General features: G+C 71.3%; 51 protein-coding genes and 1 tRNA gene (1 of these 52 cut by a window edge). 32 read left to right on the top strand and 20 right to left on the bottom strand.

The genetic code is table 11. The annotated features are described in order from the left end of the window. Positions 1-528, bottom strand: partial view of an ATPase BagB gene (bagB, locus tag SSP08S_RS24615; protein WP_019070302.1) — the beginning only. Its footprint begins 840 nt before the window's first position; only the first 528 of its 1,368 coding nucleotides appear in the window; it begins with the start codon at positions 526-528; the stop codon falls past the left edge of the window. Then, entirely contained in the window at positions 525-1,502 is a 978-nt protein-coding gene (gene bagA, locus SSP08S_RS24610; protein ID WP_019070301.1) for an ATPase BagA, read from the bottom strand. Before bagA ends, bagB begins: the two co-directional genes overlap by 4 nt. Positions 1,503-1,597: 95 nt before the next feature. Here bagA and sp36 point away from each other — a divergent pair, with 95 nt between their 5' ends. The 4 genes from sp36 (at position 1,598) to SSP08S_RS24590 (ending at position 4,003) form a co-directional block, all read left to right on the top strand. Then, the gene (sp36, locus tag SSP08S_RS55755; protein ID WP_019063748.1) at positions 1,598-1,756 is read left to right on the top strand and encodes a Sp36 family protein; all 159 of its coding nucleotides are present in this window, start codon (positions 1,598-1,600) and stop codon (positions 1,754-1,756) included. Further along, on the top strand, positions 1,753-2,220 hold the full coding sequence (locus tag SSP08S_RS24600) for a RidA family protein (protein WP_019070299.1): 468 nt from the start codon (positions 1,753-1,755) through the stop codon (positions 2,218-2,220). The genes sp36 and SSP08S_RS24600 overlap by 4 nt, the downstream gene beginning before the upstream one ends. 74 nt (positions 2,221-2,294) lie before the next feature. Beyond that, entirely contained in the window at positions 2,295-3,176 is an 882-nt protein-coding gene (locus tag SSP08S_RS24595) for an NUDIX hydrolase (protein WP_019070298.1), read from the top strand. Then, entirely contained in the window at positions 3,173-4,003 is an 831-nt protein-coding gene (locus SSP08S_RS24590; RefSeq protein WP_019070297.1) for an MBL fold metallo-hydrolase, read from the top strand. The genes SSP08S_RS24595 and SSP08S_RS24590 overlap by 4 nt, the downstream gene beginning before the upstream one ends. Here the strand turns inward: SSP08S_RS24590 and SSP08S_RS24585 are convergent. The 3 genes from SSP08S_RS24585 to SSP08S_RS24575 form a co-directional block, all read right to left on the bottom strand. Further along, positions 4,000-4,818 (bottom strand): nucleotidyltransferase domain-containing protein, encoded by an 819-nt coding sequence (locus tag SSP08S_RS24585; protein ID WP_019070296.1) that lies wholly within the window; start codon positions 4,816-4,818, stop codon positions 4,000-4,002. The two genes, SSP08S_RS24590 and SSP08S_RS24585, sit on opposite strands and share 4 nt — an antisense overlap. A 36-nt stretch (positions 4,819-4,854) precedes the next feature. After that, positions 4,855-5,988 (bottom strand): outer membrane protein assembly factor BamB family protein, encoded by a 1,134-nt coding sequence (locus tag SSP08S_RS24580; RefSeq protein WP_019070295.1) that lies wholly within the window; start codon positions 5,986-5,988, stop codon positions 4,855-4,857. A gap of 93 nt (positions 5,989-6,081) precedes the next feature. After that, positions 6,082-6,756, bottom strand: a complete 675-nt coding sequence (locus SSP08S_RS24575; RefSeq protein ID WP_019063754.1) for a Crp/Fnr family transcriptional regulator — start codon at positions 6,754-6,756, stop codon at positions 6,082-6,084. 252 nt (positions 6,757-7,008) lie between these two features. On the opposite strand from SSP08S_RS24575, the gene nth reads away from it, so the two are divergent. The 3 genes from nth to SSP08S_RS24560 all read left to right on the top strand — a co-directional run bounded on the left by nth (position 7,009) and on the right by SSP08S_RS24560 (position 9,913). Beyond that, entirely contained in the window at positions 7,009-7,875 is an 867-nt protein-coding gene (nth, locus tag SSP08S_RS24570; RefSeq protein ID WP_439654579.1) for an endonuclease III, read from the top strand. A gap of 135 nt (positions 7,876-8,010) precedes the next feature. Then, the gene (locus SSP08S_RS24565) at positions 8,011-8,700 is read left to right on the top strand and encodes an NUDIX hydrolase (RefSeq protein ID WP_019070293.1); all 690 of its coding nucleotides are present in this window, start codon (positions 8,011-8,013) and stop codon (positions 8,698-8,700) included. Positions 8,701-8,713: 13 nt separating this feature from the next. After that, positions 8,714-9,913, top strand: a complete 1,200-nt coding sequence (locus SSP08S_RS24560) for a MarP family serine protease (protein WP_026178798.1) — start codon at positions 8,714-8,716, stop codon at positions 9,911-9,913. A 45-nt stretch (positions 9,914-9,958) separates the two neighbouring features. Here SSP08S_RS24560 and SSP08S_RS63535 read toward each other — a convergent pair whose 3' ends face one another. The 6 genes from SSP08S_RS63535 to SSP08S_RS24535 all read right to left on the bottom strand — a co-directional run bounded on the left by SSP08S_RS63535 (position 9,959) and on the right by SSP08S_RS24535 (position 17,789). Then, complete coding sequence (locus tag SSP08S_RS63535) at positions 9,959-10,138, bottom strand: hypothetical protein (protein WP_078532502.1); 180 nt, start codon at positions 10,136-10,138, stop codon at positions 9,959-9,961. A 127-nt stretch (positions 10,139-10,265) separates the two neighbouring features. Further along, positions 10,266-11,216: an alpha/beta fold hydrolase gene (locus tag SSP08S_RS24555; RefSeq protein ID WP_026178797.1), complete on the bottom strand. Its 951-nt coding sequence runs from the start codon at positions 11,214-11,216 to the stop codon at positions 10,266-10,268. Next, positions 11,213-11,698 (bottom strand): phage holin family protein, encoded by a 486-nt coding sequence (locus SSP08S_RS24550; RefSeq protein ID WP_019070290.1) that lies wholly within the window; start codon positions 11,696-11,698, stop codon positions 11,213-11,215. Before SSP08S_RS24550 ends, SSP08S_RS24555 begins: the two co-directional genes overlap by 4 nt. 59 nt (positions 11,699-11,757) lie before the next feature. After that, positions 11,758-13,197 (bottom strand): Na+/H+ antiporter NhaA, encoded by a 1,440-nt coding sequence (gene nhaA, locus SSP08S_RS24545; protein ID WP_019070289.1) that lies wholly within the window; start codon positions 13,195-13,197, stop codon positions 11,758-11,760. A gap of 150 nt (positions 13,198-13,347) precedes the next feature. Then, positions 13,348-15,306, bottom strand: a complete 1,959-nt coding sequence (gene acs / locus SSP08S_RS24540; protein WP_019070288.1) for an acetate--CoA ligase — start codon at positions 15,304-15,306, stop codon at positions 13,348-13,350. Positions 15,307-15,473: 167 nt separating this feature from the next. Next, positions 15,474-17,789, bottom strand: coding sequence for a bifunctional SulP family inorganic anion transporter/carbonic anhydrase (locus SSP08S_RS24535; RefSeq protein WP_019070287.1), 2,316 nt, complete (start codon positions 17,787-17,789; stop codon positions 15,474-15,476). A 335-nt stretch (positions 17,790-18,124) separates the two neighbouring features. Between SSP08S_RS24535 and SSP08S_RS24530 the strand changes: the two genes are divergently transcribed. Beyond that, a complete protein-coding gene (locus tag SSP08S_RS24530; RefSeq protein WP_019070286.1) occupies positions 18,125-19,405 on the top strand; it encodes a polysaccharide deacetylase family protein in 1,281 nt (426 codons plus the stop codon). 21 nt (positions 19,406-19,426) lie between these two features. Here SSP08S_RS24530 and SSP08S_RS24525 read toward each other — a convergent pair whose 3' ends face one another. Continuing rightward, positions 19,427-20,407, bottom strand: coding sequence for an ATP-binding protein (locus SSP08S_RS24525; RefSeq protein WP_043259663.1), 981 nt, complete (start codon positions 20,405-20,407; stop codon positions 19,427-19,429). Between the two features lie 101 nt (positions 20,408-20,508). On the opposite strand from SSP08S_RS24525, the gene SSP08S_RS24520 reads away from it, so the two are divergent. Next, on the top strand, positions 20,509-21,333 hold the full coding sequence (locus SSP08S_RS24520; protein ID WP_019070284.1) for a Fic family protein: 825 nt from the start codon (positions 20,509-20,511) through the stop codon (positions 21,331-21,333). A 340-nt stretch (positions 21,334-21,673) separates the two neighbouring features. On the opposite strand, the gene SSP08S_RS24515 is transcribed toward SSP08S_RS24520, so the two are convergent. After that, positions 21,674-22,516: an HAD family hydrolase gene (locus SSP08S_RS24515; RefSeq protein ID WP_019070283.1), complete on the bottom strand. Its 843-nt coding sequence runs from the start codon at positions 22,514-22,516 to the stop codon at positions 21,674-21,676. A gap of 584 nt (positions 22,517-23,100) precedes the next feature. Between SSP08S_RS24515 and ssd the strand changes: the two genes are divergently transcribed. The 7 genes from ssd to SSP08S_RS59490 all read left to right on the top strand — a co-directional run bounded on the left by ssd (position 23,101) and on the right by SSP08S_RS59490 (position 28,265). Next, positions 23,101-24,204, top strand: a complete 1,104-nt coding sequence (ssd, locus tag SSP08S_RS24510) for a septum site-determining protein Ssd (protein ID WP_019070282.1) — start codon at positions 23,101-23,103, stop codon at positions 24,202-24,204. After that, the gene (locus SSP08S_RS24505; RefSeq protein ID WP_019070281.1) at positions 24,201-25,421 is read left to right on the top strand and encodes a TadA family conjugal transfer-associated ATPase; all 1,221 of its coding nucleotides are present in this window, start codon (positions 24,201-24,203) and stop codon (positions 25,419-25,421) included. The genes ssd and SSP08S_RS24505 overlap by 4 nt, the downstream gene beginning before the upstream one ends. Then, complete coding sequence (locus SSP08S_RS24500) at positions 25,421-26,293, top strand: type II secretion system F family protein (RefSeq protein ID WP_019070280.1); 873 nt, start codon at positions 25,421-25,423, stop codon at positions 26,291-26,293. The genes SSP08S_RS24505 and SSP08S_RS24500 overlap by 1 nt, the downstream gene beginning before the upstream one ends. A 40-nt stretch (positions 26,294-26,333) precedes the next feature. Next, complete coding sequence (locus SSP08S_RS24495; RefSeq protein WP_026178795.1) at positions 26,334-27,137, top strand: type II secretion system F family protein; 804 nt, start codon at positions 26,334-26,336, stop codon at positions 27,135-27,137. Between the two features lie 63 nt (positions 27,138-27,200). Then, positions 27,201-27,440: a DUF4244 domain-containing protein gene (locus SSP08S_RS59495; RefSeq protein WP_078532501.1), complete on the top strand. Its 240-nt coding sequence runs from the start codon at positions 27,201-27,203 to the stop codon at positions 27,438-27,440. After that, entirely contained in the window at positions 27,427-27,804 is a 378-nt protein-coding gene (locus SSP08S_RS24485; RefSeq protein ID WP_019070277.1) for a TadE family type IV pilus minor pilin, read from the top strand. Before SSP08S_RS59495 ends, SSP08S_RS24485 begins: the two co-directional genes overlap by 14 nt. An 8-nt stretch (positions 27,805-27,812) precedes the next feature. Continuing rightward, on the top strand, positions 27,813-28,265 hold the full coding sequence (locus SSP08S_RS59490; protein WP_174479410.1) for an Rv3654c family TadE-like protein: 453 nt from the start codon (positions 27,813-27,815) through the stop codon (positions 28,263-28,265). On the opposite strand, the gene SSP08S_RS55750 is transcribed toward SSP08S_RS59490, so the two are convergent. After that, positions 28,153-30,684 (bottom strand): DEAD/DEAH box helicase, encoded by a 2,532-nt coding sequence (locus tag SSP08S_RS55750; protein ID WP_078532500.1) that lies wholly within the window; start codon positions 30,682-30,684, stop codon positions 28,153-28,155. The genes SSP08S_RS59490 and SSP08S_RS55750 overlap by 113 nt on opposite strands. Before the next feature lie 80 nt (positions 30,685-30,764). Here SSP08S_RS55750 and bldG point away from each other — a divergent pair, with 80 nt between their 5' ends. The 12 genes from bldG to SSP08S_RS24420 all read left to right on the top strand — a co-directional run bounded on the left by bldG (position 30,765) and on the right by SSP08S_RS24420 (position 49,500). Then, positions 30,765-31,106 carry an anti-sigma factor antagonist BldG gene (gene bldG / locus SSP08S_RS24475; RefSeq protein ID WP_003975386.1) on the top strand — a complete coding sequence of 114 codons (342 nt, stop codon included), beginning with the start codon at positions 30,765-30,767 and terminating at the stop codon, positions 31,104-31,106. Positions 31,107-31,224: 118 nt separating this feature from the next. Next, positions 31,225-31,662 carry an ATP-binding protein gene (locus SSP08S_RS24470; protein ID WP_019070275.1) on the top strand — a complete coding sequence of 146 codons (438 nt, stop codon included), beginning with the start codon at positions 31,225-31,227 and terminating at the stop codon, positions 31,660-31,662. 276 nt (positions 31,663-31,938) lie between these two features. After that, positions 31,939-34,344, top strand: a complete 2,406-nt coding sequence (locus tag SSP08S_RS24465; protein ID WP_019070274.1) for a sodium-translocating pyrophosphatase — start codon at positions 31,939-31,941, stop codon at positions 34,342-34,344. Positions 34,345-34,562: 218 nt separating this feature from the next. After that, positions 34,563-35,159, top strand: coding sequence for a small secreted protein (locus tag SSP08S_RS24460; RefSeq protein ID WP_078532499.1), 597 nt, complete (start codon positions 34,563-34,565; stop codon positions 35,157-35,159). 131 nt (positions 35,160-35,290) lie between these two features. Then, entirely contained in the window at positions 35,291-36,811 is a 1,521-nt protein-coding gene (locus SSP08S_RS24455; protein WP_019070272.1) for a N5-glutamine methyltransferase family protein, read from the top strand. Positions 36,812-37,071: 260 nt separating this feature from the next. Beyond that, a complete protein-coding gene (locus SSP08S_RS24450) occupies positions 37,072-39,450 on the top strand; it encodes a serine/threonine-protein kinase (RefSeq protein WP_019070271.1) in 2,379 nt (792 codons plus the stop codon). Positions 39,451-39,545: 95 nt separating this feature from the next. Beyond that, complete coding sequence (locus tag SSP08S_RS24445) at positions 39,546-39,743, top strand: hypothetical protein (RefSeq protein WP_019070270.1); 198 nt, start codon at positions 39,546-39,548, stop codon at positions 39,741-39,743. Positions 39,744-40,001: 258 nt separating this feature from the next. Next, positions 40,002-42,839, top strand: coding sequence for a type I DNA topoisomerase (gene topA, locus SSP08S_RS24440; RefSeq protein ID WP_019070269.1), 2,838 nt, complete (start codon positions 40,002-40,004; stop codon positions 42,837-42,839). A 146-nt stretch (positions 42,840-42,985) separates the two neighbouring features. Continuing rightward, positions 42,986-46,282, top strand: coding sequence for a dTMP kinase (gene tmk / locus SSP08S_RS24435; protein WP_019070268.1), 3,297 nt, complete (start codon positions 42,986-42,988; stop codon positions 46,280-46,282). Positions 46,283-46,405: 123 nt separating this feature from the next. Continuing rightward, a complete protein-coding gene (locus tag SSP08S_RS24430) occupies positions 46,406-47,611 on the top strand; it encodes a DNA polymerase III subunit delta' (protein WP_019070267.1) in 1,206 nt (401 codons plus the stop codon). A gap of 91 nt (positions 47,612-47,702) precedes the next feature. Continuing rightward, positions 47,703-49,319: an alpha/beta hydrolase gene (locus tag SSP08S_RS24425; protein WP_026178793.1), complete on the top strand. Its 1,617-nt coding sequence runs from the start codon at positions 47,703-47,705 to the stop codon at positions 49,317-49,319. Positions 49,320-49,426: 107 nt separating this feature from the next. Next, a tRNA-Thr gene (locus SSP08S_RS24420) sits at positions 49,427-49,500 on the top strand. Between the two features lie 294 nt (positions 49,501-49,794). Here SSP08S_RS24420 and SSP08S_RS24415 read toward each other — a convergent pair. Then, positions 49,795-51,456 carry a hypothetical protein gene (locus tag SSP08S_RS24415; protein WP_019070265.1) on the bottom strand — a complete coding sequence of 554 codons (1,662 nt, stop codon included), beginning with the start codon at positions 51,454-51,456 and terminating at the stop codon, positions 49,795-49,797. A 467-nt stretch (positions 51,457-51,923) separates the two neighbouring features. On the opposite strand from SSP08S_RS24415, the gene SSP08S_RS58245 reads away from it, so the two are divergent. The 3 genes from SSP08S_RS58245 to SSP08S_RS61795 all read left to right on the top strand — a co-directional run bounded on the left by SSP08S_RS58245 (position 51,924) and on the right by SSP08S_RS61795 (position 53,175). Then, positions 51,924-52,217 carry a hypothetical protein gene (locus tag SSP08S_RS58245; RefSeq protein ID WP_019070264.1) on the top strand — a complete coding sequence of 98 codons (294 nt, stop codon included), beginning with the start codon at positions 51,924-51,926 and terminating at the stop codon, positions 52,215-52,217. 110 nt (positions 52,218-52,327) lie between these two features. Next, positions 52,328-52,486, top strand: a complete 159-nt coding sequence (locus SSP08S_RS61800) for a hypothetical protein (RefSeq protein WP_019070263.1) — start codon at positions 52,328-52,330, stop codon at positions 52,484-52,486. Further along, positions 52,486-53,175 carry a S8 family serine peptidase gene (locus tag SSP08S_RS61795; RefSeq protein WP_158697192.1) on the top strand — a complete coding sequence of 230 codons (690 nt, stop codon included), beginning with the start codon at positions 52,486-52,488 and terminating at the stop codon, positions 53,173-53,175. The genes SSP08S_RS61800 and SSP08S_RS61795 overlap by 1 nt, the downstream gene beginning before the upstream one ends. Here SSP08S_RS61795 and SSP08S_RS24395 read toward each other — a convergent pair. Both SSP08S_RS24395 and SSP08S_RS24390 read right to left on the bottom strand, forming a co-directional pair. After that, positions 53,138-53,383, bottom strand: coding sequence for a hypothetical protein (locus tag SSP08S_RS24395; protein WP_019070261.1), 246 nt, complete (start codon positions 53,381-53,383; stop codon positions 53,138-53,140). The genes SSP08S_RS61795 and SSP08S_RS24395 overlap by 38 nt on opposite strands. A 7-nt stretch (positions 53,384-53,390) precedes the next feature. Then, the gene (locus SSP08S_RS24390) at positions 53,391-53,849 is read right to left on the bottom strand and encodes a hypothetical protein (protein WP_019070260.1); all 459 of its coding nucleotides are present in this window, start codon (positions 53,847-53,849) and stop codon (positions 53,391-53,393) included. A 226-nt stretch (positions 53,850-54,075) separates the two neighbouring features. On the opposite strand from SSP08S_RS24390, the gene SSP08S_RS24385 reads away from it, so the two are divergent. Continuing rightward, positions 54,076-54,465, top strand: coding sequence for a hypothetical protein (locus SSP08S_RS24385; protein WP_019070259.1), 390 nt, complete (start codon positions 54,076-54,078; stop codon positions 54,463-54,465). Positions 54,466-54,489: 24 nt separating this feature from the next. Here SSP08S_RS24385 and SSP08S_RS24380 read toward each other — a convergent pair whose 3' ends face one another. From SSP08S_RS24380 to SSP08S_RS55740, 3 genes are read right to left on the bottom strand one after another with little or no spacing between them, the layout of a single operon-like run. Beyond that, positions 54,490-54,822: an SCO4225 family membrane protein gene (locus SSP08S_RS24380; protein ID WP_019070258.1), complete on the bottom strand. Its 333-nt coding sequence runs from the start codon at positions 54,820-54,822 to the stop codon at positions 54,490-54,492. A 47-nt stretch (positions 54,823-54,869) separates the two neighbouring features. Continuing rightward, positions 54,870-55,577, bottom strand: a complete 708-nt coding sequence (locus SSP08S_RS24375; protein ID WP_019070257.1) for a response regulator — start codon at positions 55,575-55,577, stop codon at positions 54,870-54,872. Then, positions 55,574-56,332, bottom strand: a complete 759-nt coding sequence (locus SSP08S_RS55740; RefSeq protein ID WP_245607944.1) for a sensor histidine kinase — start codon at positions 56,330-56,332, stop codon at positions 55,574-55,576. The genes SSP08S_RS24375 and SSP08S_RS55740 overlap by 4 nt, the downstream gene beginning before the upstream one ends. Positions 56,333-56,416: the final 84 nt, after the last annotated feature.

Below are 56,416 nucleotides of genomic sequence, written 5' to 3'. Positions count from 1 at the left end.
GTCCAGGAAGTCCAGGGCCGAGCGGGACGGCGGGGTGTCCACCACGATCAGGTCCCAGTCGTGCTGGGCGCGCAACTGGCCCAGCTTCTCCATCGCCATGTACTCCTGCGTGCCCGCGAAGCCCGCCGAGAGCGACTGGTAGAAGGGGTTGTTCAGGATCGCGGCGGCCCGCTCGCGGTCCGCGTGCGCCTCGACGATCTCGTCGAAGGTGCGCTTCATGTCGAGCATCATGGCGTGCAGTTCGCCGTCCCCGTCGACGTCCTTCACCCGCCTCGGGGTGTTGTCCAGCGAGTCGATGCCCATGGACTGGGCGAGCCGGCGGGCCGGGTCGATGGTCAGGACGACAACTCGGCGGCCCCGCTCGGCGGCCCGCAGTCCGAGCGCCGCCGCGGTGGTCGTCTTGCCGACCCCGCCCGAGCCGCAGCAGACCACGATGCGGGTCTCCGGGTCGTCGAGCAGCGGGTCGACGTCGAGCACGCGCGCGGAGGACAGCCGACGGGCGCCGTCGCGCTCCTGGTCCTGGCTCATGACATCCCCTGCTTCCGCAGCTCGGTGGCGAGTTCGTACAGGCCCGCCAGGTCCATGCCCTCGGCGAGCAGCGGCAGTTCGTGCAGCGGCAGCTCCAGCGCGCCGAGCACGGCCCGCTGGTCGTGCTCCAGGGCGTACCGCGCGGCGTACTCCTCGGCCTGCGCGAGCAGCGGATCCACCAGCTTCTCGGCGTTGCCGCCGCGCCGCGCCCCGCCGAGGCCTGCGGCCGACAGCGACTGCGCGAGCGCGGTGCGCGGCACGGCCCGTACGAGATCCAGCTCGGCAGCGTCCAGCACCTCGGGCCGCACCATGTTCACGATGATCCGGCCCACCGGCAGCCGCGCCGCCCGCAGTTCGGCGATGCCGTCGGCGGTCTCCTGGACGGGCATCTCCTCCAGGAGCGTCACCAGGTGGACCTCCGTCTCGGGGGACTTCAGGACCCGCATCACGGCCTGTGCCTGATTGTGTATCGGGCCGATCTTGGCGAGCCCGGCGACCTCGTCGTTGACGTTCAGGAAGCGGGTGATGCGGCCGGTCGGCGGGGCGTCCATCACGACGTAGTCGTAGGCGAACCGCCCGCTCTTGTCCTTGCGCCGTACGGCCTCGCACGCCTTGCCGGTCAGGAGGACGTCCCGGAGGCCGGGCGCGACCGTGGTGGCGAAGTCGATCGCGCCGAGTTTCTTCAGGGCGCGGCCGGCGCCGCCGAGTTTGTAGAACATCTGGAGGTAGTCCAGAAGGGCCAGTTCGGGGTCGATGGCCAGCGCGTACACCTCCCCGCCCCCGGGAGCGACGGCGATCTTCCGCTCCTCATAGGGCAGCGTCTCCGTCTCGAAGAGCTGCGCGATGCCCTGGCGACCCTCGACCTCGACGAGAAGCGTCCGCTTCCCCTCGGTGGCCAGGGCCAGCGCGAGGGCCGCGGCCACCGTGGTCTTGCCGGTACCGCCCTTGCCACTGACGACCTGGAGCCTGCTCACGTCTTCGAGCCTAACCAGTCCGCGCCGAAACCAAGCGGGAGGCTGTGGACAACGCGACCACGGGCGACCGGTTCGCAGCCGCTAAAGTCGGCCGCATGACCAAGTGGGAATACTCGACTGTGCCGCTGCTCGTCCACGCCACGAAGCAGATTCTGGACACCTGGGGCGAGGACGGCTGGGAGCTCGTCCAGGTCGTGCCCGGGCCGAACAACCCCGAGCAGCTCGTGGCCTACCTCAAGCGGGAGAAGGCATGAGTGGCGTCGAGGCCCGGCTGGCCGAACTCGGCCTGACCCTGCCGGCGGTCGTCCCGCCGCTCGCCGCGTACCAGCCCGCCGTGCAGAGCGGCGTCTACGTGTACACCTCCGGCCAGCTGCCCATGGTGGACGGCAAGTTGCCCGTCACCGGCAAGGTGGGCGCCGAGGTCACCGCGGAGGAGGCCAAGGAACTGGCCCGCACCTGCGCGCTGAACGCCCTCGCCGCCGTCAAGTCCGTCACCGGTGACCTGGATCGCATCGCGCGCGTGGTGAAGGTCGTCGGCTTCGTCGCCTCGGCCCCCGACTTCACCGGCCAGCCCGGCGTGATCAACGGCGCCAGCGAACTCCTCGGCGAGGTCCTCGGCGACAAGGGCGTCCACGCGCGGAGCGCGGTCGGCGTGGCGGTGCTGCCGCTGGACTCACCGGTCGAGGTCGAGATCCAGGTGGAGCTCACGCAGGCGTAACCACGGTGTTCGTCGTCCTGGGGTGCGCGTTGTTGCCTCTCGAACATCCGCGCGCTACGGGATAGCCTCCGCCCATGGCGAACGGTCAGTGGTTCCCGGCGGAGTGGCCCGAGCGCATCCGCGCGCTCGCGGACGGTGCGCTCACGCCGGTCGTGCCCAGACGGGCGGCCACCGTGATGCTCCTGAAGGACACCGACACCGGCCCCGCCGTCCACATGCTGCGCAGACGCGCCTCCATGGCCTTCGCCGGGGGCGCGTACGCGTACCCGGGCGGCGGTGTCGACCCGCGCGACGACGACCGTCACGTCCGCTGGGCGGGCCCCACGCGCGCGTGGTGGGCGAACCGCCTGGGCGTCGACGAGACGACCGCCCAGGCGATCGTGTGCGCGGCCGTACGGGAGACCTACGAGGAGGCGAGCGTCCTGCTCGCCGGACCCACCCCGGACTCCGTGGTCGGCGACACCACCGGCGAGACCTGGGAGGCGGACCGCGCCGCCCTGGTCGCCCGGGACCTGTCCTTCGCGGAGTTCCTCGACCGCCGGGGCCTCGTCCTGCGCTCCGACCTGCTGGGCGCGTGGGCGCGCTGGATCACCCCCGAGTTCGAAACCCGCCGCTATGACACCTGGTTCTTCGTCGCCGTCCTCCCGGAGGGGCAGCGCACCCGGAACGCCTCCACAGAGGCCGACCACACGGTGTGGATCGCCCCCGGCGAGGCGGCCACCGGGTACGACAAGGGCGACCTCACGATGATGCCGCCGACCATCGCGACCCTGCGCGGGCTCATCCCGTACGGCAGCGCGGCCGAAGCCCTGTCGTCGGCCCCGGAGCGCGATCTGACGCCCGTCCTCGCACGGGCCCGCCTGGAGGACGGCGAGATCGTCCTCTCCTGGCCGGGCCACGAGGAGTTCACGAAGCACATCCCGACCGACCTCCCGACCGGTGGAGCCCCCGCATGACCGACGCAGCCGCGCTTCCCGGCCAGCCACGGGGCGGGGTCCTCACCGGCCCCGCCACCGCGCGGGCCGTGAACGTCCTCGCGCCCAACGCCTCCGCGATGACCCTGGACGGCACGAACACCTGGATCGTCTCGGAACCCGACTCCGAGCTGGCCGTGGTGATCGACCCGGGGCCCCTGGACGAGGGCCATCTGCGCAACGTCGTCGACACCGCCGAGAAGGCGGGCAAACGGATCGCCCTGACCCTGCTCACGCACGGACACCCCGACCACGCGGAAGGCGCCGTCCGCTTCGCCGAGCTGACGGACACGAAGGTCCGCGCGCTGGACCCGGCGCTGCGCCTCGGGGACGAGGGCCTCGCCGCCGGGAACGCCATCCGGGTCGGCGGCCTGGAACTGGTCGTCGTGTCGACGCCCGGGCACACCGGAGACTCCCTGTGCTTCCATCTCCCGGCCGATCAGGCCGTCCTGACGGGAGACACCGTCCTGGGGCGCGGCACGACCGTGGTGGCGCATCCTGACGGCCGCCTGGGCGACTATCTGGACTCGCTGCGGCGGCTGCGCTCGCTCACGGTCGACGACGGCGTCCACACGGTCCTCCCGGGCCACGGACCCGTCCTCGACGACGCCCAGGGCGCCGTCGAGTTCTATCTCGCCCACCGCGCCCACCGGCTCGCCCAGATCGAGACGGCCGTGGAGAACGGCCACCGGAGCCCGGCCGAGGTCGTCGCCCACGTGTACGCGGACGTCGACCGCTCACTGTGGCCGGCGGCGGAACTGTCGGTGCGCGCCCAACTGGACTACCTGAAGGAACACGGCCTGATCTAGGTCATGTCGTCCGGGCGGGGCGTCTTCACGCCGTGCACGCGCGCGTACTCGTCGGCCAGCCACGGGCCGAGATCGTCGACGTACGACCGCAGCACGCGCGCGTCGCCGGTCGGTTCGCAACCCAGCGCCGCCGCCCTGCCCAGTTCCTCCGCCCGCCCGGGGTAGTACGCGCCGAACGCTTCGGCCATCTCCCCGAGGTCGCTCGTCCAGCCGTTCCAGCGGGGCATGACCAGGGTGAAGCCGGTGCGGACCAGGCGCCGGGACATGAAGCGCACCAGGGGCCTACGGGCCTCGTCGCTGTCCTCGGAGGCGGCGATCCGCTCACGCCAGCGGGGGAGCAGCAGCGCCAGGTCGCCGTTGGTCTCCCGGGCGAGCCGCGAGTCGGGGCGGTAGCGGGGCAGGTACTCGGCGAGGTCCTCCCCGAGCAGCGGTGTGCACAGGCACGCGACGAACCACCCCAGGTCGTACGTCTCCGGCTCGCTCAGCAGCCGTGTGCGGCCGTACAGGAGGATGCCGGCCCCGTCGATCTCCGGGAACTCCTTGTCGAGCGCCTCGCCCAGGCTGCGGGCCGCGTCCCGGTCCTCCTCGGTCGGCTCCCGCCGGGTCGCCACGAACAGGTCCAGATCGCTGCGCCCCACGCGCGCGGTGCCGCGCGGGATCGACCCGTAGAGGTACGCGCTGTCGAGGCGTCCCCCGTAGACGTCGAGCAGCCGGTCCCGCGCGGCGGCCACGACCGGCCGGAAGACGTGCGGGACACGCCCCAAGGAGCCCTCGCGCTCGATGTATCCCTGGGCGTCCAGCCCCTTGTTCCGCATGGCACCACTGTGCAGCCGATCGAGGTCGGGGACACGTCATTTCCAGCGGAACACGCGTACCCGTGCGGTGGTGCGCGGCGCCGTGCAGACCACGGCGAGGCAGTCCCCGGAGGCGACGAGGCGCGCCTGGTAGCTGTAGCCGGGCAGGGAGCGCTCGGCCACGACCCGGCCGTCGGCGGGATCGAGCACGGTCGCCCGGTCGCCGTAGCCGTTCAGGACCAGCAGAGCGCCCCGGTGGGCCAGCGGGAAGATCGTGCGGCCGTAGGTGCTGGACCACGACCAGCGGAACTCGCCCGTGACGGCGGAGACCGCGCGCAGCGTGCTGCCCATGTGCTCCGTGTCGTAGGGCTGGGGCGGGACGAGTTCGACGGCGAGCGTGTCGCCGACGATCACCGGGTGGGCGCCGAACGCCTCGTACAGCTGCGGCAGGTCGATGGCTTGTTCGCTGTCCTCGCGCACCATGTGGAGCCGGAGCCGAGTGGGCGTGGAAACGGAATCCTCGGGTCCGGCGGTGGACACGACGACGGGCCCGGCCGTCAGGACGAAGGCGTCCCGTCGGCCCTCGGGGAGTGGTCGTTCCCAGTGGGGGGCGCCGGTCCGCGCGTCGAGCACACGGACCGTGGTCTCCGGGCCCTCGTCGCGGGCCCGGGCGGTCGCGACGGCGATACGGCCGCCGCCGAGCGCCACCTCGGGCGCCACCTCGGGAGGGTCCTCACCGATGGACCCCAGCTCGTCGGCGCGCTGCTCGCGCGTCCAGACCGCCGTGCCCGTGCGGAGGTCCAGCCCGGTGAGCCGGACGTGCCCCACGCGCGCGTGGCCGTCGTTTGTCCGCCCGTCGTCCGCGCGACCGTCGTCGTGGTGCAGTACGACGACGACTCCCTCCACCATGTCCCGCGAGACGTGGGCGATCACCTGGTCGCCGTCCCCGGGCGGCTGCCAGCTCCACAGGGGCTCACCGGTCGTCAGCCCGTACGCCCGCACCCCGTCGGGGCGGGCGAGGGCGAGCGTCCCGTCCACCGCCCAGGTGCCCAGCGGTGCCCCGGGGCTTCCGTTCTGCCGCCCGCTCCGCCACAGCAACCGGGCCGACACCGGTCTCCGCGGCCACCGGCGTCGCCCCGACCGCCCGACCCAGACCGAATCCGGCGCCTTGTCCTCGTAGTCCTCGTGCATGACCGCCCCCTGCTCCTAGGCCCCCACCTGGCGATGCGCTGAAGGGCCCCGCCGTGCGGCAGGGCCCTTCAGTAAGAAGACGTGCGATTCGAGTCAGCGCGAGCGCTTCGCCAGCCGCTCGACGTCCAGCAGGATCACCGCGCGGGCCTCGAGGCGGAGCCAGCCGCGGCCCGCGAAGTCGGCGAGGGCCTTGTTGACCGTCTCGCGGGACGCGCCGACCAGCTGGGCCAGCTCCTCCTGCGTGAGGTCGTGCACCACGTGGATGCCCTCCTCGGACTGCACGCCGAAGCGGCGGGAGAGGTCCAGCAGGGCGCGGGCCACGCGGCCGGGGACGTCCGAGAAGACCAGGTCGGACATCGCGTCGTTGGTCTTGCGCAGCCGGCGGGCGACCGCGCGCAGCAGCGCGGAGGCCACCTCGGGGCGGGCGCTCAGCCAGGGCTGGAGGTCGCCGTGGCCCAGGCCCAGCAGCTTGACCTCGGTCAGTGCGCTGGCGGTCGCCGTACGCGGGCCCGGGTCGAACAGCGACAGCTCGCCGATCAGCTCGCCGGGGCCGAGGACGGCCAGCATGTTCTCGCGGCCGTCGGGGGAGGTGCGGTGGAGCTTCACCTTGCCCTCGGTGACCACGTAGAGCCGGTCGCCCGGGTCGCCCTCGTGAAAGAGCGAGTCCCCGCGCGCGAGGGTCACCTCACTCATGGAGGCGCGCAGCTCCGCGGCCTGATCGTCATCGAGCGCCGCGAAGAGCGGGGCGCGCCGCAGAACGTCGTCCACGAGTTCTCTCCTTGTCGACCTGCTCAGGGGATGGTGCTCCCCCTTGGTACCAGGGGACCGTGCTCCCCATTTTGCCGGACCGTCCAAACAGTGTGATCTGTCACAAGGATGCCGTACAGGTGTCCCGAGGTAAGCGGCAGGGGTCCAATTGGGGGCTGATCTTCGGGGGCCGGGGCGGATGTCAGTGCCGGGCTCTAGGCTGGCCGGGTGTCCAAATCGCCGGTGAGAGCACAGGCCAAGGGGGCTGGGCGGATGGTTGTACCTCGTGATTCCGCCGTGGGCGAACAGAGCCCTGACGGCGGTAAGAAAGCGGCAAAGGGGGCAAAAGGCGTGGTTGCTGTGAAGGGTGAGTCGCACACCGCCCTCGTCCGCCGTGCCCGCCGGATCAACCGCGAGCTGGCCGAGATCTATCCGTACGCCCACCCGGAGCTCGACTTCGAGAACCCCTTCCAGCTCGTGGTCGCCACGGTCCTGTCCGCCCAGACCACCGACCTGAGGGTCAACCAGACGACACCGGCCCTGTTCGCCAAGTACCCGACCCCCGAGGACCTGGCCGGCGCCGACCCGGAGCAGGTCGAGGAGATCCTCCGGCCGACCGGGTTCTTCCGGGCCAAGACGAAGTCGGTGATAGGCCTCTCCAAGGCGCTCGTCGAGGAATTCGGCGGCGAGGTCCCGGGGCGGCTCGAAGACCTGGTCAAGCTGCCCGGTGTCGGCCGCAAGACCGCCTTCGTGGTGCTGGGCAACGCCTTCGGGCGCCCCGGCATCACCGTGGACACGCATTTCCAGCGGCTCGTACGGCGCTGGAAGTGGACCGAGGCGACCGAGCCGGACAAGATCGAGGCCGCCGTGGGAGCGCTCTTCCCGAAGAGCGACTGGACGATGCTCTCGCACCACGTGATCTTCCACGGCCGCCGTATCTGCCACGCCCGCAAGCCCGCCTGCGGCGCCTGCCCCATCGCCCCGCTCTGCCCGGCGTACGGCGAGGGCGAGACCGACCCGGAGAAGGCGAAGAAGCTGCTCAAGTACGAGAAGGGCGGCTATCCGGGCCAGCGCCTGAACCCGCCGCAGGCCTATCTGGACGCGGGCGGCAAACCGGCGCCGCCGCTGGGATCGGCATGACGACGGCGGTGGCGGTGGCCGTGACAGCGCCCGTGGCGGTGGCCGTGACAGCGGCCATGGCGCCGGTATCGGGGGCCGGATCGCGGAACGATCTCGGAGGTATCGGGCGTTGATCGGTGTGAACGGGGGTGGGGGATGACGCGCGCGAGCAATGCCCAGGGCGTGGGGCTCGGCAAGGAGGGCCTGCCGGGCTGGCTGGACCCGGTGGTGCACGCGGTGGAGACGGTCGAGCCGCTCCAGCTGAGCCGCTTCCTGCCGCCGGAGGACGGGGCGGGCCGGCAGTCCGCCGTGCTGATCCTCTTCGGGGAGGGCGATCGGGGCCCCGAGCTGCTGCTCATGGAGCGGTCGAGCTCGCTGCGCTCCCACGCGGGGCAGCCGTCCTTCCCGGGCGGTGCCCTCGACCCCGAGGACGGCGACCCGACGGGCGACGGCCCGCTGCGGGCCGCTCTCCGCGAGGCCGAGGAGGAGACCGGGCTCGACCCCGCCGGAGTGCAGCTCTTCGGGGTGCTGCCCAAGCTGTACATCCCGGTGAGCGGCTTCGTGGTGACGCCGGTGCTGGGCTGGTGGCGGGAGCCGACGCCGGTGGGCGTGGTCGATCCGAACGAGACGGCGCGCGTGTTCACGGTCCCCGTGGCGGATCTCACGGATCCGGCCAACAGAGTCACGGTCACGCACCCCAGCGGCTTCCTGGGTCCGGCATTTCTGGTCGAATCGGCCCTCGTGTGGGGCTTCACGGCCGGGGTGATCGACCGCCTGCTGTACTACTCGGGCTGGGAGCGTCCCTGGGACCGCGAGAAGCAGGTCCCCCTCGACTGGCGGTCATGACAGGGTGTCGCTCGTGAATGTGCTGGACATCCTGTTGCTGGTCGCCGCCGTGTGGTTCGCGATCGTGGGCTATCGCCAGGGGTTCGTCGTCGGCATCCTGTCGGTGATCGGCTTCCTGGGCGGCGGTCTCGTCGCCGTCTACACGCTGCCCGTCATCTGGGACGCGCTGACCGACAACGCGGAGGTGTCCACCACCGCGGCCGTCGTCGCGGTCGTCGTCGTCATCGTCTGCGCCTCCGTCGGCCAGGCCCTGACCACCCACCTCGGCAACAAGCTGCGCCGCTACATCACCTGGTCCCCGGCCCGCGCCCTGGACGCGACCGGCGGCGCCCTCGTCAACGTCCTCGCGATGCTCCTGGTGGCCTGGCTGATCGGCTCGGCTCTCGCGGGCACCACCCTGCCGACGCTCGGCAAGGAGGTCCGCAGCTCCAAGGTGCTGCTGGGGGTCTCCCGCGCGCTCCCCGCGCAGGCCGACACCTGGTTCGCGGACTTCTCCTCGGTCCTCGCGCAGAACGGCTTCCCGCAGGTCTTCAGCCCGTTCGCCAACGAGCCGATCAACGACGTCCAGCCGCCCGACCCGGCCCTCGCCTCCAGCCCGGTCGCCACCCGCGCCCAGCAGTCCATCGTCAAGGTCATGGGCACCGCCCAGAGCTGCGGCAAGGTCCTGGAGGGCAGCGGCTTCGTCTTCGGCGACCGCCGCGTCATGACCAACGCGCACGTCGTGGGCGGCGTCGACGAACCCACCGTCCAGATAGGCGGCGTGGGCCGGAAGTACGACGCCAAGGTCGTCCTCTACGACTGGCACCGCGACATCGCCGTACTCGACGTACCGGACCTGAAGGCGCGCTCCCTGCAGTTCGCCACCAAGGACGCGGACAGCGGCAACAGCGCGATCGTCGCCGGCTTCCCGGAGAACGGGTCGTACGACGTCCGGGCGGCACGCGTGCGTGGCCGCATCACGGCCAGCGGCCCGGACATCTACCACCGCGGCACGGTCCGCCGCGATGTGTACTCGCTCTACGCGACCGTCCGCCAGGGCAACTCCGGCGGCCCGCTGCTCACGCCCGAGGGCAAGGTGTACGGCGTGGTCTTCGCGAAGTCCCTCGACGACCCCGACACCGGGTACGCGCTCACCGCCGACGAGATCCAGCCGGACATCGTCAAGGGGCGCACTGCCAACGAGCAGGTGGACAGCGACAGTTGCGCGCTGTGAGCCCGGCTTGTGACGGCCGGTCGCTGCAAGGAGAGAGAGGGTGCGTCAGCCTCGGGGATGACGCAGCCGTACCGAGACCCAGCGGGCCCGGCGGCGCAGAATGCGCGGGATCCCCACCCTGAGGTCTGTGCCCTGGAGTTGCGGGGCGCCCCGTTGGTGGGAGCCCGGACCGTGGTCCGAGCGGCGATTGCGTGCTGCGTCACTGTAGTCGTGCGTCCAGCCCATACCCCGACGTCTGCCCCTGCCCCAAGGTCGATAACCACCCCTTGAGGCCCCAATTGGCGTATGCGCGGGGCAAGTGGCCGTTCGTAGTACAGGTGTTCAGGTCCGGATACCGGGCGCGACGGCTCGGTCACCGATCGGGTTCGGGATCCTTGAGCCAGTTGACCAGTTCGGTGGAGAAGACCGCCGGCTCCTCCTCGTGCGGGAAGTGCCCGAGTCCGTCGAACAGCCGCCAGCGGTACGGCGCTTCGACGTACTCCCCGGAGCCCGCCGCGCTGCGGGTGCGCAGCACCGGGTCGAGCGAGCCGTGCAGATGCAGCGTGGGCACCCGCACCGGCCGCTTCATGCGCCGGTTGAACTGGATGCCGTCCGGGCGCGCCATCGACCTCACCATCCAGCGGTACGGCTCGATCGAGCAGTGCGCGGTCGACGGGATCAGCATCGCCCGCCGGTACGCCTCGACCGCCTCGTCGTCCGGCGGCTGCGGGCCGGACCAGTCCCGGATCAGCTTGCCCACCAACTCGGCGTCCTCGGCGAGGAGCTGCCGCTCGGGCAGCCAGGGGCGCTGGAACCCCCAGATGTAGGAACTCGCCGCGGACTGTCTGACGTCGGACAGCATCGCGTTGCGCCAGCGCCGGGGGTGCGGCATCGAGGAGACGGCGAGCCGGCGCACCAGCTTGGGGCGCATCGCGGCGGCCGTCCACGCGAGATAGCCGCCGAGGTCGTGGCCGACCAGCGCGGCGTCCGGCTCGCCGAGGGAGCGGATCACGCCGGTGATGTCGAGGGCGAGGTTGGCGGGGTCGTAGCCGCGCGGGGTGCGGTCGCTGCCGCCGACGCCCCGCAGGTCCATGGCGACGGCCCGGAACCCGGCGTCGGCCAGCGCGCCGAGCTGGTGGCGCCAGGTCCACCAGAACTGCGGGAAGCCGTGCAGCAGCAGCACCAGCGGCCCGTCGCCCACCTCCGCGATGTGGAAGCGGGCGCCGTTGGCCGCGACATCCCGGTGCGTCACCTGGCGCCCGTCGGGAAGGGCGAGCCGTACGACCGAAGCGGGTTGTGCCCAAGGATGAGCGGGGTCCGTCATGAGGACGAGCGTGCCACAGCCTCGATGGCTTCGGGGACACGGTCCTCGATCGCCGCGCGCGGATGCGGCTTCGCGTTGCCCAGGACGCCGGCCGTCTCCTTGACCGAAGCGGCCACCTTCTGCGGGCCCTTGCTCTTCGCGGCCTTCTTGAAGAAGAGCACGCCGACCAGGCCGAGGACGATGGCGACGAGCACGTTCGCGGCGAAGGAGAGCAGGAAGCAGAGCGCCATGTTCCAGCCGCTCCACGTGCGGATGCCGTACGCCAGCGCGAAGTTGAGCATCGGCAGGGAGAACAGCAGGACCACCGCGGCGACCGTGAACGCGCCGCCGCCCACCGCCCCGCGCTTGACGTCCTGCTTGAGCTGCGCCTTGGCCAGCGCGATCTCGTCGTGCACCAGCGCGGACATCTCGGTCGTCGCCGAGGCGAACAACTGGCCGATGCTGCGTTCGGCGCCGACCGGGCTGCCGTCGGGTGCGCTCATCGCGTACTCCCTCTTCCCCATGTGTCTGTACCGGCATGTCTTTGTACCGTCTCGTCAGATCATGCCGGACCGTCGTTGTCCTCGCCTGCCCCGCCCGCCACTTCGACACGCCCGCGCCGCTGTTCGGCGGCCTTCTCCGCGGCGATCCTGCGGTGCTCGGCGGCCTTGCGGTCGTGGAGACGGGCCATGCGCAGGTGGTACGCCGGGTCGTCCTGCTCGTAGATGTCGGGGATGCCGTCGAGATCCTCGTCGCGCTCCTCGTCCTCGTACATCCTGCGGTACCGGGCGTTGCGCAGCTTGAGCAACACGGTCGCGCACAGGGCCGCGACGATCGAGCCCACGAGGACGGCGGCCTTGACCTCGTCGGTGAGCACCTGGTCGCCGTCGAACGCGAGTTCCCCGATGAGCAGCGACACGGTGAAGCCGATGCCGGCCAGCGAGGCGACGGCGAACACGTCCGCCCAGGCGAGGTCCTCGCTGAGCGAGGCCCGGGTGAAACGGGCCGTCAGCCAGGTCCCGCCGAAGATCCCGACCGCCTTGCCGACGACCAGCCCGAGGACCACGCCGAGGGTCTCGGGCTTCGTGAATACGTCACCCAGGGCGCCGCCGGAGATGGCGACCCCGGCGCTGAACAGCGCGAACAGCGGCACCGCGAGGCCCGCCGACAGGGGCCGTACGAGATGTTCGACGTGCTCGCCCGGGGAGTGCTTCTCGTCCTCGCGGGTGGTGCAGCGCAGCATCAGGCCCATCGCCACGCCGGCGATGGTGGCGTGGATGCCGCTGTTGTACATCAGCGCCCAGATGACGAGCGCGAGCGGGACGTACACGTACCACCCGCGCACGCCCCGGCGCAGCAGCAGCCAGAAGACCGCCAGGCCGATGGCCGCCCCGGCGAGCGCGGCGAAGTCGATGCGGGCGGTGAAGAAGATCGCGATGATCAGGATCGCGAACAGGTCGTCGACCACGGCGAGGGTGAGCAGAAAGGCGCGCAGGGCGCTCGGCAGGGAGGTGCCGATCACCGCGAGGACGGCGAGCGCGAAGGCGATGTCGGTGGCGGTGGGGACCGCCCAGCCGTCCAGGGAGCCGCCGCCGGTGAGGTTCGTCAGCGTGTACACGAGTGCCGGTACGGCCATCCCGCACAGGGCCGCCACGACGGGCAGCGCGGCGGCCTTCGGGTCGCGCAGGTCGCCGGCGACGAGTTCGCGCTTGAGTTCGATGCCGGCGACGAAGAAGAAGACGGCGAGGAGGCCGTCGGCGGCCCAGTGGGCGATCGAGAGGTGCAGGCCGAGGGCGGCGGGGCCGAGGTGGAAGTGGCTGACGCTCTCGTAGCTGTCGTGCAGGGCGGGGACGTTCGCCCAGATCAGGGCGGCGATCGCGGCGATCAGGAGGAGGACACCGCCGACGGTCTCGGTGCGCAGCGCCTCCGCGACGAAGTTCCGCTCGGGCAGGGACAGGCGTCCGAGCACCTTGCGGGCGGGGGTGGGGCGGGGCGCGGCCATCGGGGAACCTCCGGTCGGTGGGCAGGACGGAACTACTCGCCGACCAGACTTCCCGGCACACCATGAGGGTCACGTTTTGCTTAGTTTACCTAAAAGGGGTGCCCGGCGCGCGCTGCGCCGGACACCCCTCATTGCTGAACCGCGTACTGCTCAGTCCTCGCTGGGCGCCGCCGGGAGCTTCTCCTGAATAAGGGACATAACCGTCGAATCGGTCAGCGTTGTGACGTCTCCGAGCTCACGGTTCTCCGCCACGTCCCGCAGCAGTCGGCGCATGATCTTGCCGGAGCGCGTCTTCGGCAGCTCTGCCACCGGGAGGACCCGCTTGGGCTTGGCGATCGGGCCGAGGACGGCGCCGACGTGGTTGCGCAGGTCGTTGACCAGGTTCTCGTCCTCCGCGTTCGCCGTGCCGCGCAGGATGACGAAGGCGACGATCGCCTGACCGGTCGTCTCGTCGGCCGCGCCGACCACGGCCGCCTCGGCGACGGAGGGGTGGGAGACGAGCGCCGACTCGACCTCCGTGGTGGAGATGTTGTGCCCGGACACGAGCATGACGTCGTCCACCCGGCCGAGCAGCCAGATGTCGCCGTCGTCGTCCTTCTTCGCGCCGTCACCGGCGAAGTACTTGCCCTCGAAGCGCGACCAGTACGTGTCGAGGAACCGCTGGTCGTCGCCCCAGATGGTGCGCAGCATCGACGGCCACGGCTCGGTGAGGACCAGGTAACCGCCGCCGCCGTTCGGGACCTCGTTCGCCTCGTCGTCGACGACCGTCGCCGAGATGCCGGGCAGCGGGGTCTGCGCGGAACCGGGCTTGGTGTGCGTCACGCCCGGCAGCGGCGAGATCATCATCGCGCCGGTCTCGGTCTGCCACCAGGTGTCGACGATCGGCGTCCTGTCGGCGCCGATGTGCTTGCGGTACCAGATCCACGCCTCGGGGTTGATCGGCTCGCCCACCGAACCCAGCACCCGCAGGGAGCCGAGGTCGAACTTCGCGGGGATGTCGTCGCCCCACTTCATGAACGTACGGATCGCCGTCGGCGCCGTGTACAGGATCGTCACCCCGTACTTCTGGACGATCTCCCAGAAGCGGCCCTGGTGCGGGGTGTCCGGGGTGCCCTCGTACATGACCTGCGTCGCGCCGTTCGCGAGCGGGCCGTAGACGATGTACGAGTGGCCGGTGACCCAGCCGACGTCGGCCGTGCACCAGTAGACGTCGGTCTCCGGCTTGAGGTCGAAGACCGCGTGGTGGGTGTACGCGGCCTGGGTGAGATAGCCGCCGGAGGTGTGCAGGATGCCCTTGGGCTTACCCGTCGTACCGGACGTGTAGAGGATGAACAGCGGCTGCTCCGCCTCGAACGCCTCCGGTGTGTGCTCCGTCGACTGCCGGTCGACGATCTCGTGCCACCACACGTCGTGGCTGTCGTCCCAGGCGACCTCCTGCCCGGTACGCCGTACGACGAGCACGTGCTCGACGTTGTCCACCTTGGTCAGGGCCTCGTCCACGGCCGGCTTGAGCGCGGACGGCTTGCCGCGCCGCCAGCCGCCGTCCGAGGTGATGACGACTTTGGCGTCCGCGTCCTGGATCCGGGTCGCGAGCGCGTCCGCCGAGAAGCCGCCGAACACCACCGAGTGCGCGGCGCCGATGCGCGCGCAGGCCAGCATCGCGACCGCCGTCTCCGGGATCATCGGCATGTAGACGGCGACCCGGTCGCCCTTCTGAACTCCCAGCTCCAGCAGGGCGTTCGCGGCCTTGGAGACCTCGTCCTTCAGCTCGGCGTAGGTGATCGCGCGGCTGTCGCCGGGCTCGCCCTCGAAGTGGATGGCGACCCGGTCGCCGTTGCCCGCCTCGACGTGCCGGTCCACGCAGTTGTACGCGACGTTGAGCGAGCCGTCCTTGAACCACTTGGCGAACGGCGGATTCGACCAGTCCAGCGTCTCGCTCGGCTCCTTGGCCCAGCTCAGGCGGCGGGCCTGCGCGGCCCAGAAGCCGAGCCGGTCAGCCTTGGCCTGCTCATACGCCTCCGCGGTGACATTGGCGTGCGCCGCCAGGTCCGCGGGGGGTGCGAACCTGCGCTCTTCCTTGAGCAGGTTGGCCAGGCTTTCGTTGCTCACGGCATCTGCCTTTCCCAGGGTGTCCGTTGTGTCCCGGGCCAGCTCATCAGACCCGGGGGTCCGATGACAAGGGTCGTCGAAATATTGGTTTAGACCTGTCATCGGACCCATGCGCGGATCTGCGTGGCGGGGGTCTTTCGTACCCACGGACGCCGGGTGAACGAGGTTCAGGCCGACGCGTCCATCACCCCCACCCGATCGAACAACTCGTCCTCCTCCGTCAGCAGATACGCCTGCGCCTCACCCACATGGAAGTACATCCCGTTGAGCTCCAACTCCCCGTCCCGCAGGGCCCGCGCCACCGACCCGTGCCCCCGCAGATGCTCCAACTGCTGCACCACATTGGTCAGACACAGCTGTTCCACGGCGTCGGCGGGCGCCCTGGTGGCGAGCCGCGCCCAGGGCCGGTCGTCGTCGGCCATCCGCTCCAGGCTCGGCCGCCCGTGCCGCAGCCACCGCTGGAGCGGTGAACGGGCCTCTCCGGGCCGGGAGTTGAGCAGCGCCTGCATGGCCCCGCACCCCGAGTGCCCGCACACCGTGATCGATCTCACGCGGAGCACGTCGACCGCGTACTCGATCGCCGCCGCCACCGAGTCGTCGCCGCTCTCCTCGCCGGGCGGCGGCACGAGGTTGCCCACGTTCCGCACGACGAACAGGTCGCCGGGACCACTGGAGGTGATCATCGACGTGACCAGCCGCGAGTCGGCGCAGGTCAGGAAGAGCTGCGAGGGCTGCTGCCCCTCCCTGGCCAGCCGGGCCAGCTCGTCCCGCACCAGGGGCGCGGTGTTGCGCTGGAACGCGCTGATGCCACGGGCGAGTTGATGACCGGAGGCGGGCCCGCTGCTGCGGGGCGCCGACTTCGGGCGCTCGCACCGGTGCTCGCGCCAGGGCGTCCAGGGGTGGCAGCGGCAGGCTTCCGTGTCCGTCGCGCCGGCACTGACTCCCGTACGGCGGCCCGTCAGTTCGGCGGTGCCTCCCCGCGCGGTGTGCGCGTTCTGCCAGTCCTGCAGTGACTCGTACGCCGCGTGGTCCATGAACGAACCGTCCAACTCCACGACGGCGTGGGCGCCCTGGGGTACGAGATGCAGGGTGCGGCTGAGCCGCGGCACCGCGAGGAACGTCAACTGCCCTCGGACGTGTACGTGATGGACTCCTTCCTTCTCGTCGTGCGTGATGCGGGTGTGGGTGAGGCGGTGCAGGGCGACGGCCACCGCCACGGCGACCCCGAGGAGCACGCCCTCCAGGACGCCGAGGAGGACCACGCCGAGGGTGGTGACGGCGTAGACCAGCACTTCGCGGTGGCGGGTTACCGTGCGGATGTGGTGCAGGGACACCATCTGGATGCCGACGGCCATCACGAGTGCGGCGAGCGAAGCGAGGGGGATCAGCTCCAGCACGGGGACCATCAGCAGCGCGGCGATCACTACGAGAACGCCGTGCAGCATCGTGGAGTTCCGGCTCACGGCACCTGCTTGCACATTCGCCGAACTCCGTACGGCCACGCCCGCGACCGGGAGTCCGCCGAGCGCGCCGGAGACGATGTTGGCGGCGCCCTGGCCCAGTAGTTCGCGGTTGAGGTCGGCGCGGCCGACGCGGGCGGAGAGCCCGGGCCGCCCGGCGACCAGCTTGTCCACGGCGACCGCGCCGAGCAGCGACTGCACGCTGCACACCAGCGTGGTGGTGAGGACGGCGGCGGCGATGCCGAGCACCGGGCCCTCGGGCAGTCCGGCCAGGGCGTGGCTGCTCCAGGACGGCAGGTCGACCTTGGCGAGGGTCAGCCCGGAGAGGGAGGCGGTGAGCGTGGCTCCGGCGACGGCGATCAGCGCGGCCGGGATCTTGCGCATCAGGTGCCCGAGCCGGCCGGGGACGCGCGGCCACAGCAGCAGAAGGGCCAGTGTCAGCACGCTCATCGCCACGTCGGCGGGGTGCAGGTCCGCCAACTGGGCGGGCAGCGCGCGGAGGTTGGCGAGGACCGAGCTCTGCGGGGTGCCGCCGAGGACGATGTGCAGCTGGGCGACGGCGATGGTGACGCCGATGCCGGCCAGCATGCCGTGCACGATCGCGGGGCTGACGGCGAGCGCGGTGCGGGCCACGCGCACGCAGCCCAGGGCGAGTTGGGCCAGGCCCGCGAGGACGGTGACCGCGCAGGTCGTGCGCCAGCCGTAACGGTGGATCAGGTCGGCGGTGACCACGGTGAGTCCGGCGGCCGGGCCGCTGACCTGGAGGGGGCAGCCGCCGAGCAGTCCGGCGACGAGTCCGCCCGCGGCGGCGGCGACCAGGCCGGCCTGGAGGGGCGCGCCGGTGGCCAGCGCGATGCCGAGGGACAGGGGCAGGGCGATCAGGAAGACCGCGATGGACGCCGACACATCGGCGCCCGCGATCCGGAAGCGGCGGTGCGGGGGCGGCGGGCTGTGGGGCGGGTGGACGCGCTTCGTCCGATTCGCGTTCGAGTCGGTGGCGCGGGTGGGTACGCAGGCTGACATGTCTTCCCGTCTCCTCCGGGGCAGCGCGGTCGCGGAACTGGTGGTCCCCGTCGATGGCGGGGGTCGGTCGCGGCCGTGGGTCACGGCGTGCAGCGGCGGGATATCTCAACGCTCGGTAAATGGATAGTAATGCAGAGTAAAGGTCAAGCATAGACTTTGCGGGCAAATGGGTTAATAAGTCACCTCGGAGAGTGAAGTGAGAATTTCATCGGCTTGTCGTACTAATCCCACCTTCGGCCCCATGCGACCTTGGCGGCGCTGCCGGGAATCCCGGCACATCGCCAGAAAACGCCCTGATCGGCGTCGGTCCGAACGAAGGAAGAAGGTGGGCGGACATGGCCGCCACCCAGAGGATCACCGCGGGCGCCGTGATCGCCGCGGCCTGTGCCGCGTCGCTCGCCGGTTGCGCGATCGGTGACAACGGTTCCCCGCACGGAGCGAACGGTCCGCACAAGGCGGCGCCCGCCCCGGCACCCAAGAGCGGAGTCCGCCTGATCGGGGACGGCTCCACGTCGTACACCGGGGCGCAGCCGCATCTGCCCAGACCCGAGCGGCTCAAGCCCGGTCAGAAGCCCCCGCAGTTCGTGGTCTTCTCCTTCGACGGAGCCGGCGAGGACAGCCAGAAGCTGTTCTCCCACTTCCGCAAGGTCTCCAAGGCCAACCACGCGAACATGACGTACTTCCTCAGCGGCGTGTACATGCTCCCGGAGGACAAGCGCGACCTCTACAAGCCCCCGGAGCACTCGCCGGGCAGCTCGGACATCGGCTTCAACGACGAGCAGGGCATCGCCGACACCGTGAAGCAGCTGCGCCTGGCGTGGCTGGAGGGCAACGAGATCGGCACCCACTTCAACGGTCACTTCTGCGGCAAGAACGGCGGGGTCGGCGAGTGGTCGGTCGCCGAGTGGAAGAGCGAGATCGCCCAGGCGAAGCAGTTCGTGAAGACCTGGAAGACCAACTCCGGGATGACGAAGGCGTCTTCGCTGCCCTTCGACTACGACAAGGAACTCGTCGGCGCCCGCACCCCCTGCCTGGAGGGCCAGGCCAACTTCATGAAGGCGGCGAGCCAGTTGGGCTTCCGCTACGACACCAGCGGGGTCAACGACCAGATCTGGCCCAAGAAGAAGGAAGGGCTGTGGGACCTGTCCATGCAGCTCGTCCCCTTCCCGGGCCACTCCTACGAGCAGTTGACCATGGACTACAACTTCATGGTCAACCAGTCCGGCACGCAGACCCAGGGCGACCCCGACAAGTTCGACCAGTGGGGCGACGAGATGCGTGACGGCCTGCTCAAGGGCTTCTACCGCGCCTACGACGGCAACCGCGCGCCCCTGGTGATCGGCAACCACTTCGAGTCCTGGAACGGCGGCACCTACATGCGTGCCCTCGACGAGGTCATCGAGAAGGTCTGCAACAAGCCCGAGACGCGCTGTGTCTCCTTCCGGCAACTGGCCGACTGGCTGGACGCCCAGGACCCGGGCACCCTGGCGAAGCTGCGCACCCTGAACGTCGGCGAGGCACCGAAGCCGGGCTGGGCGTCCTTCCTGACCGGCCGCCCCGCGCCGGCCCCGAAGGGAGTGCCCGGGGCGCCGGCGGTCAAGGCGGTCAAGCAGTAGAGGGTCGGCAGGGGGCGCGCCTCACACCGGTGCGGTGACGCTCTCGTCGAGCACGAACCCGGGGTCGACCTGCGCCGCCAGGTCGGCCCCGGTGCGCTCGTTGCCCCAACTCCGGGCGTTCTTCAGGTGGAAGTGCACCATCTGCTGCGTGTAGCGCTCCCAGTCGCGCAGTTCGTACGTCGCGTCGGCGGCGATCTCCAGCATGCGCAGGGCGCGGCGGTTGACGTCCTCCAGGAGCTCGAACCGGGGCGGGCGGCCCTTCTCCATGGCACGCACCCAGTCCGAGTGCCCCACCGTCACCAGCAGGTCGTCCCCGACCTCGGCGCGGAGGAAGTCGAGGTCGTCCTGGCCCTGCACCTTGTTGCCGACGACCTTCAGGACGACTCCGAAGTCGCGGGCGTACTCCTTGTACTGGCGATAGACGGAGACCCCCTTCCGGGTCGGCTCGACCACCAGGAACGTGATGTCGAAGCGGGTGAACATGCCGGAGGCGAAGGAGTCCGAGCCCGCCGTCATGTCCACCACGACGAACTCGTCGCGCCCGTCCACCAGGTGGTTCAGGCACAGCTCCACCGCTCCCGTCTTGGAGTGGTAGCAGGAGACCCCCAGGTCGGCGTCCGTGAAGGGTCCCGTGACCATCAAACGGGCGGCGCCGCCGTCGAGTTCCACCGAGCGCGCGCAGGTGTCGTAGACCGGATTGTTCTCCCGTACCCGCAGCAGCCGGGAGCCCGCGCCGGGCGGGGTGGTCTTGATCATCGTGTCGGCGGAGGCGATGCGCGGGTTGCTGCCGCGCAGGTAGTCCTTGATCAGGGGGAGGTGCTCGCCCAGGGCGGGCAGTGCGGCGGCCTCCGCCTCGTCCAGGCCGAGCGCGGGGCCCAGGTGCTGGTTGATGTCCGCGTCGACGGCGACGACGGGTTGGGCGGTGGCCGCGAGGTGGCGGACGAACAGGGAGGACAGGGTGGTCTTTCCGCTGCCGCCCTTCCCGACGAAAGCAATTTTCATGTTCACGAAGAGTAGTCGTGCCATAGCTGTATGTGGCAGGTGTGCGTGAAGAAGACCACTCCATCGTGGGGTGCGCCGCCGGGATGGCTACTGTCGTACTCATGAGTACGACAGGTGCGACCGCCGATCCGCTCGCGGCCCTGGGCACGCTGCCCGGAGTGGCCGAGTCCGTCGAGTCCATGCGCAAGGCCGTGGACCGGGTCTACGGGCACCGGGTCATGCGGCGCCGCAGCAACGAGATCACCGCCGAGGCGGCACTGCGCGGGGCCCGTGGCTCCGCAGCGCTCTCCGGGGCCGACTGGGCACTCGAAGAGGTCCGCCGGCGCACCGACTTCAGCGGTGACGAGGAGGCCCGCACGATGGGCGCGGCCCTGCGGCTGTCCGCCGAGGCGGGCCAACTGCTGTCCATCTGGCGGCAGTCGCCCCTGAGGGTGCTCGCCCGGCTGCACCTGGTGGCCGCCGCGAGCAAGGAGGGCGAGGTCGGACGGCCGCGCCAGGAGGGCGAGCCGGTCGACGAGCCGCTCGTCGAACTGCCCCTCCCCGGTGCGGCCGAGGTCTCCGGGCGCCTGGACGGGCTCTCGGAGCTGATCATCGCGGGCGGTTCGGCGCCGGCGCTGGTGACGGCCGCCGTCGTGCACGGCGAGCTGCTCGCGCTGCGCCCCTTCACCTCCCGCAACGGGCTCGTCGCGCGCACGGCCGAGCGGATCGTCCTCATCGGCAGCGGTCTCGACCCGAAGTCCGTGTGCCCGGCGGAGGTCGGCCACGCCGAACTCGGGCGCGCGGCCTATCTGGCGGCGCTGGACGGCTATGTCTCCGGCACCCCGGAGGGCATGGCCGCGTGGATCACCCACTGCGGGCGCGCCGTCGAGCTGGGCGCGCGCGAGTCGACGGCGGTGTGCGAGGCGCTGCAGCGCGGAGCCGCCTGACACAGGAAAACGGCCCCCTACGGAGGGGGCCGTTACGGGTTGCGGCGGTACGAGGATTCGTACCGCCGCTGGCATGTTCCACCGGGTTACCAAGCGTCCTCGAAATATTGCCCATCAGGTCGGGAACATTGCCCGTCACCTGGTGCGGCTGGCCCGTAATCGACGGGTCGACGTCGCGTGGGTGCTCGGTGTTCATGCGCGGTCCGTGGGGCCAAATGCGTTATTAAGGTGATCCTTTCGGATGTCCTTGGTCTCGCGGGCCGTTGAATCCTTTGTACTCCCGCGCCGGGGGAAGCGGAACCCCTCGCCGCGCTTCTTTACTTTTGCGTTCAAAGGGTCACTAACCGGCGTAAACGGTCGCCGCCTTGCGCCGGCTCGCGTACCAGACGAGCCCCGCCGTGGCCGCCGCGGCGCCCACGGCCGCGGCCACGACCAGTGCCGGACGGGGCGGCACGGAGAGCGTGGGCAGCCGCTGCTTGAGGCGGACCGGGCGGTTGAAGTCCAGAATCGGCCACCCGCGCGCGACTGCCTCTTTGCGCAGCGCGCGGTCCGGGTTCACGGCGTAGGGGTGGCCCACGGACTGGAGCATCGGGACATCGGTCATGGAGTCGCTGTAGGCGTAGCAGCGGTCGAGGTCGTAGCCCTCGGACCGGGCCAGCTCCTTGACCGCCTCGGCCTTCGTCGGGCCGTACGCGTAGTACTCCACCTCGCCGGTGAAGCAGCCGTCGTCGCCCACCACCATGCGGGTCGCCACCACCCGGTCCGCGCCCAGGAGTTCACCGATCGGCTCGACGACCTCGGCGCCCGACGTGGACACGATCACCACGTCGCGGCCGGCCCGGTGGTGCTCCTCGATGAGGGAGGCCGCCTCGTCGTAGATGATCGGGTCGATCAGGTCGTGCAGGGTCTCGGCGACGATCTCCTTGACCTGCTGGACGTTCCAGCCGCGGCAGAGCGAGGACAGGTACTTGCGCATCCGCTCCATCTGGTCGTGGTCGGCGCCGCCGGCGAGGAAGACGAACTGCGCATAGGCGGTCCGCAGCGCGGCCCTGCGGTTGATCAGTCCGCCTTGGTAGAAGGACTTGCCGAAGGTGAGCGTGCTCGACTTCGCAATGACCGTCTTGTCCAGGTCAAAGAAGGCTGCTGTGCGGGGCAAGGAGTGGTTTTCCACAACCCAGAGCATAGGCGCAGCCCATTCGGCGTAAGGTGTGGCGCGTGGGTTTGCCTGAGAGGGCTCTCGGGTACACCATGGAAGTCACGGATCGTTCGCGACCGTGCTAACGCGGCCCGGCTCCTCCCCCCCCGAGTCGGCCGTGAAGGCGACCCCCACTCTCCCCCCCGGTGGGGGTCGTCGCATGTCCGGACCCGTTTTCCCTTCCTGCGCGTGGTCGTGAGGCCAACCCGAGGCGGCTGAGGCCGCCTTTTTTCATGCCCAGAGCTCGTCACTGTGCGTAGCTATGAGGCTGCGCTGCGGAACTCGCACAGAGGCCAGTACGGGGGTCACCGGTATGGGTGACGGCGATATTCACAGGCCCCTCGTTGTCCACAGTTTTCGACCAAGATCCACACGATTTCCGGGATGCCCGCACCGTGATTCCAACGCGTCCCCGCACGCGGCGAGTTCATGGCCGGTTCCGTTTGTCGGACGCGTTCGGGCCGGTTTCTGTCGGCCGTGCATATGGAGGCCGATCGCCGGTTCTTCACACGTTTGGGAATCGCGGGACCGCAGGGGTCAGGCGAGAGACACATCGATGAGGGATGGAAAGAATGGCCGGAACTGTCACACACGATCCGCCACCCGCCGCCGGCGGGCGACAGGGCGGACCGCTGATCGTCACCGAGGACGCCGAACTCCTCGACGACCTGCTGCGCCTGTGCGCGGCGGCCGGCGCGACACCCGAGGTCCATCCCGGGGTCCCGGAGCGCCGGGGCGGCTGGGAGACGGCGCCGCTCGTCCTGGTCGGCGACGACGCGGTACGACGGGTGCGCGGGGCCGCCCGCCGCAACGGGGTGGTGCTGGTCGGCCGCGACCAGGACGACTCCGGGGTCTGGCGACGGGCCGTCGAGATCGGCGCCGACCACGTCCTGATGCTGCCCGACGGCGAGCAGTGGCTCGTCGACCGCATCGCCGACGTGGCCGAGGGCGTCGGCCGCCCCGCGCTCACCGTCGGAGTCATCGGGGGCCGCGGCGGGGCCGGAGCGTCTACGCTCGCGTGCGCCCTCGCCGTCACCTCCGCGCGGGAGGGACTGCGCACCCTCCTGGTGGACGCGGATCCACTCGGCGGCGGACTCGACGTACTCCTCGGCGGAGAGAGCGCGGAAGGCCTGCGCTGGCCCGCGTTCGCCGCCTCGCGCGGCCGGGTCGGCGGCGGGGCCCTGGAGGAGTCCCTGCCCGAACTCCACTCGCTCCGGGTGCTCAGCTGGGACCGCGGCGACTGCGTAGCCATCCCGCCGCAGGCCGTCCGCGCGGTGCTCGCCGCGGCCAGAAGGCGCGGCGGCACGGTCGTCGTCGACCTGCCGCGCCGCATCGACGACGGCGTCGCCGAGACCCTCGCCCAACTCGACCTGGGGCTCCTGGTGGTCCCCGCCGAGCTGCGCGCCGTCGCGGCGGCCGGCCGCGTGGCGTCCGCCGTCGGCATGGTCCTGCGCGATCTGCGCGTGGCCGTCCGTGGGCCCTACGCCCCCGGCCTCGACGACCGGGAGGTGGCCCGCCTGCTCGGACTGCCGCTGGCGGGCGAAGTGCCGCTCGAATCGGGCCTGTCGCGGCCTCACGAGGGCAAGGCGCCGCCGGGGGCGGCCGGGAAGGGGCCACTGGCGCGGTTCTGCCGGGAGTTCTGGGAGCGGGCGCTGGTCGAGGCGGGTGGCGTATGAGCGGGCTGGTGGAGAGCGGCTTCGGTCCGGCCCCGGGGATGCCCGCCGGGATGCTCGACGGTGTGCGGCGCTGGCTGGCAGAGAGCGGGGGTGAGCCGACGCCCGCGCGGGTGGCACAGGCCCTGCGGGAACAGGGGCGGGTGCTGGGGGACGCCGAAGTCCTCGGCGCGGCCGAGCAGTTGCGGTCCGAGCTGGTGGGCAGCGGGCCGCTGGAGTCCCTGCTCGCCGACCCCTCGGTGACCGACGTGCTCGTGTCGGCCCCGGACCGGGTGTGGGTCGACCGGGGCGGTGGCCTGGAACTGACCGCCGTCACCTTCCCGGACGCGGCGGCCGTACGACGCCTCGCGCAGCGCCTGGCCGCGGTGGCCGGACGCCGGCTGGACGACGCACGGCCCTGGGCCGACGCCCGGCTGCCCGACGGGACCCGCCTGCACGCCGTACTGCCCCCGGTCGCCGTCGGCTGCACCTGCCTCGCGCTCCGTGTCGTACGACCGCGCGCGTTCACGCTCGGCGAGCTGGTCGCGGCGGGCACGGTCCCGCCGGGCGGCGACCGGATCCTGCGGGCCGTGATCGAGGCCAGGCTGTCCTTCCTCATCAGCGGCGGTACGGGCAGCGGCAAGACGACACTCCTGAGCGCGCTGCTCGGGCTGGTCGGACCGGGCGAGCGGATCGTCCTCGCCGAGGACTCGGCGGAGCTGAAGCCGGACCATCCGCACGTCGTACGGCTGGAGAGCAGACCCGCCAACCAGGAGGGCGCCGGCCTCGTCACCCTCCAGGACCTGGTCCGCCAGGCACTCCGGATGCGGCCGGACCGGCTGGTCGTCGGCGAGGTCCGCGGCCCCGAGGTGGTCCATTTGCTCGCCGCGCTCAACACGGGCCACGAGGGCGGTTGCGGAACCGTCCACGCGAACGCGGCGGCCGATGTCCCCGCCCGCCTGGAGGCCCTGGGGACGGCCGCGGGCCTCGACCGTGCCGCGCTGCACAGCCAGTTGGCGGCGGCGCTGTCGGTGGTCCTGCACCTCGTACGGGACCGGGCCGGGCGCCGCCGGATCGCCGAGGTCCATGTCCTGGAGCGGGACCCGTCGGGGCTGGTGCGGACTGTACCGGCGCTGCGATGGGGCGCGGAGGCGTTCGCGTACGAGCGGGGGTGGGAGCGGTTGCGGGAGTTGATCCGGGGTGGGGGCAAAGGGACGGGCGATTGCGAACGGGAGTGGTGATGGACGTGGGAACAGGTGAGATGTCGGTCGGGGTGGCCGCGGTGTGTGTCGGGGCCCTGGTCTGGCAGATGGGCGGGCGGCGGTCCGGGGCGCGGCGGGCGCAGTTGCTGTTCGCGGACGGCGGGACGGTGGGCGTGGGACCGCCCTCGTGGGAGCGGGCCGCCGACGAACTGCGGCGGATCCGGGGCCGGTTGCGGGCCGAGTGGTGGTCGCTGGGCGTCGGACTGGTGGTGGCGGTACTGGGAGCTTCGGTGGTTCCGGTCGTCGCGGGGGCGATCGGAGTGCCGTTGCTACGTCGGGTGCGGCTGGCCGGGGAGGCCCGGCGGGCGCGGGAGTCGCGCGGGGACGCGGTGATCGCGCTGTGCTCGACGCTCGCCGGGGAGGTGCGCGCGGGACGGCAGCCGGGCGAGGCGCTGCTGCGGGCCGCGCTCGACTCCGGCGGGCTCGGGGAGGCACAGGCCGCGGTGCTGGCGGCGGCGCGGTTCGGCGGGGACGTACCGGGTGCGCTCACTTCGGCGGCCCGACAGCCAGGTGCGGACGGCATGTTGGGGCTGGCGGCGTGCTGGCGGGTCGCCGTGGACCAGGGCGCCGGGCTCGCCGCGGGACTCGACCGGCTCGAAGGGGCGTTGCGCGCGGACCGGGACCAACGGGCCGACCTGCGCGCCCAGTTGGCCGGCGCCCGGGCCACCGCCGGAATGCTCGCCGGACTGCCGGTGCTCGGGCTGCTGCTCGGCGCGGCGATGGGCGCCGATCCGCTGCGGGTGCTGCTGCACAGCGGGGCGGGGCTGGGGTGCCTGGTGGTCGGGGGGTTGCTGGAGGGCCTGGGGATGTGGTGGGCGCTGCGGATCGTGGGCGGGGTGGAGGCGGCGTGAGCGGGGTCGCCGGGTGTCGGTGTCGGAGAAGGGAGACCGCGTGAGTGCGGAAGTTGTCCACAGGCTGGGGGTGGGTCTGGGGGCGGTGCTGGTCGTGGGGTGGTTGGCGCGGTGGCTGGACGCGCTGCGGCGGGAGCGCCGGGCTCGGCGACGGCTGGCCGGGCTGCTGACTCGGGAAGCGCGGGAGGTGCCGGAAGTGCCTTCTGCCGGTCGGCGGTTCGAGGCTCGGGATACGGCCCGGCGGTGGTTGCCCGTGGTGGGCGTCGTGGGCGCCGGGTGGGTGTTGGTCGGCGGGGTCGCCGGAGTCGTCGTGGGCGGGGCTGTCGCACTCGGGCTGTGGTGGTGGCGCCGTAGGCAGATGGCCGACGACATCGGCGCCGAGCGCGACGCGGCCGCCGCCGCACGCCAACTCCCGCTCGCCGCCGATCTGCTGGCCGCCTGCATCGCCGCCGGGGCCTCGCCGGTGATCGCGGCCCAGGCCGTGGGCGAGGCGCTGGCGGGACCCGTGGGAGAACGGCTGGCGCGGGCGGCGGCGGAGGTACGGCTCGGCGGCGAACCGGCCGACGCCTGGCGGAGGTTGGCCGCGCTCCCGGGCGCCGGTCCGCTGGCCAGGCTGCTCGAACGGGCCGACGAGTCGGGGCTCCCCGCTGCCGGACCCGTCGCACGGCTCGCGGCGGAGGCCCGCGCCGACTGGACCCGCACCGCGACGGCACGGGCCCGGCGGGCGGCCGTCCTGATCACCGCACCGGTGGGGCTGTGCTTCCTGCCCGCGTTCATCGCGGTCGGCGTACTGCCCGTGGTGATCGGGCTCGCGGGCGGGGCTACGGGAGGGGGCGGCGGCTGATCCAAGAACCGAGCAGTCAAGCAATCGAGTAAGCGAACCAACAGAAACCTCACGGGGGTTGAGATGTACAAGGCAGTGCAGGGAGTGCGGGCGGCGGCGGTACGGGTTGTCCGGGCGGTGCGAGTACGGGCGCGACTCGGGGCCGCAGCGCGCCGGGACGCCGGTATGGCAACGGCTGAATACGCGATGGGCCTGGTCGCAGCGGTGGCGTTCGCCGTGGTGCTCTACAAGGTGGTGACCAGCGGAGCGGTCAGCACGGAGCTCCAGAACATCGTGAAGCGGGCCCTCGATGCGAAGGTCTGAACGCCGGGGCGGCGACGGGGGGTTCGTGACGGCCGAGGCGGCCGTGGTCCTGCCCGTGCTGGTGATGTTCGCCATGGCGCTGGTCTGGGGGCTGATGGTGGTGGCCGCGCAGATCCAGTGCGTGGACGCGGCGCGGTCGGGCGCCCGTGCGGCGGCCCGGCAGGATCCCGCCGACGCGGTCGTCCAGGTCACCCGGGACACGGCACCGCGCGACGCGCGGATCACGGTCTCCCGGGAGGGCGACCAGGTCCATGTGGTCGTGGTCGCGAAGTCACCGATGCTCGGCGGGCTGCCCTTCGAAGTGCGGGAGGAGGCCGTCGCGGTGGCGGAGGAGACGGTGGGAGAGGGGAGGGCGGGGCCATGAGGTGCCGTATGCCCGAGCTGAGGCGCCTGAGACTCCGTCACCCGGGTCGGGACTCGGACCGTGGGTCCGCCACCGTCTGGAGCCTGGGTGCGATGGCCGTGATGTGTGTCGTGTTCGGGATCGTGCTCGCCCTGGGGCAGGCCGTCGTGGCCCGGCATCGCGCGGCCGGCGGTGCGGACCTCGCGGCCCTCGCGGCGGCCGACCACTGGGCGGAGGGCGGTGCGGGGGCCTGCGTCCGGGCGGAGCGGGTGGCGCGGGCCCAGGGGACGCGGCTGGTGCGGTGCGCGGTCGTGGGGGAGACGTCGGACGTGACGGCGACGGCCGGCCTGGGACCGTTCGCGGCGGAGGTCAGGGCACGGGCGGGACCTGCGGGGCCGGCTCTGCCTCCGGTACCCGCACCGTCTCCTCCGGTACGCGTACCTCTGCCTCCGGCACCGGCGCCTCCCGCAACAGCTCCGTGAGCAGCCGCACCGCTCCCCGTTTGTGCAACGGCTCGTTGCCGTTGCCGCACTTGGGGGACTGGATGCAGGACGGGCAGCCGGCCTCGCACTCGCAGGAGGCGATGGCCTGGCGGGTGGCGGTGAGCCAGGCGCGGGCGGTGTGGAAGGCGCGCTCGGCGAAGCCCGCGCCGCCGGGATGGCCGTCGTAGACGAAGACCGTGGGGAGCAGGGTGTCCGGGTGCAGGGGCACCGAGACTCCGCCGATGTCCCAGCGATCGCAGGTGGCGAACAGGGGGAGCATGCCGATCGAGGCGTGTTCGGCGGCGTGCAGGGCGCCGCCGAGGATCTCGGGGTTGATGCGGGCGGCGTCGAGCTGGTCCTCGGTGACCGTCCACCACACGGCGCGGGTGCGGAGCGTACGAGGAGGGAGGTCGAGTTTCGACTCGCCGAGGACCTCGCCGGTGATGACACGTCTGCGGAGGAAGGAGACGACCTGGTTGGTGACTTCGACCGAGCCGTAGCACAACCGGCCCTGGCCCCAGGGGAGTTCGATGTCCGTCTCCAGGACGGAGATGGCTGTCGTGTCGCGGGCGACCGTCGAGTACGGGGGGTTGGCCTCCTCGACCAGGGCCACCGAGTCCTCCAGGTCCAGGGAGCGCACCAGGTAGGTGCGGCCCTGGTGGAGGTGGACCGCGCCCTCGTGGACGGTCGTGTGGGCGGCGGCCTCGTCGACCGTGCCCAGGAGGCGGCCCGTGCCGTTCTCGACGACCTGGACCGGGCTGCCGCCCCCGCCGCGGATGTCGGTGAGGTCGGCGGCCCGTTCCCGGCGCGTCCAGTGCCAGGCCTTCGCCCGGCGGCGGAGCAGTTTCGCGGCCTCCAGCTGCGGCAGCAGGTCCGCCGTGGCCGGGCCGAACAGGTCCAAGTCCTCGTCGGTCAGTGGTAGTTCTGCCGCCGCCGCGCACAGGTGCGGGGCCAGGACGTACGGGTTGTCCGGGTCCAGGACCGTGGATTCGACTGGCTGGTCGAAGAGGGCCTCCGGGTGGTGGACGAGGAAGGTGTCCAGGGGGTCGTCGCGGGCCACCAGGACGGCCAGGGCGCCCTGGCCGGAGCGTCCGGCGCGCCCGGCCTGCTGCCACAGGGAGGCGCGGGTGCCGGGGTAGCCGGCGATCAGGACGGCGTCCAGGCCGGAGACGTCGATGCCGAGTTCGAGGGCGGTGGTGGCGGCGAGACCGAGCAACTCGCCGGAGTGGAGGGCGCGTTCGAGGGCGCGCCGCTCCTCGGGGAGGTAGCCGCCGCGATAGGCGGCGACCCGGCGGGCCAGTGAGCGGTCGACCTCGGCGAGCCGTTCCTGGGCGATCAGCGCGATCAGCTCGGCGCCGCGCCGGGACCGTACGAAGGCCACCGAGCGCACGCCCTGGACGGTGAGGTCGGTCAGCAGGTCGGCGGTCTCGGCGGTGGCCGTGCGGCGGACCGGGGCGCCCTTCTCGCCGTGCAGTTCGGTGAGCGGGGGCTCCCAGAGGGCGAAGACCAGTTCACCGCGCGGTGAGGCGTCGTCGGCGACCTCGACCACGGGGAGGCCGGTGAGGCGGCCGGCGGCGACCGAGGGCTCGGCGGCGGTCGCGGAGGCGAGCAGGAAGACGGGGGAGGAGCCGTAGCGGGCGCAGAGGCGGCGCAGTCGGCGCAGTACCTGGGCGACGTGGGAGCCGAAGACGCCCCGGTAGGTGTGGCACTCGTCGATGACGACGTACTTCAGGGACTTGAGGAAGGAGGACCAGCGCGGGTGCGAGGGCAATATGCCGCGGTGGAGCATGTCGGGGTTGGTCAGGACGTAGTTGGCGTACTGGCGTACCCACTCGCGCTCTTCGAACGGAGTGTCGCCGTCGTACACGGCCGGGCGAACGGCATTGCCCAGAGGTTGTGAAAGTTCCTTCACGGAACGGAGCTGATCGGCCGCCAGGGCTTTGGTGGGGGCCAGGTACAGGGCGGTGGTGCCGCGGCCGTTCGGCGCCTCGGAGCCGTCGAGGAGGGCCGAGAGGACCGGTACCAGATAAGCCAGCGACTTGCCCGAGGCGGTGCCTGTGGCAACGATCACTGACTCGCCGTCGAGGGCGTGCTCGGCGGCCTGTGCCTGGTGGGCCCAGGGGTGTTCGATACCGGCTTCCTGGACGGTGGCGATCACCTCCGCGCGAATCCGGTCAGGCCAGACGGCATGGCGGCCCTCACGTGGGGGCAAGTGCTCCGTATGAGTGATGCGCGAAGCCCGGCTCGGTCCGGACGCGAGCCGGTCCAGAACCGTGCCCGGCGAGAGCCCGGACACGGGGTTCGCCGAGGGTCGATCGGATCGCTGATTCTTGGCCATCGGCACCGAGTGTGTCACTGGCGTGACGGACAATGGAGCCAAGGCGTCGTGCACGCCCTGCGGTAAGTGATTGAATGCCATCGCGGCTGGCGAACCGTCCTGGGGGCTCTGCCGAGGTGTCCCATGGGATGACCGCTCGATAGCAAGGTGCTGGAGGATCCGTGGACCTGTCCCTGTCGACCCGTACCGTCGGCGATCGTACGGTCGTCGAGGTCGGTGGAGAAATCGACGTATATACCGCGCCCAAGTTGCGCGAACAGCTGGTCGAGCTGGTGAACGACGGGAGTTTCCACCTCGTCGTCGACATGGAGGGCGTCGACTTTCTCGACTCCACCGGGCTCGGTGTGCTGGTCGGCGGCCTGAAGCGGGTGCGTGCCCACGAGGGCTCGCTGCGCCTGGTCTGCAACCAGGAGCGCATTCTGAAGATCTTCCGTATCACCGGCCTCACCAAGGTGTTCCCGATTCACACCTCGGTCGAGGAAGCGGTGGCGGCCACCGACTGACCGACCGTTCAGGGAGCGGTGAACGACCGCTCCCCGATCGGCCGTATAGACGACCGGTGGACCGGGCTTTCGGCAGCCCGGCCCTCCGACAGCACGCCCGTAGTCCCGAGGGGGATGCATGGCCACCGTTGAACTCCGCTTCAGCGCGCTGCCCGAGCACGTCAGGACCGCCCGACTGGTGGCGGCAGCGGTGGCGCGCAGGGCCGGAGTGGACGAGGCCGTACTCGACGAGGTGAGACTCGCCGTCGGCGAGGCCTGCACCCGTGCCGTCGGGCTGCACCAGAGCGGTGGGATCACCGCCCCGGTGAAGGTGCTGCTGATCGAGGAGGAGAAGCAGTTCTCCATCGAGGTCGGCGACGAGGCACCACGCTCGGCTCCCGGCGACAAGGCGCCCGGGGCGCTGGGCGAGGATCCGGACGCGGAGACCGAGGAGGACGAGATGGGTCTCGCTGTCATCAGCGGGCTCGTCGACGACGTCGAGGTCACCGCGGGGGAGCACGGCGGATCGATCCGTATGACCTGGCCGACGACACCGCCGGCCGCGACGCTTTCCTGAAAACCGCCGCACACCACAGCCGAAGGGCCCTGCTGAGCAGGGCCCTTCGGCATTTCCGGGAGAGTACCGCGAGTGCCCGTTCTCCGCGCGCCGGAATTCGTGAATCAATTCACGATCAATGCCCGCCGGGTGCCCCGATAATTTGATCAAGCGCCAATGCTTTTAAGGCATTACTATGCGAAGGCCAATTCCGTTTGCCGCGCACTGTTTTGATCAGGTTCCGGTACCTACAATCCGTCCACATCTTGAGCTCAGCACAGGCGTCAAGGAGGACGAATGGCGGGGCTTTCTACCCCTCAGCAGTTTGACCACCCCACAACCTTCGCAGCCGCAGTCCTGACCCACGACAACCGCATCCTCGTGATGGTGATCGGCCTCGTGGCGCTGGCAGCGCTCGTGGTCGCGGGCATCCTGGTCCGCCAGGTGCTCGCGGCCGGCGAGGGCACGGACAGCATGAAGAAGATCGCGGCAGCGGTCCAGGAAGGCGCGAACGCCTATCTGGGACGGCAGTTGCGCACGGTCGGCGTATTCGCCGTGATCGTTTTCTTCCTGCTTCTGCTGCTGCCCGCGGACGACTGGAATCAGCGCGCCGGACGATCGATCTTCTTCCTGATCGGCGCGGTGTTCTCGGCGACCACCGGCTATATCGGCATGTGGCTCGCCGTACGCAGTAATGTCCGTGTCGCCGCGGCGGCCCGGGAAGCGACCCCGGCGGAGGGTGAGCCCGAAAAGGATCTCACCGCCGTCTCGCACAAAGCCATGAAGATCGCTTTCCGCACGGGCGGCGTCGTCGGCATGTTCACGGTGGGGCTCGGTCTGCTCGGCGCCTCCTGCGTGGTGCTGGTGTACGCGGCCGACGCGCCGAAGGTGCTGGAGGGATTCGGCCTCGGCGCCGCCCTCATCGCCATGTTCATGCGTGTCGGCGGTGGCATCTTCACCAAGGCCGCCGACGTCGGCGCCGACCTGGTCGGCAAGGTCGAGCAGGGCATCCCGGAGGACGACCCGCGCAACGCCGCGACCATCGCCGACAACGTGGGCGACAACGTCGGCGACTGCGCGGGCATGGCGGCCGACCTCTTCGAGTCGTACGCCGTGACGCTGGTCGCCGCGCTGATCCTCGGCAAGGCGGCCTTCGGCGACTCCGGACTGGCCTTCCCGCTGCTCGTGCCGGCGATCGGTGTGATCACCGCCATGATCGGTATCTTCGCGGTGGCGCCCCGCCGGTCCGACCGCAGCGGCATGTCCGCGATCAACCGGGGTTTCTTCATCTCCGCGGTGATCTCGCTCGTGCTGGTGGCGGTCGCGGTCTTCGTCTATCTGCCGTCGAAGTACGCCGACCTCAACGGCGTCACCGACGCGGCGATCAAGGTCAAGGACGGCGATCCGCGGATCCTCGCGCTCGTCGCCGTGGCCATCGGCATCGTGCTCGCCGCGCTGATCCAGCAGCTGACCGGCTACTTCACGGAGACGAACCGCCGTCCCGTGATGGACATCGGCAAGACCTCGCTCACCGGTCCGGCCACCGTCATCCTCGCGGGCATCTCGCTGGGCCTCGAATCGGCCGTCTACACCGCCCTGTTGATCGGTCTCGCCGTCTACGGGGCGTTCCTGCTGGGCGGTGCCTCGATCATGCTGGCGCTGTTCGCGGTGGCGCTGGCCGGCACCGGGCTGCTCACCACGGTCGGTGTGATCGTCGCCATGGACACCTTCGGGCCGGTCTCCGACAACGCGCAGGGCATCGCGGAGATGTCCGGCGACGTCGAGGGCGCGGGCGCGCAGGTGCTCACCAACCTGGACGCGGTGGGCAACACCACCAAGGCCATCACGAAGGGCATCGCCATCGCCACCGCCGTCCTGGCGGCGTCGGCGCTCTTCGGGTCGTACCGGGACGCGATCCTCACCGCCGCCAACGACGTCGGCGAGAAGATCTCGGGACCGGGCGCGCCACTCAACCTCATGATGGACATCTCCCAGCCCAACAACCTGGTGGGGCTCATCGTGGGCGCCGCGGTCGTCTTCCTCTTCTCGGGGCTGGCGATCAACGCGGTCTCGCGGTCCGCCGGGGCCGTGGTCTACGAGGTGCGGCGGCAGTTCCGCGAGCACCCCGGGATCATGGACTACACCGAGACGCCCGAGTACGGGCGCGTCGTCGACATCTGCACCAAGGACGCGCTGCGCGAACTGGCCACACCGGGGCTGCTCGCCGTGCTCACCCCGATCGCGGTCGGGTTCACGCTCGGGGTCGGCGCGCTCGGCTCGTTCCTCGCGGGCGCCATCGGCACCGGCACGCTGATGGCGGTCTTCCTCGCGAACTCGGGCGGCGCCTGGGACAACGCGAAGAAACTCGTCGAGGACGGCAACCACGGCGGCAAGGGCAGCGAGGCCCACGCCGCCACGGTGATCGGCGACACGGTCGGCGACCCGTTCAAGGACACCGCGGGACCGGCCATCAACCCGCTGCTGAAGGTGATGAACCTCGTCGCGCTGCTCATCGCGCCCGCGGTCATCAAGTTCAGCTACGGCGACGACAAGAACATCGGGGTGCGCATCACGATCGCGGTGCTCGCGTTCCTGGTGATCGCCGCCTCGGTGTACATCTCCAAACGGCGCGGGATCGCCGTGGGGGACGAGGACGACGCCGGGCGGGTGGCGAAGAAGGCGGACCCCGCGGTGGTTTCGTAGGCGGTCCTACGGGCCCGGTTCGGGGGGTCTTACGAGGTCCCGGTCAACAGGCGGGCGGGCGGCGCGAGTTGTGGGCGCCGCCCGCCCGTTCTGTGTGTGTTCAGTCCCTCGCCGTGAGCCTTCTCTCGCTTGGTGCAAATGGTCCCAAAAGGTTTTCTATCGGTCCTTCGGCCCCGGGGTGCGGCCTGTGCGCCGTGTATGTTCCGGGGCCGAGAGCCATGGAAGGGACCAATCCGGTGAACAAGAAGCTCGCGGCCGCACTGTCCGGCGGTGCGGTACTGGTACTGGCGCTGTCGGGATGCGGCGGCAGCGGCGACGACACGGACGCCAAGCTGGGCTCCTGGGCCAAGCAGGTCTGCCTCGCCGTGCAGCCGCAGGCGAAGAAGATCGAGGCCGCCAACACGGCGATCCAGAAGGAGACCTCGGACAACAGCACCCCGGAGCAGGTCCGGCAGACCGACTCACAGGCCTTCCAGGACATGTCCGACGCCTACAAGGCGATCGGGGCCGCCGTGAACAGCGCCGGGGCGCCGGACGTCGACAACGGCGCGACGAAGCAGCAGAACGCCGTCAAGGAGCTCAACGACATCTCCGCGTCGTACGCCGCCCTGAAGAAGCAGGTCGACGGGCTCGACGTCAAGGACCAGGCGAAGTTCGCGGACGGCCTCAAGGGCATCGCGACCTCGCTGGACAAGCTCAGCACCAGCGGGAACGACGCCCTGAAGACCCTCGAAGAGGGCGATGTCGGCAAGGCGATGACCAAGCAGGAGGCCTGCAAGTCGGCGTCCGCGTCGGCCTCGTCCGGGACCGCCTGACCTCGCCCCGGTGAAAGGCGCCTCCCGTAGGCGGCGATCTTTCAGTCACTGAAAGATGCCCCGGCACGCGTGCGTGCCGGGGCCTTCGCACGCGCGGGCACGTTGTCGGCCGGAGCGGCCACAATGGGGGCGTGAGTAACTCCACCCTGCCCACGCTGCCCGCAACCGACCGCCCGGAGGTCGCCGCCCTGCTCCGGGACGCCCTGCTCGGCGCCTCCTTCACCGCCGACGGACTGCTCGACCTGCTCGGCGCCCCCGCGTACGCGGCGCTGGCCCGCAGCGAGACCGTGCCTGCCCTCCGCGCGACCCGCGGCGACACCCCACTGGAGACCCTGGTCCGCCTGTTCCTGCTCCAGCAGCCCGTCCCGCACGCACGCGTGGCGGACGTCCTTCCCGTCGCCGCGTGCGTGGAGAGCGGCTGGCTGGCGTCCGTGGGCGGCGACGAGGTCGCCGCGACCGTGGACGTACGGCCCTACGGCGGGCCCGGCGGCGAGGACTGGTTCATCGTGTCCGACCTGGGATGCGCGGTCGGCGGGGCCGGCGGCATCGGCAGCCGGGAGGAAGGCGTCGTCCTCGGGGTGGGCGGCGCGTCCACGACCCTCGCGGGCATCACCGTACGGACGCCGGTGGCCGCCGCGCTCGACCTCGGCACCGGGTCCGGCATCCAGGCGCTGCACGCGGCACAGCACGCCACGCGCGTGACGGCCACCGACGTCAACCCGCGCGCCCTGCACATCACCGCGCTCACCCTGGCGCTCTCGGGGGCGCCGGCGGCCGATCTGCGCGAGGGCTCGCTCTTCGACCCGGTCCGCGACGACGAGACGTACGACCTGATCGTGTCGAACCCGCCCTTCGTGATCTCGCCCGGCGCCCGGCTCACCTACCGCGACGGCGGGATGGGCGGGGACGATCTGTGCCGGTCGCTCGTTCAGCAGGCGGGGGATCGGCTGCGCGAGGGCGGATTCGCGCAGTTCCTCGCCAACTGGCAGCACGTGGAGGGGGAGGACTGGCAGGACCGGCTCAGGTCGTGGGTGCCGCGCGGCTGTGACGCGTGGATCGTGCAGCGCGAGGTCCAGGACGTCACGCAGTACGCCGAGTTGTGGCTCAGGGACGCCGGCGACCACCGGGGCGACCCGGCCGCGTACGAGGCGCTCTACGACGCGTGGCTCGACGAGTTCGAGGCGCGCAAGGTGAAAGCCGTGGGCTTCGGCTGGATCACGCTGCGCAGGTCGGATTCCGACGCGCCCTCGATCACCGTCGAGGAGTGGCCGCACTCGATCGAGCAGCCGCTCGGCGACACCGTGCGCGCGCACTTCGAGCGCGTCGACCGGCTGCGCGCCCTCGACGACGCGGCCCTGCTCGCCGCCCACTTCAGGCTCGCCGACGAGGTCATCCAGGAACAGGTCGGGCTGCCCGGCGCCGAGGACCCCGAGCACGTCGTGCTGCGCCAGCACCGCGGTATGCGCCGGGCGACCAAGGTGGACACGGTCGGCGCGGGCTTCGCCGGCGTCTGCGACGGCAGCCTGAGCGCGGGCCGCATCCTGGACGCGATCGCCCAACTCGTGGGCGAGGACCCGGTCCTGCTCCGCGACCGGACGCCCGCGCAGATCCGGCTGCTGGTGGAACAGGGGTTCCTGGAGCCCGTCGACTGACCGACCGCGACTGACCGCCCGCGGCGGCCCGTTCGCCGATCGGCCCGCTTCGCGTTCCGCCGATCGCTCCCGCCTCGCGCCGCGCCCGCGCCCGTCACGCCTGAGGCCTGCCCGCACCACTGAGCCGCCTGTGTTCCCGCCCGGCGGGATCGGTGGGATTGGTACGGAAAAGCCCTCTTGTCAGTGGCGGGTGCGAGGCTACCTTCGGAGACAGGTTCCACGCGTCCTCGGGGGAGGCGCGCCGTCTCGGGGGAGGCGTGATGGCCGGGGATACGCCGGAGCAGGGTGAGGGCAGGATCGTCAACGGGCGCTACCGGCTGCTGCGCACGCTCGGCGCGGGCGGCATGGGGCGCGTATGGCTCGCGTACGACGAGGAGTTGGCCTGCGAGGTCGCCATCAAGGAGATCTCGCTGCCGGACGTCCCGAGGGACGCGAGCGAGCCCGCGCACCGCATCGCGCGGGCCCGCAGCGAGGCCCGGCACGCCGCCCGGCTGCGCGGCCACCCGCATGTGGCGACGGTGCACGACGTGGTGATCCACGAGGGCCTGCCGTGGATCGTCATGGAGTACGTCCCCGACGGCGTCGACCTCCAGGCGGTCGTCCGGCGCTCCGGTCCGCTGCCGCCCGCACAGGTCGCCCGCATCGGCCTCGCCGTCCTCGACGCGCTCACCGCCGGGCACCGCATCGGCATCCTGCACCGGGATGTGAAACCGGCCAACATCCTTCTGGCGCCGAACGCTTCGGGCGATCCCTACGCGCGCGTGCTGCTCACCGACTACGGCATCGCCCTTCAGCCCGAGTCCCGCGAACCCCGCCTCACCGCCACCGCCGGCATCCTCGGCACACCCGGCTACCTCGCCCCCGAGCGGGCCCGCGGCGAGCCGCCCACCCCGGCCGCCGACCTGTTCTCCCTGGGCGCCACGCTGTACGCCGCCGTCGAGGGCCGCGGCCCCTTCGACCGCCACGGCGACTACGCGACCCTCACGGCCCTGCTCGGCGAGGAGCCCACGCCCGCCGTCCGCGCGGGCGAACTGGCGCCCGTGCTCCAGGGGTTGCTGGTCAAGGACCCGGTGCTGAGGTCGACACCGGAGGCGGCGGCACACGGTCTGGAGCGGGTCGCGCTGTCGGCGGGTCCGGTACCGGGGCACACACCGGTGCCGGAGGGCTTCGGCCCGGCACCGGTCGGCTGGTCCACCCCCGAACGACCGCCGGGCAACGCCGACTTCGGGCCCCCGGGTCAGGTCCCTGGAGGGCCTGCGGGTCAGGTCCCCGCCGGGCCGCCGGGCCAAGTCCAGGGCGGGCCGCCCGGATACGTCGTGGGCGGCGGTCCCTACGGCCCCGGAACGCCGGGTGGCCCGGGAGCCACCCACCAGAGCCCCGCGCCGTACGGCGACCGGCCCGCGGCCGCGCTCGGGGGCTACACGCCCGCGGGCCGGCCCACTCCGGGCACCCCGAACACCCCGGGCGCCCCGCAGACACCCGGCGCACCGCCCACCCCCAACACACCGAACACCCCGGGCGGCGCAGCATCGCCGTACGCCCCGCAGGGGCAGGCCGGTTCGGGCGGGGCGTACGGCCAGTGGAATCCGTATGCGAACAGCCCCACGATGTCCTACCAGGGGGCCTATCCCGGTGCCCGGCAGGAGCCCTACCAGGGCGGCGCGGTCCCGCCGCCGTACGCGGGCGGGCAGGGGCCGACGTACCCCGGCGGCCCGGGAGTCGGCGGCGGCGGACCACCCGGTGGGGGCCGGCGTCGGAAGCCGGTCGCCGCGATCGTCGCCCTCGTGGTGGCCGTCGCGCTGGTGGTCGCGGGCGGGGTGTGGGCGGTGACGACGCTGACCGGCGGCAAGGACACGGCGGCCACGAAGAAGGCGTCCCCGTCCCCGTCCGTGTCGGCGTCGCCGACGGGCTCCGAGTATCCGTACGGCCAGGACGTCGGGCTCAAGAAGGCGCTGCAGACCGGCGATTGCGTGCACGCGGTGTGGACCGGGACGGCGTTCCGGTCGCGGCCCAACCTCGGGGTCGTGAGCTGCGCGCACGACGTGCCGGACGGTCAGGTGATGGCGGTCGACACGGCGAGCGACTTCGCCGACGCCCGCGACCACGGGGCCGAGCGGTGCGCCGGCAAGGCGAAGGCGGCGGCCGACTCCCTGGCCGACGCGGACGTCTACGCCCTGACGCCGACACAGGCGGGCTTCGGGGCGGCCGGGGGCGGTACGGCGTGTCTCGTACTCGGCCGGCATGTGCCGATCGGCGGCGAGATAGGACGCTTCCGGGACACCGGGTCGAACGTGTGGACCACCGAGATGAGCGTCGGCGACTGCTGGCTGTACGTCGACCACAAGACGTATTTCACCGCGACCCTGGCCGACTGCGCCGATGAGCACACCGATCAGGTGATCGGTTTCGTGGCGGCTCCGAGGACGATGGCGTTCGAGGAGGCGCTGCAACAGGGGAACAAGCTGTGCGGCAACAAGTTCGAGTCGACTTGGGCGCCCGGAAGCGACCGATCCGTCTACGGGTATCTGTCCGACGAGAACAACTGGAAGGCCGGATTCAACTCGGTCGTGTGCACGGTGGGCCAGGCGGACCACTCCCGGACGACCGGGGCGATATCGTCCTCGGGCACGGCCGCCTGAGGGTCGTGCGCCGCGAATTCACCGGGGGTTGGCCCGCCCGTCGCCCACGGCTGCCAGCCTCCCGGACCGGGGTACCGGGTCGGGAGGGGACACATATGGAGAGCGGGCCGGCGATCTTCGCGGGGTTGGTGTTCGCCCTGTTCGGAGGCGCGCTGCTGCTGTGGACCGCGGTCAGGGTGCGCCACCGCGAACCCGTCGCCGAGGGTGTGAACCAGGTCGCATCGGCGACCCTCGCGGGCGTCGTCGCGATCGCCGCGCTCCTCCTCGGAACCTGGTGCTTCCTGCACGTCTGAGCACCGCGACCGTGCCGGGGCGCGGGCAACCGGGGGATCACCCTCCGGATCGCCCCGAAAAGGCCGGTGGGGACTCCGGGCGGCAGGAATGGCGGTAGTCGGGTTACCGTTCGAGTGGCCGTTGCGGGCTTTTCCCGTTTGACACGGGGGCGGGATGTACCGTCACACTCCGCAGCGTCACCATGACCCGACCCCGGGACCAAGCGGCCCCGCTTGCCCCAGGGGAGGCCCCAGCGTCGACCGGAGAGAAGAGCGAAGTTGTCCCCGACCAGCGAGACCGCACACGGCGGCCGCCGACTCGTCATTGTCGAGTCCCCTGCCAAGGCGAAGACGATCAAGGGCTACCTCGGCCCCGGATATGTCGTCGAGGCGAGCGTCGGGCACATCCGTGACCTCCCCAACGGCGCCGCCGAGGTGCCCGAGAAGTACACCGGTGAGGTGCGCCGCCTCGGTGTGGACGTCGAACACGACTTCCAGCCCATCTATGTGGTCAACGCCGACAAGCGGGCCCAGGTCAAGAAGCTCAAGGACCTCCTCAAGGACTCCGACGAACTCTTCCTCGCCACCGATGAGGACCGCGAGGGCGAGGCCATCGCGTGGCACCTCCTCGAGGTCCTGAAGCCCAAGGTCCCGGTCAAGCGCATGGTGTTCCACGAGATCACCAAGGACGCGATCCGCGCCGCCGTGGCCAACCCGCGCGACCTCAACCAGACCCTGGTCGACGCCCAGGAGACCCGCCGTATCCTCGACCGCCTCTACGGCTACGAGGTCTCGCCGGTCCTGTGGAAGAAGGTCATGCCGCGCCTGTCGGCCGGCCGTGTCCAGTCGGTCGCGACCCGGCTCGTGGTCGAGCGGGAACGCGAGCGCATCGCGTTCCGTTCCGCCGAGTACTGGGACCTGACGGGCACCTTCGCGACCGGCCGCGCCGGAGACGCGTCGGACCCGTCGTCGCTCGTCGCCCGCCTGCAGGCCGTCGACGGCAAGCGGGTCGCGCAGGGCCGCGACTTCGACTCCCTGGGACAGCTCAAGGGCGAGAACACCCTTCACCTCGACGAGGAGAACGCCCGCGCCCTCGCCGCCGCCCTGGAGAACACCGACTTCGCCGTCCGCTCCGTCGAGTCGAAGCCGTACCGACGTTCGCCGTACGCCCCGTTCCGTACGACGACGCTCCAGCAGGAGGCCAGCCGCAAGCTCGGCTTCGGCGCCAAGGCCACCATGCAGGTCGCGCAGAAGCTGTACGAGAACGGCTACATCACCTACATGCGTACGGACTCCACGACCCTGAGCGAGACGGCGATCACCGCCGCCCGCGCCCAGGTGACGCAGCTGTACGGCGCCGACTACCTGCCGGCCCAGCCGCGCGTCTACGCCGGGAAGGTCAAGAACGCCCAGGAGGCGCACGAGGCGATCCGCCCCTCGGGTGATCGTTTCCGCACCCCGGCCGAGACCGGTCTGACCGGCGACCAGTTCAAGCTCTACGAGCTGATCTGGAAGCGGACCGTCGCCTCCCAGATGAAGGACGCGGTCGGCAACTCGGTGACCGTGAAGATCGCGGGCACCTCCTCCGACGGCCGGGACGCCGAGTTCAGCGCCTCCGGCAAGACGATCACCTTCCACGGCTTCCTGAAGGCCTACGTGGAGGGCGCCGACGACCCGAACGCCGAGCTGGACGACCGCGAGCGCCGGCTGCCCCAGGTCGCCGAGGGCGACGCGCTGTCCGCCGAGGAGATCACGGTCGACGGGCACGCCACCAAGCCCCCGGCCCGCTACACCGAGGCCAGCCTCGTCAAGGAGCTCGAAGAACGCGAGATCGGCCGCCCGTCGACGTACGCGTCGATCATCGGCACCATCCTCGACCGCGGCTACGTCTTCAAGAAGGGCACGGCCCTGGTGCCGTCCTTCCTGTCCTTCGCCGTGGTCAACCTCCTGGAGAAGCACTTCGGGCGGCTCGTCGACTACAGCTTCACCGCCAAGATGGAGGACGACCTCGACCGCATCGCCAGCGGCGAGGCCCAGGCCGTGCCGTGGCTGCGCCGCTTCTACTTCGGCGAGGGCGAGGCGCGCGGCGCCGCCGAGGCGGGCAACGGCGACGGAGACCACCTGGGCGGCCTCAAGGAGCTCGTCACCGACCTGGGCGCGATCGACGCCCGCGAGGTGTCGTCCTTCCCTGTCGGCAACGACATCATGCTGCGGGTGGGCCGCTACGGCCCCTACGTGGAGCGCGGCGAGAAGGACTCCGAGAACCACCAGCGCGCCGACGTCCCCGAGGACCTGGCCCCGGACGAGCTGAGCGTCGAGCACGCCGAGGAACTGCTCGCCAAGCCGAGCGGCGACTTCGAGCTGGGCGCCGACCCCGAGTCGGGCCACCAGATCATCGCCCGTGACGGCCGCTACGGCCCGTACGTCACGGAGGTGCTCCCCGAGGGCACCCCGAAGACCGGCAAGAACGCCGTCAAGCCGCGTACGGCCTCGCTGTTCAAGTCGATGTCCCTGGACACCGTGACGCTCGCCGACGCCCTCAAGCTGATGTCGCTGCCCCGGGTCGTCGGCAAGGACGCCGAGGGCGTGGAGATCACCGCGCAGAACGGGCGCTACGGGCCGTACCTGAAGAAGGGCACGGACTCCCGCTCGCTGCAGACCGAGGACCAGCTCTTCACGATCACCCTCGAAGAGGCGTTGGAGATCTACTCCCAGCCCAAGCAGCGCGGCCGGGCCGCCGCCAAGCCGCCGCTGAAGGAACTGGGCACCGACCCGGTCAGCGAGAAGCCCGTCGTCGTCAAGGACGGCCGCTTCGGGCCGTACGTCACCGACGGCGAGACCAACGCGACCCTCCGGTCCGGCGACAGCGTCGAGGAGATCAGCCCGGAGCGCGGCTACGAGCTGCTCGCCGAGAAGCGGGCCAAGTCGCCCGCCAAGAAGACGGCGAAGAAGGCCCCGGCGAAGAAGACGGCGGCCAAGAAGGCGCCCGCGAAGAAGACGACGACCGCCAAGAAGGCCGTCGCGAAGACGACGGCTGCCGCCAAGAAGACGACCACGGCCGCGAAGACGGCGACGGCCAAGAAGACGGCCACGTCCAAGGTGACGTCCGAGGACTGACGAGCCGTTGCCCGAGCCTTGCGGCGCACACGCTTCCTGCACCGCAAGGTCTCGAAACGAACGCCCCGGCATCACTTTGGTGTCGGGGTGTGCGCAGGTCCGGGCGGGCGCGGCTTGATGTCGGTGGCTGCCGATAGGCTGAAAGCATGACGCCAGCCGAGCAGCCAACGGCCCACCAGCCGGCCCCCGACGACGCCCTTGTCGCGGACTCCCGCGAGCGTGCCGTCCGCGCCCTGCTGCGCCAGCCGCAGCTCAAGCGGTTGTGGAGCGCGCAGTTCGTGACGGGTGTCGGTGACACCCTCGCCCTGCTGGTCCTGGTCGTGCTCGCCCTCCAATCGGCGATCGCCCAGGGCTCGTTCGGCGGTGGCTATCGGGGCGTGGCGTTCGCGGTGGCGGCCGTCTTCGGGGCGCGCATCCTGGCGACACTGCTCTTCGGGGCGGTGCTCCTCGGCCCGCTCACCTCGCTGACCTCGCAGGACGGCCCTCTCGACCGGCGCTGGACCATGGTCGGCGCGGACGGTGTGAGGGCCGCGCTGCTGATCGTCGCCCCCCTGTGGATCGACTGGACTCCGGACAACGCACTGGCCGTGCTCCTGGTGACCGCCTTCGTCGTCGGAGTCGCCGAGCGCTTCTGGACGGTGTGCCGCGAGAGCGCGGCGCCCGCCCTGCTGCCGGCCCCGCCGCTGGAGGGCGCCACGGTCCGGCCGCTGCCCGACCACATGGACGCCCTGCGCCGGCTGTCGCTGCGCACCAGCTTCGTGGCGATCCCCCTCGCCGCCGCGGCCCTCGTCGTGGCCGCGCTGCTCAACAACCTCCTGGGCACGGGCGTCGCCTGGTTCGCCCAGCACCAGGCGGCGCTCGGTTCGTACGTCGCCGCCGGACTGTTCGCCGCGTCCCTCTCCGTGCTGACCGCCCTGGAACTGCCCGGAATCCGCACCCCGCGCGCGCGGTCGCCGCTCGAGGGGCTGCGCCGCCCCAGGACGGGCACCGGCATCGACAAGGGCCGTACCGGCGCGATCGCGCTGCTCGTGGTCGCCTGCGCGGCCGTCGCCGGGGCGATCTCCGCCGCCGTCGCCGTGTCCGTGCTCCAGGCCAAGGACCTCCACGGCGGCCCGGTGACCTTCGGGCTGCTGGTGCTCGGGCTGACCGGCGGAGTCGTGGTCGGCATCCGTACGGCGCCCGCCCTGCTGCCCACGCTGTCCCGGCGCCGCCTGCTGACCCTCGCGATCGCGTTCACCGGCATCGCGCTGCTCGCCGCCGGCCTGGTCCCGGACCTCACCACCGTGCTGCTGATCGTCGCCCTGGCCGGCATCGGCGCGGGCGTGGCCGCCAACACCGGGCACACCCTCCTCGACCAGGAGGCCGAGGACTACCGCAGGGCCCGTACGACCGAGCACCTGCACGCGGTCGTCCGTGTCTCCGTGGCGCTCGGCGCGCTGATCGCCCCCCTGGTGGCGGCGCTGATCGGCCCGCACCGCCTGGAGAACGGCAAGTTCGTGTTCGCGCACGGCGGTGCCGCGTTCACGCTGATGCTGGTCGGCGCGCTGCTGCTGCCCGTCGCCGCGCTGGTGCTGGCCAAGGTCGACGACCGCTCCGGAGTACCGCTGCGGCACGACCTGCGGGACGCGCTGCTCGGCGGCGACGACCCCGACACCGTGCCCGCGACCACCGGCTTCTTCATCGCCCTGGAGGGCGGCGACGGCGCCGGGAAGTCCACCCAGGCCGAGGCCCTCGCCGAGTGGATAAGGGGCAAGGGACACGAGGTCGTACTGACCCGTGAGCCCGGGGCGACCCCGGTCGGCAAGCGGCTGCGGTCGATCCTGCTCGACGTGTCGTCGGCGGGACTGTCCCACCGCGCGGAGGCCCTGCTGTACGCGGCCGACCGCGCGGAGCATGTCGACACCGTCGTACGGCCCGCCCTGGAGCGGGGCGCGGTCGTCATCTCGGACCGCTACATCGATTCCTCCGTCGCCTACCAGGGCGCGGGCCGGGACCTCTCCCCGACCGAGATCGCCCGCATCAACCGGTGGGCCACCGATGGACTCGTCCCGCACATGACCGTCCTGCTGGACGTCGACCCGGAGACCGCCCGCGAGCGGTTCACGGAGGCGCCGGACCGGCTGGAGTCGGAGCCCGCCGAGTTCCACGCACGCGTACGGTCCGGTTTCCTCACGCTGGCCGCCGCCGACCCGGGCCGCTACCTGGTGGTCGACGCAGGCCAGGAGCCCGAGGCCGTCACCACGGTCATCAGGCACCGCCTCGACACGGTCCTGCCGCTCTCCGAGGCCGAGATCAAGGCCCAGGAGGAGGCGCGCAAGGCCGCCGAGGAGGAGGCCCGCCGCAAGGCGGAGGAAGAGGCCGCCCGCAAGGCCGAGGAGGAGCGCCTGGAGCGCGAGCGCCAGGAGCGGCTCGCCCAGCTGCGCGCCGAGGAGGAGGAGCGCAAGCGGCGCGAGCTGGAGGAGGCCCAGCGCCGCGAGGCCGAACGCCAGGCCGAGGAGGCCCGCCAGCGTGCCGAGGAAGCGCGCAGGCGGGCCGAGGAGGAGAAGGCCCGTCTCCTCGCCGAGGAAGAGGCCCGCGCCGCCGAGGAGGCCCGCCGCAGGGCCGAGGCCGACCGGCTGCGCAAGCAGGCCGAGGAGGAGGCCCGGCTGCGCGCCGAGGCCGAGGAGCGGCGCCGCGAGAAGCAGCGCAAGGCCGAGGCGGCGCTGCTCGCGGCCGAGGAGGCACGCCGGTTGGCGGCGGAAGCGGCGGCTGCCGCCGAGGTGGCCGCACGGCAGCCGACGGCTCCGGCGGTTCCCGCCGCTTCCGAGGTCAGGTCCGAGGCGTCGACCGTGCAGACGCCGTTGGTGAAGCCGTCGGGCGCGAGCGGGCGGCCGGCGGACGAGACGGCTGTGCTGCGGCCGGTGACTTCCGGTTCCCGTGAGGAGACGGCCGTACTGCGGTCGGTGTCCGCGGACTCCGAGGCCCGCGACTCCGAGGCGACGGCGGAGCTGCCGCAGCCGCCCGCTCCCGAGGGGGCCGCGGACGAGACGGCGGTCCTGCCGCCGGTGTCCGCCGCCGAGGAGACGGCCGTACTGCCGCCCGTGCCGTCCGGTGCCGCCGACGAGACGGCCGTGCTGCCGCCGGTCGGTGCCGCGGACGAGACCGCGGTGTTGCCGCCGGTGCGCGACGACGATCCGTCGGACCGGGTGCCCGAGGGCTTCTTCCGCGACGAGCGTCCGGCCGGTCGGGCCGACCGGACCGAGGACCGCACCCGCGAACTGCCCCAGGTCGACGAGCAGGGCACCCCGCGACGCAGGCCGCGCCCCGACTGGGCCGAGGAGACTCCGCTGGACGACCTGCCCTCGCTGGCCGACGAACTGCTCGGCCCGCACGAGGCAGGCGACTTCGACCAGGACGACGACACGGGCCGCGGGCGGGGCCGTGGCCGGGGACGCAGGGGCTGACGGCGACGGGGGCGGTTCCACACTGCCCCCGCCGGCTCTCGTCGACTGCCCGGCCCTCGTTGTCAGTGGTGGCCCGCACAATGGATCGCGTAACCCGAGGCGTGACGAAAGGGCCGGTGACCCATGACCGTGTGGGATGACCTGGTGGGTCAGGAGAAGGTGAGCGAGCAGCTCGACGCCGCCGCTCGGGACGCCGACGCCTTCGTCACCGCGGCGACCAACGGCACGCCTCCGCCGGAGGCGTCGAAGATGACCCACGCCTGGCTGTTCACCGGCCCGCCCGGCGCGGGACGCAACCAGGCGGCGCGGGCCTTCGCCGCCGCGCTCCAGTGCGTGAGCCCCGACCGCGCGCTCGGCGGCAGCCCCGGCTGCGGCTTCTGCGACGGCTGTCATACGGCGCTGATCGGCACCCACGCCGACGTCACCACCGTCGCCGCCGTGGGCACCCAGATCCTCGCCGACGACATGCGGGACACGGTCCGCAAGTCGTTCACCTCGCCGGCGACCGGCCGCTGGCAGATCATCCTCGTCGAGGACGCCGAGCGGCTGAACGAGAAGTCGGCCAACGCCGTCCTCAAGGCCGTGGAGGAACCCGCCCCCCGCACGGTCTGGCTCCTCTGCGCCCCCTCGATCGAGGACGTCCTCCCCACGATCCGCTCCCGCTGCCGCCACCTGAACCTGACGACGCCCTCGGTGGACGCCGTGGCCGACATGCTCGTACGCCGCGAGGGCATCGAACCGGCCGTGGCCGCGGCCGCCGCGCGCGCCACCCAGGGCCATGTCGACCGGGCCCGCCGCCTCGCCACGGACCCGGCCGCGCGCGAGCGCCGGGCCACGGTGCTGAAGCTGCCGCTGCGCGTCGAGGACGTCGGTGGCTGCCTCAAGGCCGCCCAGGAGCTGGTCGATGCCGCCGCGGAGGACGCCAAGCAGCTGGCCGAGGAGGTGGACGGCAAGGAGACCGAGGAGATGAAGGCGGCGATGGGCGGTGGCCAGGGCAGCCGGATGCCCCGGGGCACGGCGGGCGTGATGAAGGACCTGGAGGACAAGCAGAAACGCCGGAGAACGCGCACGCAGCGCGACAGCCTGGACCTCGCGCTGACCGACCTCACCGCGTTCTACCGTGACGTCCTCGCCCTCCAGCTCGGCTCACGGGTGGCGATCGCCAACGTGGACGCCGAGGACGCCTTGGAGCGGCTGGCCCGCGCCGGTTCCCCGGAGGCCACGCTGCGTCGTATCGACGCGATCGGCGCGTGCAGAGAGGCGCTCGACCGGAATGTGTCGCCGCTGCTCGCGGTGGAGGCGATGACCTTGGCGCTCAGAGCGGGCTGATCTTGTGGGCGTGACGTTGACGACGTAACTCGTCCGAGGTGGATTGTGTACACAGGGCGTTCAATTGGTTGCGCAACGTTACGATCGTCTGATGCACATCAGGCGCTCCCTCCGCCAACCCAGTCGGCCCGGTCGGGCCCGCCGAAGCCGTCGGACCGGCGGCACACTGCTCGCCGTGGCCGCGCTCCTCGTGTCCGCGTGTTCCGCGTGCTCCTCGGGGAGTTCGACGCCGGCGGCGAGTCCGGCAGCGGCGGTGGTGCTGGCCGCACTGCCGCAGTCGACGCCGTCCACGCTCGCGCGGTACTACGGGCAGAAGCTCAGCTGGCGCACCTGCGGTGTCCCCGGCTTCGAGTGCGCCACGATGAAGGCGCCGCTGGACTACGCCAAGCCCACCGCCGGGGACATCCGGCTCGCGGTCGCCCGCAAGAAGGCCACGGGCAAGGGCAAGCCGCTCGGTTCGCTGATGGTGAACCCGGGCGGGCCGGGCGGTTCCGCGGTCGGCTATCTCCAGCAGTACGCCGGGATCGGCTACCCGGCCACCGTCCGCGCCCGCTACGACATGGTCGCGATGGACCCCCGGGGCGTCGCCCGCAGCGAGCCCGTCGAGTGCCTCGGCGGCCGGGCCATGGACACGTTCACCCAGACCGACACCACCCCCGACGACCAGCGGGAGACCACCCGGCTCGTCGACGAGTACAAGAAGTTCGCGGAGGGCTGCGGCGCCCACTCGCCCGACGTGCTGCGCCATGTCTCCACGGTCGAGGCGGCCCGGGACATGGACATCCTGCGGGCGGTACTGGGGGACCGGAAACTGACGTACGTCGGGGCGTCGTACGGGACGTTCCTCGGGGCGACGTACGCCGGGCTGTTCCCCGACCGGGTCGGCCGCGTGGTCCTGGACGGCGCGATGGACCCCTCTCTCCCCGCGCGCCGGATGAACCTCGACCAGACGGCGGGCTTCGAGACGGCGTTCCAGTCCTTCGCGAAGGACTGCGTACGGCAGCCGGACTGCCCGCTCGGCGGCAAGGGCACGACCCCCGCCAAGGTCGGCACGAACCTCAAGGCCTTCTTCCGCAAGCTCGACGCGCACCCCGTCCCCACCGGTGACGCGGACGGCCGCAAGCTCGGCGAGGCGCTCGCCACCACCGGCGTGATCGCGGCGATGTACGACGAGGCGGCCTGGCCACAGCTGCGCGAGGCGCTCACCTCGGCGATGAAGGAGAACGACGGCGCGGGTCTGCTCGTCCTCTCCGACAGCTACTACGAGCGCGACGCCGACGGCCGCTACTCGAACCTGATGTTCGCCAACGCCGCCGTGAACTGCCTCGACCTCCCGGCCGCGTTCTCCACCACCGAACAGGTCGAGAAGGCGCTCCCCGCGTTCGAGAAGGCGTCCCCGGTCTTCGGCGACGGCCTCGCCTGGGCGTCCCTGAACTGCGCGTACTGGCCCGTGAAGCCCACGGGTGAACCCCACCGCATCGAGGCGAAGGGCGCCGCCCCGATCGTGGTCGTCGGCACGACCCGCGACCCGGCGACCCCGTACCCCTGGGCCCAGTCCCTCGCCCGCCAGCTCACCTCGGCCCGCCTCCTCACCTACGTCGGCGACGGCCACACCGCCTACGGCCGCGGCAGCACGTGCATCGACTCCGCGATCGACACGTATCTGCTCCGCGGGACCCCGCCGGCGAAGAGAAAGCGCTGCTCGTAGCGTCGGCGCGGCTGCGGGCGGGGGTGCGGCCCGGGGGTGTACGGAGCACCCCCAGAAACTGTGTAGACTTTCCGACGTTGCTGATCGCACCATGGTGCGGACAGCGCGCCGCCTTAGCTCAGATGGCCAGAGCAACGCACTCGTAATGCGTAGGTCTCGGGTTCGAATCCCGAAGGCGGCTCTGTGGAAGCCCCAGGACTCACTCGCCGTGACCTGGGGCTTTTGCTTTTCGTTCAGGGCGTCCGCGTAGAGCTGTCCGGGTCGGCAAAAGGGCCCCTACCGTGTCACCACGGCAGGGGGTCGGGGCGGCGGTTCCAGCACCAGCCGCGTGCCATGGTCCTGTCGTCCGGGCGAAGTCACCTTCTGACCCCGCCACTACCTGCCCCCCCCCGAGACCGTATGCCGGGGACACTCTCCGCCTGCCGAGTACGACGAGCAGGGTCAAGGGGGACAAGGATTGACCGGACGGGTCCGGTCAGGTGCTCACTTCCGGGATTTCTGGTTCGGGCCATGGGAAGCCGAGTGCCTCGGCGTGCGAGCGGCTGCCTCCCCTGACCTGGGCGTAGGTCTTCGGGTCCCGTTCGGCGAGTTGCCGCAGTGCCGTAGCGGCCTGATTCTCGGGAGGCGTGCCGTCGTCGGGGAGACTCCAGACGAACTGCAGCCAGGGGCCGTCCTTGTCCCGCTGCCCGGCGGCAAGGCCCGGCCAGTACGTGAAGGAGATCGCGGTCGAGTCCTGGTCGTGGAAGTCGGTGCCGATCCAGCCGACCTGGCCGTCCCACCGGGTGAGGAGACCGGGTTGTTCGCGCAGCCCCGCGGCTATCAACCGGGCCGTGTTCCGCGCCGGCCAGGCCCAGGTCCGGTCGTTCTCCGCGCGCTCGATCTCGGCGTCGTAGTCGCCCGCGTCGAAGCGGTACTCGGGGAGCTCCGCGCGGGGTTGCCGTGACGGCGGGCGACGCCAGTCACGCCACACCACCTGGTCGCCCTCCCTGCAGATGGTCACGTAGAGCGCGCCGCAACAGCCCTCGGTGCAGTACGCCTCCGCGAGTTGCACCTCTCGGGGCTCGGCCGCGGCGCGTAGGCGACCGCTGTCGAGAAGGTACTCGGGGGAGTGGGCCGGCCCCTTGCCGAATGCTTCGGGTACCAGGGGCCGACCGTCGATCAACACCCGTGCCTCGACCGTGTCCGGGTCCGCCGGGTCCCGCACGGTGGCCTCCACCCGGAACCGGGAGACCGTCGCGCGATGGAAAGGCTGCCGTGCCGTGCGCCGTAGCCAATGGACCCGGCGGCGTTCGGCGGGGTCTTCGGGCTCGCTCTCCGCGACGGCTGTCCAGGACTCGTTGTGCAGGACGGCTTCGAGGGCGTGCAGGAGGGCTTCCCGCTGTCCGGGCTGCCAGTCGAGGAGCACGCTGGGGCCACTGTGCAGGTCCAGGGCGACGGACAGCAGGATGGCGTAGTGGTCCGGCGTCGGCGGCAGTTGGCCGGCGCGTGCGACGAACGCGTTGTAGATGGTGGCGGCTTGTCGGTAGCTGAGGATCTCGGGCCGGTAGTCGCGGAGTCCCGTCATCCGGGAGAGGAGACGTCCGGCCTGGGCCACGGCCCGGGTGTCCGTCTGCTTCTCGCCGAGAACGTCGGCGAGTTGGAGTGCCTCGGCGATCCTGCGGGCGGTGGAAGGTCCGACAGCACCCGAGTCGAGAGGGGCGTTGATCAGCCAGGTGCGGGCCTCGTGGTCATCGCGTGCGGCGATCGCGTCGATCAGGTGGCGCAGTGCGCGGCTCTCGGCGTGGTCGGCCAGCCACACCAGGGCCGCTGTCGGGCAGTCGAGGGCGGTGAGCGCGCCGACCACGGGACGGGCGAGAACCCTCAGCAGGCCGAGAACCTTGAGGTACGGCACGTCCTCCGGCTCACCGAGGCGAGCCAGGAGCGCGATGCCGACATTCACGGTCAGTGTGCTGGTGCCGGTTCGTGTCAGACGGCGGCCGAGAGCACGGGCTGCCGCCGCGTCTTCCAGGGGCAACTCGGCGATCGCAGCCTGGACATGAGGATCCCGAACGCCCAACGCGTGCAGTCTGCGGTGGATCTCGTCGGCGGCGCGGACCGTGTCCGGATCGGACAGCAGGGGAGCGAGGATCTCCCGCACACCTGCTTCGGCCTTGCGCCAACCCAGTGCTGTGCGCCTCTGTGGCGAGTCGGGCGAGGGGTGGCCACCGTGGGGAAGTCGACCGTCGGGCTTCGATCGGTACAGGCGCAGCGCGTATGCGTACAGGGAGGGCCCAGGGGCGGGGACTCCACCGCCTGCCTGGGCGCTCATCGGGTGGGGCAGGACTCGATTCCATAGGTCATGCCGCGGATCCTGTCACCACGGGGCGGTTGACGGCCAGGGGTTTAGGCCGGTCGGGAACGCATCGGAGGCCGGTCGGGAACGCACCGGAAGGACGTCCCGGGAACGCCCGCCCTGCTCGCCGAGATGGGGTACACCCCGGTCCGGTCCTGTCGTCCGCTCCCGTCGTCCGCTCCCGTCCACCCCGGTCCGATGAGCGGAGCAGCAGGCGGCACGTACAGGTCCGTGCCCGGTGCTGCCGTGTCCATCGGGCTCACCCGGCGCGGATGTTCCTGCGGTTCGCCGAGACGTTCGCCGTCGACAGTCGTCCCGAGTTCGTCCTGATGTCGGGCGGCGAGGTGCTGCTGCGTCCCGCGCTGGTCCGTGACATCGCCGAACGGGCCCGCGCGGCCGGCTCGTACATCCACGTGCTCTCCGGGCTGTTCTGCGCCCGCGAGCCGCGCATCCCGCGGGCGGTCAGGGCGGTGACCGACGCCGTCGACCACTTCTCCGCCGGCCTTGACTGCTTCCACGAGGAGAAGGTCCCGCGCGAGGCCGTCTTCCGGGTGTGCACGAGCTGATCGACGACGGCAAGGCCGTCAGCCTGCAACTCACCGGCCTCTGACCGGACGACCCCTACCTGGGCGACATCACCGGTGCCGTCCGGCGCGAGTTCGTCGACCAAGTGCCCATGCTCGTCGTGCCGTTGGCGTCCGCCGGCCGCGCCAGGGAGTGGTTCGCCCGGCATTCCGGCACGGCCCAGCCGGTGACGGCGGAACCGTGCGCGCCGGCGAGCCGGCCGGTGGTCGGCTTCAACGACCAGGTGACCGGCCGCGGCAACCAGATGTGATGGAGGGCAAGGTGCCGCCGCCCGCCCATCCCTACTTCGGGCACATCGCGCGCGGCGATTGGGTCACCATCAGGCAACGGACCCTGGAATCACCAATGATGCGGGCCGTACGGACCTTCGGCCCCAGCCATCTGACCGACGGCCTCGGCGTCGCCTGCGCCGGGGGCATCCGGCTACAGGCTCCCGAGTGCGAGCTGACGAGCCTGCGGGTGCTGGGCGCGGAGTCCTCCTGCACAGGGGAGACCTTGCTCACCGGGCCGGGCTGGGCGGTCGACCAGGGCTTCGACATCGTGAACGTCAGCCTGTCCACGACGAAGACAGACCTGCGGGACGCCTTGAGCGACCTCGCGGACCGGGCGTATTTCGGCGGCACCGTGCTGGTGGCTGCCACCGGCAACCGCCGTATCGAGCTTCCCGTGGCGGTTCTCCTCGGTCCTCTCGGTCGGCAGCCACGACCTGCCCGACCCGCCTCGTGTCCTCTGCAACCCCAGCCCCCGGTCGATTTCTTCGCCTGCGGTACGAACGTTCCAGCCCGCCGGACGTGCGGCGACAACAGCTTCGCGGCGGCCTACGTGGTGGGAGTCGGCGCGCTGCTTCTCTGGCGGCGAACGTGGTTGTCGAGTGAAGAGGGGAAGAGTGCCGCGCCGCCGGTCACATGTGTTCGGCCTTCGCCTTTGCCGATCTGCTGATCCAGGACTGGCAGCACCATTGGGCGAGTCCGCCCACGGCGAGGGAGACGAGGATTGCCCCCCAGTCGATGACGTGCGGCAGACCGGGGAAGAAGGCGAAGAAGGCGAGCGTGGCGACGAGGCCCGAGAGGAATGCGGTGATACCTGCTCGGCGGCGCCGCGTTCTCCACGCCTGATCTGAATCCTGGTCTTTGTTCTGCTCGATCATGAACAACTCACTTCGTGATGTTGTGACACTGGCTCACGCGACGCGTTCCGCCGACATAGAGGCGGGCACACGCCTTTCCATAACGAGGCAGCTTCTGGGGAGAGTTGTTCCGCATCGGGTCGATCTTGCACTCGGTGTGTGTCGTGCCGCGGGATGTGCGGTAGGTCCGGTTCTCGGTGTCGGCATAGGTGAAGTCGATACGCCAGTTGCAGAAACCGCTGCTCAGCGCTCCGACGAAAGCGCAGTCGACGCCGGCGTTCTGGTAGCTGATCTTCCGGCCGCTGCCTCGGATGATGTGCGTGAACAGACAGCCCGTCGGGATCTTCATCGTCATGCCGCCCACGCTGTACTCGAAGGTACGCACGGGAGTTGAACCGATCGCGCCGGCCTGCGCACCGGTCGGCACGGCAAGGACGAGAGCTCCAGCGGCCGCCAGGGCCGTGGTGAGGCGGGTGACGTACTGCATGACCAAGGCAGTCCCTTTTCTGGTGATCTCCTGATGAGTACCTGGGACAACCGCGACCTGTAGTGTCCAGTTACAGGATTACGGGTTGATTCACCACCGTGTGTGATCAGTGAACGACCGGCTGACCGGAAGAAGCGTTCATCCTCGCGGAGGGTTCCGTGCGTGCCGCGCTGAGCATGGTTGTTCTGATGGCCACTGGCTGCTGTGGCTGGAAACGGGGTGCGGTATGGCAGTTGAGAGCGTCTATCCAGAGTTGATCCGCGACGAGGAGCCCTGGCAGTCCGTGGGGGACTGGAACGGTTACGCGCATGTGCGGGTGTGGCGGGTGGGCGTGGGGCACGTGGTCGTGGTGCTCAGTGGGAAGGGGGCCGAGTACCACCCGGAGACCTTGCTGCCCCTGCTGCGTGCCGAATACCCGGACGACACCGTCGAGTTCTTCTTCCACCGGCCGATGGACTGGATGGCACTGGGGTACTACGCGGAGCTGACGTCGAACGAGGACGGGACGGTGACCGTCACCCACATCGCGGGGGACGCGCTGGCCGCCCGGCTCGGGCCCACCCTGTACGCGACCGAGGACCCGGACGACCACTCGGTCGGCTACGGCGGCGCCTGAGCCCCCACCTGCGCCCCCGCGCGGTCAGCGCGTCGCGTCCGGGCGGTTGCCGCGGGTCAGTGCGCGGGCGCACCAGCCGATGATCAACGCGTTGACCAGTGCCCCGACGACGACCGCGACGATCAACACCCAGGCCCCGCCCGGCAGGGGGAGAAGGACGAGGCTGCCCGGGGCGGTGGCCATGAGGGGGACGACGACGGCCATGGCCCCGTCCGAGTCGTCGGGGATGTTGACGGCGATCGCCCAGAGGAGCAGCACCGCGCAGAGTGCGAGGTAGGAGAGGGCGAAGGGGTTGCGGAGGTTCCTGCCCAGTCTGTGCAGCGGGGAACGGGCAGCGTGAGCATCGGTACCGGTCATGGAATGGGCTCCTGGGGAGAGGACGGGAAGAGGACGGGAAGGCAACGTCAGAGGTGGTCCGCGCCGGGTGGGTTCGGGCGCGTGATGCCGAGGTCGTAGGCGAGGATCGTGGCCTGGACGCGGTCGCGCAGGCCGAGTTTGCGCAGCAGGGCGTTCACATGGGACTTGACCGTGCCGACCGTGATGCCCAACTCCCCCGCGATCTCCGCGTTGTTGAGGCCGGAGGCGAGCAACCCGAGGACGTTGCGCTGGCTTTCGGTGAGGCTTTCGAGTTCGCGCGGGCCGGAACCAGGGGAGTCCGGACCGGAGGTGGAGTGGAATCCCGTCCCCGCTCCGGACGCGTAGTGGCCGATCAGGCGGCGGGTCGCCGACGGCGCCAGCACGCTCTCGCCGCTCGCCACCACCCGGATTCCGTCCAGGAGTTCGGAGGCGTGCACGTCCTTGAGGAGGAAGCCGGAGGCCCCCGCGCGGAGGGCGTCGAAGACGTACGCGTCCAGGTCGAAGGTGGTGAGCACCAGGACGCGCGGTGCGTTCTCCTTTCCGGTGATGATCCTCGTCGCGGCGATGCCGTCGAGTTCCGGCATCCGTACGTCCATCACGACCACGTCGGGGGCCAGCTCGGCGGCGAGCACCACCGCCGTCGCGCCGTCCGCGGCCTCTCCTACGACCGTCATGTCCTCCTCGGCGTCGATCACGGCGGCGAAGCCCGCCCGGACGATGCCCTGGTCGTCGACGACCAGCACCCTGAGGCTCATCGTTGTCTTTCCTCGTCGTCCGGCACCGCCGTGAGCGGCAGCCGGAGGTGGACCGTGCCCGGCGGCCGGCCGGTCGTCAGGGTGCCGCCGAGCGGCGCGATCCGCGCCGTCAACCGGTCCCGTACGGCGGGCTCGGCGGCGCGTGGCACACCGGTGGCCGTGATCGTCAACGTACCGTCGACCGCGTCGAGTTCGAGTACGGCGGGTTCGGTGTCGCCGGTCGCGAGGAGGGTCTCGGCGACGTGGTAGGCGGTGAGGTCGACCTCGGTGGGGAGGCGTTCCGGGACGCGGTCGGTGAGGCGTATCTCCACGTCGCGGCCGGTGGCCCGGCACTGGTGGGCGAGCAGGTCGAGGGCCTGGAGGGTGGGCTGTGGGGTCAGTTCGGCGGCGGTGTCGCCGTCGCGGACCGCGTCCAGGAGGGCGCGCATCGCGGCGAGTGCCTCGCGGGCGCGGGTCGCTGTCGCGTCCAGCCGGCCTGCCTGGGCTTCCGCGATCATGTCTGCGGTGCGGGCCAGTACGGTGGATTCGAGGCCGGCGGCGATGCGGCGGCGTTCCGCCCAGGCGTCTCGTACGGCTTCCTCGGTCCAGGTGGCGAGGCGTTGGGTTTGGGTGTCCCGGGTTGCCTTGTTACGTCTGCCGAGCAGAGATCCGACGTAGTAGGCCGTACCAACTACCAAGGCGGTAGCGGCAGTTGAAGTCAAAGCCAGCGCCCAGCCGGGGATGGTTGTGCCGCGGTGCAGGACGGCGATCGTCAACGCTGTTGCGTGTGCGGCTGTTGCTGCAACTGGGAAAAGAAAGAAGGGGACTTGAGGTAGTCGGTATGTGCGGGCCGGTGGGGG

Origin of the sequence: Streptomyces hokutonensis (genome assembly GCF_000376565.1) — a bacterium.
Taxonomy (GTDB): domain Bacteria; phylum Actinomycetota; class Actinomycetes; order Streptomycetales; family Streptomycetaceae; genus Streptomyces; species Streptomyces hokutonensis.
This window is presented reverse-complemented; position numbering and strand designations above follow the sequence as displayed.

Bases quoted from the DNA above. Each gene is read 5' to 3' on its own strand.
- sp36 (WP_019063748.1), top strand. From the start codon at position 1,598: ATGACCAAGTGGGAATACTCGACTGTGCCGCTGCTCGTCCACGCCACG.
- SSP08S_RS24600 (WP_019070299.1), top strand. From the start codon at position 1,753: ATGAGTGGCGTCGAGGCCCGGCTGGCCGAACTCGGCCTGACCCTGCCG.
- SSP08S_RS24595 (WP_019070298.1), top strand. From the start codon at position 2,295: ATGGCGAACGGTCAGTGGTTCCCGGCGGAGTGGCCCGAGCGCATCCGC.
- SSP08S_RS24590 (WP_019070297.1), top strand. From the start codon at position 3,173: ATGACCGACGCAGCCGCGCTTCCCGGCCAGCCACGGGGCGGGGTCCTC.
- SSP08S_RS24585 (WP_019070296.1), bottom strand. From the start codon at position 4,818: ATGCGGAACAAGGGGCTGGACGCCCAGGGATACATCGAGCGCGAGGGC.
- SSP08S_RS24580 (WP_019070295.1), bottom strand. From the start codon at position 5,988: ATGCACGAGGACTACGAGGACAAGGCGCCGGATTCGGTCTGGGTCGGG.
- nth (WP_439654579.1), top strand. From the start codon at position 7,009: ATGGTTGTACCTCGTGATTCCGCCGTGGGCGAACAGAGCCCTGACGGC.
- SSP08S_RS24565 (WP_019070293.1), top strand. From the start codon at position 8,011: ATGACGCGCGCGAGCAATGCCCAGGGCGTGGGGCTCGGCAAGGAGGGC.
- SSP08S_RS63535 (WP_078532502.1), bottom strand. From the start codon at position 10,138: ATGGGCTGGACGCACGACTACAGTGACGCAGCACGCAATCGCCGCTCG.
- SSP08S_RS24555 (WP_026178797.1), bottom strand. From the start codon at position 11,216: ATGACGGACCCCGCTCATCCTTGGGCACAACCCGCTTCGGTCGTACGG.
- SSP08S_RS24550 (WP_019070290.1), bottom strand. From the start codon at position 11,698: ATGAGCGCACCCGACGGCAGCCCGGTCGGCGCCGAACGCAGCATCGGC.
- nhaA (WP_019070289.1), bottom strand. From the start codon at position 13,197: ATGGCCGCGCCCCGCCCCACCCCCGCCCGCAAGGTGCTCGGACGCCTG.
- SSP08S_RS24535 (WP_019070287.1), bottom strand. From the start codon at position 17,789: ATGTCAGCCTGCGTACCCACCCGCGCCACCGACTCGAACGCGAATCGG.
- SSP08S_RS24530 (WP_019070286.1), top strand. From the start codon at position 18,125: ATGGCCGCCACCCAGAGGATCACCGCGGGCGCCGTGATCGCCGCGGCC.
- SSP08S_RS24525 (WP_043259663.1), bottom strand. From the start codon at position 20,407: ATGAAAATTGCTTTCGTCGGGAAGGGCGGCAGCGGAAAGACCACCCTG.
- SSP08S_RS24520 (WP_019070284.1), top strand. From the start codon at position 20,509: ATGAGTACGACAGGTGCGACCGCCGATCCGCTCGCGGCCCTGGGCACG.
- SSP08S_RS24515 (WP_019070283.1), bottom strand. From the start codon at position 22,516: ATGCTCTGGGTTGTGGAAAACCACTCCTTGCCCCGCACAGCAGCCTTC.
- ssd (WP_019070282.1), top strand. From the start codon at position 23,101: ATGGCCGGAACTGTCACACACGATCCGCCACCCGCCGCCGGCGGGCGA.
- SSP08S_RS24505 (WP_019070281.1), top strand. From the start codon at position 24,201: ATGAGCGGGCTGGTGGAGAGCGGCTTCGGTCCGGCCCCGGGGATGCCC.
- SSP08S_RS24500 (WP_019070280.1), top strand. From the start codon at position 25,421: ATGGACGTGGGAACAGGTGAGATGTCGGTCGGGGTGGCCGCGGTGTGT.
- SSP08S_RS59495 (WP_078532501.1), top strand. From the start codon at position 27,201: ATGTACAAGGCAGTGCAGGGAGTGCGGGCGGCGGCGGTACGGGTTGTC.
- SSP08S_RS24485 (WP_019070277.1), top strand. From the start codon at position 27,427: ATGCGAAGGTCTGAACGCCGGGGCGGCGACGGGGGGTTCGTGACGGCC.
- SSP08S_RS59490 (WP_174479410.1), top strand. From the start codon at position 27,813: ATGCCCGAGCTGAGGCGCCTGAGACTCCGTCACCCGGGTCGGGACTCG.
- SSP08S_RS55750 (WP_078532500.1), bottom strand. From the start codon at position 30,684: ATGGCATTCAATCACTTACCGCAGGGCGTGCACGACGCCTTGGCTCCA.
- SSP08S_RS24470 (WP_019070275.1), top strand. From the start codon at position 31,225: ATGGCCACCGTTGAACTCCGCTTCAGCGCGCTGCCCGAGCACGTCAGG.
- SSP08S_RS24465 (WP_019070274.1), top strand. From the start codon at position 31,939: ATGGCGGGGCTTTCTACCCCTCAGCAGTTTGACCACCCCACAACCTTC.
- SSP08S_RS24460 (WP_078532499.1), top strand. From the start codon at position 34,563: ATGGAAGGGACCAATCCGGTGAACAAGAAGCTCGCGGCCGCACTGTCC.
- SSP08S_RS24450 (WP_019070271.1), top strand. From the start codon at position 37,072: ATGGCCGGGGATACGCCGGAGCAGGGTGAGGGCAGGATCGTCAACGGG.
- SSP08S_RS24445 (WP_019070270.1), top strand. From the start codon at position 39,546: ATGGAGAGCGGGCCGGCGATCTTCGCGGGGTTGGTGTTCGCCCTGTTC.
- tmk (WP_019070268.1), top strand. From the start codon at position 42,986: ATGACGCCAGCCGAGCAGCCAACGGCCCACCAGCCGGCCCCCGACGAC.
- SSP08S_RS24430 (WP_019070267.1), top strand. From the start codon at position 46,406: ATGACCGTGTGGGATGACCTGGTGGGTCAGGAGAAGGTGAGCGAGCAG.
- SSP08S_RS24425 (WP_026178793.1), top strand. From the start codon at position 47,703: ATGCACATCAGGCGCTCCCTCCGCCAACCCAGTCGGCCCGGTCGGGCC.
- SSP08S_RS58245 (WP_019070264.1), top strand. From the start codon at position 51,924: ATGTTCCTGCGGTTCGCCGAGACGTTCGCCGTCGACAGTCGTCCCGAG.
- SSP08S_RS61800 (WP_019070263.1), top strand. From the start codon at position 52,328: ATGCTCGTCGTGCCGTTGGCGTCCGCCGGCCGCGCCAGGGAGTGGTTC.
- SSP08S_RS61795 (WP_158697192.1), top strand. From the start codon at position 52,486: ATGGAGGGCAAGGTGCCGCCGCCCGCCCATCCCTACTTCGGGCACATC.
- SSP08S_RS24395 (WP_019070261.1), bottom strand. From the start codon at position 53,383: ATGATCGAGCAGAACAAAGACCAGGATTCAGATCAGGCGTGGAGAACG.
- SSP08S_RS24390 (WP_019070260.1), bottom strand. From the start codon at position 53,849: ATGCAGTACGTCACCCGCCTCACCACGGCCCTGGCGGCCGCTGGAGCT.
- SSP08S_RS24385 (WP_019070259.1), top strand. From the start codon at position 54,076: ATGGCAGTTGAGAGCGTCTATCCAGAGTTGATCCGCGACGAGGAGCCC.
- SSP08S_RS24380 (WP_019070258.1), bottom strand. From the start codon at position 54,822: ATGACCGGTACCGATGCTCACGCTGCCCGTTCCCCGCTGCACAGACTG.
- SSP08S_RS24375 (WP_019070257.1), bottom strand. From the start codon at position 55,577: ATGAGCCTCAGGGTGCTGGTCGTCGACGACCAGGGCATCGTCCGGGCG.